This window comes from Paeniglutamicibacter psychrophenolicus (assembly GCF_017876575.1).
Classification (GTDB): Bacteria; Actinomycetota; Actinomycetes; order Actinomycetales; family Micrococcaceae; genus Paeniglutamicibacter; species Paeniglutamicibacter psychrophenolicus.
In genome coordinates, this window is record NZ_JAGIOE010000001.1 from 3879971 (window position 1) to 3937641 (window position 57671).

Here is a 57671-nt window from a genome sequence, read left to right on the forward strand (position 1 = left end):
ATGATGATGTTGACCTGCTCGACCGGGCGGCGGATCACGTCGATGCGCTCGGAGCCGGTGATCTCGACCGGGACCGTGGAGCGGCGTGGAACCGGGGAGGCACCTTCCTCAAGGTTCCAGCCGGCGGTGCGCAGCGCGGCGAGCACCTGTTCGCAGACGGTGTCGTGGTCCAGGGATCCGGCCACGGTGATGACCAGTTCGTCGGGGGTGTAGAAGCGCTGGTAGTGCTCCCAGACGGCCTCGCGGCCGATGCCGGTGATGGCCTCGGGGGTGCCGCCGATGGGGCGGCCCAGGGCGTGTTCGCCCAGCACTGCCTCGACGAAGCGCTCGTGGGCCACGTCCCCGGCGTCGTCGGCGTCCATCGCGATCTCTTCGAGGATCACGTCGCGTTCCTGCTCGAGCTCATTGGGATCGATCACCGCGGAGGTGACCATGTCGGCAATGACGTCGATCGCCATGGGCAGGTCGGTGTCCAGCACGCGGGCGAAGTAGCAGGTGCTTTCCTTCGCCGTGGCGGCGTTTGACTCGCCGCCCACCTCGTCAAAGGCGGAAGCGATCTCCAGCGCCGTGCGGCGCTTGGTGCCCTTGAACAAGAGGTGCTCGAGGAAGTGGGTCGAGCCGTGCTGACCGTCCTGCTCGTCGCGGGAACCCACAGCCACCCAGAAACCAATGGTGGCCGAACGCTGGCCGGGCATGGCCTCGGTAAGCACGCGAACACCACCGGGCAACACGGAGCGGCGCACCAGCGCCCCACCTGCTTCCCCGTGGATGATGGTGGGGTCTCCCGCCTCGATGGGGGCTGCGGTGTCGGAGACACCGCGCTCCCCTGCCTTGGCAGGGGATACTCCAACGCCGTCGAGCGGCAGGGGAATCATGACCACTGAGAATGTCCTTTGCTTTGCACAGAAAATTTGGGGGCGGAGCGCGCCGTCAAGGGCGCGAAACGCATTCATCCATTCTTCCACAGTGCCACCGATAAGCAGTCGGACTATGAGCGGACTCCCAATTGGGCATACACCCCGGCCGCCTCTCCCCCATGGCTTCTGCCATAAACAGGAAAATCCCGGCCCACCAAAAAGGTGGGCCGGGATTTTCTATCCTAGAAGACTAGGAACTGATTACTCAGCAGCCTCGACGAGGTCTTCCTCGGCTACAACCGGGGCAAGCGAGAGCTTTCCGCGATCGTCGACCTTGGTGATCTCGACCTGAAGCTTCTGGCCAACGGAGACAACGTCTTCGACGTCGTCGACGCGCTTGCCACCGGCGAGCTTGCGCAGCTCGGAGATGTGCAGCAGGCCGTCCTTGCCCGGGGTCAGCGAAACGAACGCACCGAAGGTGGTCAGTTTCACGACGGTGCCGAGGTAGCGCTCGCCAATCTCAGGAACCTGAGGGTTGGCGATGGCGTTCACTGCGGAGCGTGCGGCTTCTGCCGACTCCCCGTTGGTGGCGCCGATGAGGACGGTTCCGTCGTCCTCGATGGAGATATCCGCTCCGGTATCTTCCTGGATCTGGTTGATCATCTTGCCCTTCGGGCCGATGACCTCGCCGATCTTGTCAACCGGGATCTTCACCGAGATGATGCGCGGAGCATAGGTGGAGAGCTCGTCCGGGGTGTCAATGGCCTGGTTCAGGACATTGAGGATGTGCAGACGGGCTTCGCGGGCCTGGGTCAGCGCAGCCGCCAGGACCGATGCCGGGATGCCGTCAAGCTTGGTGTCAAGCTGGATGGCGGTGATGAACTCGGCGGTACCTGCAACCTTGAAGTCCATGTCGCCCATGGCGTCTTCGGCGCCGAGGATGTCGGTCAGGGCCGCGTAGCGGGTCTGGCCGTCAACTTCGTCGGAGACCAGGCCCATGGCGATGCCGGCAACGGCAGCGCGCAGCGGGACACCGGCGTTGAGCAGCGACAGGGTCGCGGCACAGACCGAGCCCATCGAGGTCGAGCCGTTGGAGCTCAATGCCTCGGAGACCTGGCGGATGGCGTACGGGAATTCCTCGCGCGACGGCAGCACCGGCTGGATGGCGCGTTCTGCCAGGGCACCGTGGCCGATTTCGCGGCGCTTGGGGGAACCCACGCGGCCGGTTTCACCGGTCGAGTACGGCGGGAAGTTGTAGTTGTGCATGAAGCGCTTGCGCGTCACCGGCGACAACGAGTCGATCTGCTGTTCCATCTTGAGCATGTTCAAGGTGGTGACGCCCATGATCTGGGTTTCGCCACGCTCGAAGATCGCCGAACCGTGGACGCGGGGAAGAACCTCGACCTCGGCGGTGAGCTTGCGGATGTCGGACAGGCCGCGGCCGTCCATGCGGATCTGGTCGGTCAGGATGCGCTGGCGCACGACCTGCTTGGTGACTGCACCGAAGGCCTTGGAGATCTCGCCTGCGCGGGTCTCGAAGGCGGTTCCCTCTGCGGTGAGCTCGGCAACGATCTCGTCCTTGAAGGCGGAGGCTGCGGTGTCGCGCTCCTGCTTGCCGGCGATCTGGTAGATCTTGGCGAGCTTGGCGGTTGCCTTGGCTTCGACGGCTGCGTAGGCATCGTCTTCGAAGTCGCGGAAGATCGGGAACTCGACGGTCGGCTTGGCGGCGCGTGCTGCCAGGTCCGACTGTGCCTCGCACAGTGCCTTGATGAACGGCTTTGCAGCCTCAAGGCCCTGGGCGACAACCTCTTCGGTTGGGGCCGTGTGGCCCTGTTCCTTGATGAGGGTCCAGGCGTTGTCGGTTGCTTCGGCTTCAACCATCATGATGGCAACGTCGTCGCCAGCGATGCGGCCGGCAACGACCATGTTGAAGACGGAGTTTTCCAGCTGGCTGTGCTTCGGGAAGGCAACCCACTGGGCACCGTTTCCGTCGTCAACCAGGGCAACGCGGACGCCGCCGATCGGGCCGGAGAACGGCAGGCCCGAGAGCTGGGTCGACATCGAGGAGGCGTTGATGGCCACCACGTCGTAGAGCTCGTCCGGGTTGATCGCCAAAACGGTGACCACGATCTGGACCTCGTTGCGCAGGCCCTTGACGAAGGTCGGGCGCAGCGGGCGGTCCATCAGGCGGCAAGCCAGGATGGCTTCGGTCGACGGGCGACCTTCGCGGCGGAAGAAGCTGCCCGGGATGCGGCCGGCAGCGTACATGCGCTCCTCGACGTCCACGGTCAGCGGGAAGAAGTCGAAGCCTTCACGCGGGTGCTTGCCGGCGGTGGTTGCCGAGAGCAGTGCGGTCTCTTCGTCGATGTAGACCATGGCTGCACCTGCAGCCTGCTGGGCCAAACGGCCGGTTTCGAAGCGGATAACGCGCTTGCCGTACCGACCATTGTCGATCACGGCCTCTGCGAACTGAATTTCGGGACCCTCCATTGGGGCGTGTCCTTTCGATCAATATCCGCAGCACACTGCGAACAAGCCACACATGCGGTGCAACCTGGTCTTCGATCGAGACTCGCGCTCTTCATGAGGAAGAGCGAAAGCCACTACCGAGGACCGCGACTGTCTTCCGGTGGGTCAAGTGCGCGAGGTGCGCGGATATTTCGTCTTGTTTCTGTGCTGGTCATGCGAAATTGCAAACCATACGTATACCAGCCTACCGGGTTAACGGATTCGGCGCAGTGAGGACGCGAACTCGTGGTTGGACGGGATCCCGCGGAGAGTCGAGCTGCATCACCGGCGGCGATCTCGAGCGCATTGGACCTGCGCGGAATCGACGTGTACGGAGCCACGCCATGTGTCGAGGAGAAGTCCCAACCGAGTATTTTCGTCACCACAATAAAGGAGGCGCCTCTTATCACGGTCGCTCCGTGCTGTTTGTTCATATGCACCCGTCAAAGACAACACTGCCGAAGCCATCCACGAACAATCGATCCGAATCCAGCGTTTGGTGCTGCAGTGAAGAATCCCCCCTCCCCGCCCCCCGACACACAAGCAGCAAAAATCCGGCATCCAAAAACGTTGAAAATTCAAGGAAGTCGAATTCGCGCATGACCAGCCCGCATTAATGCCCGGTGAAGGTACGGCGAATTTTATCGGTCGACGCAACAAATGGACTAAACGGGGGCGTTTTTCCCCGTGTTCTAGAAGGCTACCCCAACGGCGCTGCCGGCGTTTGGCGTTCGGCCCTGAACCGTGCAGCCGGGGTGTCATAGGCGAGGTTCTTGCGGGGCCTGGTGTTGAGCTCCTTCATCACGTGGTTGACGTGTCGGGCGCTGTGGACGGCCAGGTTGGTGCCCTTGGGGAAGTACTGGCGGACGAGGCCGTTGAAGTTCTCGTTGGCGCCGCGTTGCCACGGGCTGGATCGTTCGGCGAAGAACACCGGAACGCCGGTCGCCTTCGTGAGTGCCTCGTGGCTGGCCATTTCCACGCCCTGGTCCCAGGTCAAGGTCCGCTTCAGGGTCGGCGGCAACGTGGAGAATGCGTTGGTGATGGCGGCGTTGACACTTGCCGCGGTATGGTCCCGGGGCAGGTTGACGATGATTCCGTACTGGGTTTTGCGTTCCCTCAGGGTCACCATCGCCGAAACGGACCCGACCCCGACGATGTAGGGTCGGGCCGGAGCGCGACACCGGGATTGCTCCCGGCTCGTTTCTCCGACCCGCCCTCCGCACCGGACGTGCGACTCTCATCGCATCCGGCGCTCCACGGATAGCCACTTACCCCGTGATTGCAGTCCATGGCGTCGGGATATTGTGCGCCCGCCACCGATACCGGGTCACCGGTACCGACGCGGTGTCGAACATCGTGATTCCCTCGGCCTGCGGCTGGTTTCCGGGCTTCCCTGTCAGGAACCGCCGGAACAATTCCCGCCACGTAATACGTGGGTGTCGCTTGCGAATCCATTGGGTCACCCGATGCCAAATAAACGCATCGAGATAGCCGAAGGTCGCCTTGGATACCCCATGGCGGAAATAGTTGCACCAGCCACGCACGACCGCGTTCAGACGGCCGAGCAGGGCTGCAAGCGTGGGATGTTGCGCTCGACGTGTCAGCGCCCGCACCTTCCCGAGAATCGTCAACAAGGACTTCTTCGACGGGTAGGTGTAGACACTCATCTTTTGGGTTCCCTTCTTCAATCGCCGCTGGATGTGAAAACCAAGAAAGTCGAACCCCTCATCAACATGGCAGACCCGGGACTTGGGCACGGAGATCTTCAACCCCAACGGGGCGATCACCTCCGCAACCTCGTCCCAGAGTGCCTCCGCATGGGCTTGGGTCCCCAGGACCATGATCACGAAATCATCCGCGTAGCGGATGATCCGATACGTGGCCCCGCCCCGTTTCCGGTGGGCTTCCCTGCGATACGGGGTGCCATGGGCATCCCATTTATCGCAGAAATGCTTGTCCAAGACCGTCAAGGCGATATTCGCCAGTAACGGCGAAATAACCCCTCCTTGCGGAGTTCCGGTGTCGGATTCCCTGAGTTTCCCCTCGACGGACATGATGCCCGCCTTGAGGAACTTGTTGATCAGCGTCAGCACGCGCTTGTCCGTGACGCGCTTGCGCACCTCGGCCATGACTGCCGAGTGCTTGAGCTCGTCAAAACACGCCTCAATATCCGCCTCGAACACCCAGTGGTAATTGCGGGTGGCCACGGCATGGATTTCGGCTATCGCATCCTGCGCCCGACGCTTCGGACGGAAACCGTAACTGACCGGCTTGAAGTCCGCCTCGAAGATCGGTTCCAACACCAACGCCAAGGACGCCTGAACCACCCGGTCCCTTGCGGTGGGGATGCCCAAGCGGCGAAGCTTCGTGCTGTTCGGCTTGGGAATCAAGCGCTCCCGCACCGGCAACGGAACAAAGGCCCGGGACTTCAAAAGCTCCCTGACCTCCTCCAGAAACTCCACGCTTTCGGCACCAACACCGATCAGGGCCGGAATGCGCCGGTCAACACCGGCGGTTCTGGCACCCTTGTTGCCCTTGACCCGGCCCCACGCAACGGTGAGGAAATCCCGGTCATGGACGAGGTTGAACACATCGTCAAAAAGACGGTCAGGATCGCTGACCGCCCAGTGGTGCAGTTTCGTCTGCATCGCACGTACCCGCACGCTCGCCTCATCGAGGTCGAGCCATCGCGGTTCACCGGTATTCACCAATGCCTCCGTTCCTTGCAGTAGCTACTGCGTCATATCCGCTGGGGCCCTTCGCCATGTACGAGGCTTTCCCCCGCTCGGACTACTACGGCCCCTCCGCCCCATCGCGCGCCGATCGGCGGACAACACGCCCACCCGAAACCATGACCCTGGATGGGCCTACGATCACGGGAGATGCACGATGGTTCCCACGTTCACTGTTTACCGATTGGCAGGTTAGGTGCCCAGCTATGCCCCTGCGATATCGCCACGGCTACGCCGCAGGCCTTCACCGTGGCCTCGAATGCCAACGACCTAAAGCAACATCCGAGTTCCCGCCCCGTAATGAGGGGGCGGTGCGCATCGCAGGCCAGCCCATATCCACCGAATTTGAGCTGGCGGGAGACTTGAGAAGCTTTTAGCACTGGTTCCTCTCGTACACCTTCCTGCCTTGCTTGCCGGACCCGACCCATTCGGTAGTGCTGGTCCGTCCCGGCGTTGTCGGGGCTGCTTTCCGCCCTTCCCGGTGTTTCCCCGGGTCAGGCTGCCCCCAGCTTCGTCATGCTGCTGCGACAGCACAACGGCGAAGGTCTTCCACCTCCGCTCGGTAAAACAGCGCCTCGTGGCGCACGAGATCCCCTTCCCAATGGCCCGCCTCCAGGCGGGTTTCAACCTCGGCCGGACGCTGGTCGATCATGACCATGTTGCGGATCCGCGAGCCCCTTCCCGTGCGGGTTCGCCAACGCGTCTTGCGGATCCTTCGGCCGGTGCGCAGCTTGGCGGCGTAGCGCTTGTGCAGTCCCTGGCCCTCGCGCAGCAGCAACGACCGGTAGATCGTTTCGGGACAGATCCGCAGTTCCTGGTCTTCGGGGTAGGTCTTCTTCATCCAGCCGCTGATCTCGTCCGGGGACCAGCAACGGTTGAGCTTGCGTTGCACCAGTCCGCGCAGCCGAGGGCTGGCAACGAGCTTGTGGACCTTGGGCCGGGCCCGTTGCAGGCGGGCGTCATGGTCGGCGGTGCGGGGCAGGTAGCGGCCATCGGCGTCCCGGTGGCGGTCCAGCTCGCGTTTGATGGTGGAGGGCTGGCGACCCAGCTCACGGGCCACCTGGCGCATGGAATGCCCCAGCTCCAGGAGGTCGGCGATCTGCAGCCGTTCCCGGGCATCGAGATAGCGGCCCGTCGGCGCGGGCCGGGGCTCAAGTGACGGAATCCGGTAGTTGTGGGCATTCCTGAGTGACGTGCCTGTTCGCCTATGCATACCCAGAAGTCTGCATGCCTCGGCGTTGCTTTTGCCTTCGCGCATCAGTTGCCAGTATTTCGTGTCCCGTTCGGCCCGTCGGGCTTGAGACTCGGAAACCGTCGAGGCCAGGACCGCATCCGCGTAGCGGTTCGCGGACAAGACGGCGGCGTGCTGGGCCGCGGCCGAAGCGTTCCTTTCCTTGGCGAGGCGTGCGAGCCGTTCGCGTTCAAGGCCTTGGCAGCGGTGGCTCGTGAGCCGCAGAAGTGTCTGGCACCGCTTCAGGATGACCTTCGAGCCCCGAAGTTCGTCGAACCGGGCGCGGATCCACCGGTACGCCGTGGAGCGGCTCACCCCGGCGGCTTCGGCGGCCTGGTCAACCCTGGTTCCGCGGGCAAAGGCCGCCCAGAACTCGGTTTCGTCCTGGACGTTGGCCTGAAGGTGGTGCCGGCCAGTGGCCACGGCCACCGCGGCTTCCCAGGCCGGGAGCCGCGAGGTCGTGAATCCCAGCGCTTCGGTCGCCTCGGCCGGACCCAGGCCCTCGCTGCGGAAGCGCAGGTAGCTTTCCCGCAACCAGCGGTATCCGATTTCCTTGTGGATTCCGGCCGCGCGGGCGGAGGGTTTGAGACCGTTTCCCTGCTTGATCGAGGCCAGAAACCGGATCCCTGTTGGGGAAGAAGAACTCAAGTACATGATCGAATCACCTTGGAATAGGTGTTGCTTCGATCGACAGAATCTCGCGTGGGGCACAAACGCTCCACTCGAGGCATGTCACCGCATCTGGTCGGGAACGCCCGCGTCTCCACCAACCAACTAGACCTCGCCTCCCAGCAGGCCGGACTCAGGGCACTCGACGTGCCCGACGACTTGGTCTATGTCGATCACGGGCTCACGGGGGAACCGCGAACGCCCCGGACTGAACCAAGCACTGGCAGCATGCAGGGCCGGGGACACCCTGGTGGTCACCAAGCTCGACCGCCTTGCCCGCTCACTGCCCGACGCACGCGACATCGAAGACCTCACCAAGCGCAAGATCAAGATCAGCCTGGGCGACAACGTTCACGACCCCACCGACCTGGTCGGCCGGCTGCTGTTCAACGTCCTAGCGATGGTCGCCGAATTCGAATCCGACCTCTTCATCCGCGCCCGCACCCGCGAAGGCATGCAAATCGCCATGGCCAAGGGCAGGCTCCGCGGCAAGCAACCCATGCTCTCCCCCGCCCAGGAAAAGCACCTCGTCGCCCTCCACCACGGCGGCAAGCACACCAGCACCGAAATCGCCCAACTCTTCGGCGTCGCCAGAAGCACGGTGTACCGAATTATCAAACGGACCAAAACCAGCTAAATCCCAAGTGCATACACCTCGGAATGCGTTAATGAGGCTCAAATATTCGCTTCATTAGATCGACCGAGACATAACCAACCACGGAAGAATGAAGCCAAAGTCATGGACGAACGGCAGACGCTAGTTATATGGAGATATCTCGATGCTGGATGATGGCGCGTATTCGTAGTGTGTCAGAAGTAGTCCGGTAGAGTCAGGCTAGTGCCCCAATAGCACATTTTCTACTTCTCACTAAAGGCTTGATAAGTGAAATCAATCTTTTTCGGTTACGCCGAACGTCCCGCTTCTCAAGCAGAAGCAATGCGATCAACCGCGCAAAAGCTGAATGAACAGAAATATGCCCAAACGGTGACATGGGAATCGCTACGTGTCGGCGGCACGATTGTGATCGACCAAGTTCTTGAGGCAATCGATCTAGCCGACATGTGCGTCTTTGATCTGACGAACCTGAACCCGAATGTCCTGTTTGAAGCGGGCTATGCCGTGAGCCGAGGCAAACCTATCTGGCTGACCATGGATGGAACTGTCAGCGATGCATACTCTCTGTGGAAGGAATTTTCCCTTCTTGGACCGGTTGGTTTCATCAAATATCGAAACAGCGACGAACTGGTGGCCTCCTTCCTCCACGAAAATCCGTTGGAGAGTCTTGATCCCATATACGACTCCCTTATAGAGCCGAACTTGCCCGCGATTCCGGAACGACGCCGTTCGATTCTGTACTGCTCGACGTTCGAACCCTTCGAAGCAGCTAATCGACTTGACAATTTCATCGACGACCGAAAACGCCGCGGAACGAATGTCTTGGTCTCGGATCCGACAGAATCGAGCCTCAACCCGATTAGTTGGTATGCGCCGATACTCCTTAAATCCGCTGGGGTACTAATTAACTTCGCGGGCGCGGAACGAAACAAGGCAGAAATCCACAACAAACGACATGCACTAGTTGCTGGGCTTGCCCGGGGATTCGATATTCCCATCCTGTTAATCGCTGAGAATACCTACCCTGCGCCGTTTGACTATGAATACGACGTGCTGAAATACGATTCAAGTGAAGCTTGCATTAGCTTTGCGCGTGGTTGGATCGACGGTCTGGAATTCGAGAATCTTACGTGGAGCAGCTCCCGGCCGACGATGGGGCCCTCTCTACAAGGATTGCGATTTGGTGAGCACGTTGCAGAGAACGAGTCCGAAAATTTGGGCGACTACTTCGTCGAGACCGCTGCATTTGGTGACGTGGTGGCGGACCGAAATGCCATCTTTGTCGGACACAGAGGCACTGGGAAAACAGCAAATGCCCTACAAGCATTCGAAGAGATAGCTTCGAATAAGACGAATCTCCCCGTTCTCATCAAGCCACCGGGCTTCGAGTTCGCGGCGGTCATGCATGTAGTCGAAAAGCTTCCGAACATCCAGCATGAATACTTCTTCGACGCACTCTGGCGATTCGTCATCCAGACAGAAATTGCTAATACAGCACTTCGTCACATTGAAGATCGGCCTCTAGGCGTGCCCCAATCTGATGCTGAGCAGGTATTCGTGCGTTATGCCAACACTGCACCATTCGAAATCCGACAAGATGTATCGGTCCGGTTAGGCCAAGCGCTTCGTTCCCTTCCCGACGTGCTTGAAGAAAGCGACGGACACTTGGACGTGAACAGGGATCGCATCAACGAGGCGTTTCATTCAACGGCCCTCGCTGAGTTGAGACACAACTTGGGACCAGTACTCAAGGATCGAAAACGCGTCGCTGTGTTCGTGGACAACCTCGACAAGGGATGGGAAAAGGGTGCAAACTTCACAATCATGGCGCGCTTCATCCTTGGCCTTCTTATCGCACAAGGACGATTAGCCCAGGACTTTGCAAGGCACGATTCTTGGCGAGAGAAGATCAAACTAACGGTGGCTATCTTTCTGCGCAGTGACATCTACAACTACCTAAAGAAGGAAGCGCGCGAGCCAGACAAGCTACCCATTTCAACGATCGCCTGGAATGATCCCGGTACATTGCTGACGGTCATCGAAGAACGTTTCTTATCAAGCCATCACAACTTTCAGGATCCGGACGTCCTTTGGAATCGATTCTTCTGCAGCGAAGTCCAAGGGATGCCCATCAAAAAATACTTAGGGACGGTAATACTCCCTCGCCCCAGAGATATCGTTTATTTCTGTAATGCTGCGGTGAGTCGAGCTATTGACAGGCGAAACGATAAGGTTTTGTCGGAAGATTTCCTCTCAGCCGAAGAGACTTACTCAAGGTACGCTTACGAAGCTCTTCTTGTGGAGAATGGAGTAACCATTCCCGAGATGGAAGAGGCCCTCTTCGGGTTTCTGGGATCCGAGCGCATCATTTCTGTCGACCAAGCGCTCACGGCGATGAACGAGGCAGGCGTGGCCGAAAATCGCGTAGATACACTGCTGAACAAACTAGTCTCTATGTCCTTCATCGGCCTTGAAATTCGGCCAGACACTTTCCACTTTCCAGAAGCAGGTACTGACTTCAAGAGATCTGAAAAAATGGCGACGTTATACCAAGCGACTCGAGGTCTTCAACGTCTCAAGATTCATCCGGCCTTCTACAATTTCCTGGATGTCAAAGCGCCCGCCAGTGCGGACAGTTAGAATCATTTGCGCGATCAGCATTTCGGCTACTTGGCTCCTTGCCTCGTACGCGTCAAAAGTCCCTACTCAGGCCGGTGATCCTGAGGTATCACGGAATCATGTGACCCCTTAGCTTGAGATTTAACCTTTGTAGTGGGCCTTGCCCACGTGTTGGAGGGTCGGTTTGAGCCGGTTGGTGCCGCCCTTGGGGCGTCCGGGGCCGGGGGCCGAGGCTATTGGCGGGCCTGCCGGGTGCACGGTGTTCCGGCAGGTCCGGCGGTAGGTCGACCGCACGCGGGCCGGGCTGAGGCGCGCCAGCGGGACCGGCTGTCGCCAGGGCAGCCGGCATTCGACGGCCAGCGGGCGGGCCAGGCGCAGCAACGCCTGGGCGCCGAGCACGATCCAGGTCCATCGGTCGGCGGCTTCCGGTTCCCGCAGCTTGGGCCTGGCCCAGCCCAGGCTTTGCTTCAGGAAGCGGAAGGTGTGCTCGAGGTCGAAGCGTCGCAGGTACATCGACCACCAGTGGTCGGCCTGCGCCTCGTTCTCCGGGACCGGTGTGGAGGCCCAGAGCCACATCGGCTTGGGCGTCGCGTTTCCCGGCAGTCGCTCGACCGTGAGGCCGATGACGGTGCCTTCGATCAGGGGCAGGGGACCTTGGTGGTCCTTGAGCCAGGCACGCGATTCGAGCTTGGGGTGCATCCTCCCGAACGCCGTCGCTTGCACGGCACCGTAGCGCTCCAGGTGATGGTGCGTGGCGCACGCCGGATCGGGGTGCGTGTCGGGGTCCCGCAGCACCAGCTTCGCGCCGTGCCGAGGCTGCCAACCCCTGGAGGGTCCGCTGCGTGCCCCGGCCGGTGCGTAGAACACCCGGTCCGAGCGCAATCGCCCGACCAGGACCATCGGCAGGTCCCGCAGGAGCCAGGCCAGGCGCACCACGTCGTAGCCGGCATCCATGACCACCAGGATCTCCGGGTCACCGGGTCGTTGCTGCCCGGTGTCGAGCAGCCGCCCAACGACCCCGCGCAGCTGGTCGGCGGTCGCGGCAGTTGCGTCGTCGTCTTCGGTGCAGGCGCAGCGCGTCGAGCAGCGCCGTCCACGAGGTTGCCCCCGGCTCCAGGGCTGCGACAAAGGAGTAGGGCCACCCGGGAATCATTTGCGATTGCCCGCTGCCGCGGGCGTAGGTGTGGCAGAACGCGCGTTCCGGGCTGCATGCGGCGTCCGGGCGCAGCCAGTTCGAGACGTCCACCGCCAACACAATGTGTTCGCGACCCGAGGGATCGGGGATCCTGGGCACCGTGACCGAGCCGATGAGTTCCCGGAGCCGGTCGGTATCGAGGTCTCCCTCATTGATCGCGTCAAACAGCGCCCCGTACCCGCGGTGGTGCTCGGGTTCCAGGGACAGGTGCGCGAGGTCGGTGACTTTCCCCTCGGCGCACAGCAACGCGTCGGTCAGCTCGAACAGCTCGTCGGCCCTGCGGGTCAGGCACCCGTAGTAGCCTTCGCGGAAGGCGTCGAAGCATTGGCGGGCGGCATCCGATGATTGCGGCGGGGTGGAACCTTCGTGCATAATCATGACCACGGCCCTCGGTTCTTGGTGGTGCTTCGTTCATTTGGGAACACAAGCATCGGAAACGAGGGCCGGCAACGTTGCGTGACACGCCGGAGGGCCGGCCACTTTCTTAGTGGCTGGCCCTCCAAAGGTTAAATCTCAAGCTGAGGGCGTCGTCCTTCATGGAGAAGTGCGGTATTTCTAGACTTGCCGGGATTGAGAGGACAACGACACAGGAGCCGTCTCCGGCATCTTCCAGCGGAGTGAACTCCAAGCCGTGCACCGGCGGCTGAATCAGAGAATATGCCCAGCCCCTCAGTTTCCGTTCGGTGGCGTCCGTCCATTCCTCAACGGGAACTATCTCCTTCGCCGCGCTGCTGACCCGATCCTCCGCTACACCGTATACAATCATCCCTCCCCCACCGTTGACCATGGCAGCAACATCCTTGGCGAACTCCTCGGAAGCCTTGGGATTGCGCCTGTCAGGAAGTCTTTCCTTCCAATCCAGATCGCCCCTTTCCGTCACCTGCAGCTCGATGGCGCTTTGAAGCATCACATACGTCAGGGCGGAAGGCTGGAGCCCGAGGGCACGGTGCAAGGGTGTGAAAGCCCTGGGTGAATCTCCCACGCTCGATGAGAAACTCCGGGCCGATTCGGCTTCCCAGGCCGGCGTGTATCCAGCCTCTATGTAATGCGGACGGACTGAATGTCCGGCCAAGGTTTGGGCGTGTCTACAAAAATTTCTGCCTTGCGGGCTTACCGTCAGCCCGTCAGCCTCACAAGCACAATCTGCCATTCTCCAAGTTCGCTGGGCTTTTGGATATGGTTGCGGCAGGCAAGCGAAGACGCTGCTAGGTGCCGACAAGCAGATCTGGAATCACTTTGTCGCTCCGGCGGGCCAAGTTGTCTGGAGCCGGCAGGGCGGTGGCGGCCGGCGCCGCGGCGAAGAACTAGGTCAACTGCGCCCGTCCGTCAGGCAGCGCTGAAACCAACGCATCGCAATGCGACGACGCCAGCTATCAAACAAGGAGGACCGGCGCGGAACTGTGAGGGCCGAAAGTTGCGTCTATACCGTGCCCTGACTTTGCGTATCCAGCAGATGAGCGATGACCTGACAGCAGGCCCAGATTTGAATTGAATAACCGGTAGGACGGTTGTCGGGTACCCGATCGAGTCCCGGATAGCTTTCTATCTTTTCGCCCAACGGAGAGAAAGCGTGGATGAGCAAGTCCATCAAGAATAAGTTGCGTTGGAGAATCCGCGGATGAGTATCGGGAGAGAGGATGTCGTCTACCTCGACTTTCTCCTTGACCAGCCACATCGTGAGTGTTGTTAGAAAGGCCCCGGCACAAGTCAGCCGTCCATCCCTTGTGCTTTCGACTGCGGATACATCGTTCTTCAGCGTGGTGCCGAGAAAAACTGCCATGGCGTCAGCCTGGTGTTCTCTCGCGTGAGCTCGCCTCCGGCCCGAGGGTACCTGAATTCCGAGGCTCTCGAGCCAAACGTTCAGCTCATGGGTTCCTGGAGCATGGTTGTCATTGGGATTGTTCCATCCATGGTTCAAGAGGTGATGACCTAGTTCGTGACCCAAAGTGAAATGAATCCCGGCCTGCTCAAGGTATGCAGCCTGTCCACCCGGGTATTCAGATCGAAGAACTTCTAGTCGGGAAAACGAAGTTGCGGGTTCCATGCGCAGGTCTGCAAGTGCTTTGATCAGTACATCAAGTCGAGGCCCACAGACGACGTCTGAAGCTAGGGCATCAACCAGAGGCCTGAGCGTTCCGAGTGCCTCCCGCGGCGGTACGAGAGGGTCGATCATTTTCAGGCGCTGGGCCAGAAGGACTCGGACTTGAGGTGTCACCTCGTCAACAGCTCTGGCTGTCAGATGCATGGCGAGAGCATATTCGGGAGTCACAGTGATGACCCTTGCGTTAGGTGAGAGCGCATCCGCCATCGCTTGGATGGGGTCCCCCAGATGTCCGCGAATCACCAAAACCTCATCGACGTAGGCCCGAAATCTTCTCGGCGCGAATTTAGCGTAGCGACTAAGATACCGATCCATGTCGGCGTCGAGCAAAGGTGCGATCAAATCGGCGCTGAATTGAGGGTCCCGCCGAATCTTGCGCGAAGCGCCAAGCCTGCGGACTATTTCTCTCTTTGCGACTTCTTTACTCCACACCCATTACATCTTGGTCTAGGGGCAAGAGTTTCCAAAATATCGCCCTACGAGGGATGATCCCCTACTGACGATTTCCAGCTGAAAGCGGAGGATATGGCTCGGTTTACCGATACCTACAGAGACTTGTTGACGCTTTCCGCCTTACACATCGACGTATCGTTGCCTGTTGTTGTTTTACCTGTCCGTGCCGTGCAGCGAGATCCTTTGCGAAACCCGAACAGCGCGACCGCACAGGCTGCCTCTCGTGTAAACGGAAAACGCGGTGCATTTTCGAGGCTGTCGGCCACAGATCGAAATCCGCAGGAACGTCAGGCCATGCAATGCCTAGATACCCGGATTACAGACAAATTCTCGGTTCCCTCTCCAGCGCTGGGCCTTCGGCGAACTCCGGCCCTACACCCTTGGCTTTGAGCTGCTCGAAGATCGCGAGGAGATCGACGGCCAATTTGGCCTGCGTGCAACCCCAACGTCGTCCACACCATAACGGACATAGTGCGTATCCGGTTAGCTCAGGTATAGCCTGTTTCCATGGGAAAGCCGGACTTCCCGCATTCGATTTTGGAGTTCCAGGCCCGCTTTGTCGATGTGCGGGCCTGCCTGGACTATCTCTTCGCCTGCCGCTGGCCAGATGGCTTTGCCTGTCCCCGGTGTCATGGCACGGCAGTTTGGCCCTTGGCAACGCGCAGAACGGGGGAATGCACCACCTGCCACCATCAAACCTCATTGACGGCGGGCACTGTTCTGCACAAGACCCATACCCCGCTCCTGCAGTGGTTCTGGGCCGCGTATCTGATGTCCACGGCAACCCCTGGGATCTCAGCTCTGCAATTGCAGCGCCAGCTTGGCCTGGGTCGCTATGAGACCGCGTGGACGATGCTCCACAAATTGCGCAGAGCCATGGTCGCGCCCGGGCGAAGTCTGCTGACCGGGGAAGTTGAAGTCGATGAGTGCGAGGTTGGCGGTCCCGAGGCCGGCCGCAAGGGAGGACGAAGCAACATCGCGGCCGCGGCAAAAGTGGCAGTGGCCGTTGAAGTCAGGGGCAAGGGATCCGGGCGGGTCCGCATGCAGATCATCCACGATGCCTCGGCCGAAACCTTGGAGGCCTTCGTGATGGCAAATGTCGCCACAGGCTCCGTCGTCCACACTGACGGTTGGATGGGCTACGCACGGCCTCCGAAAAAGGGCTATGACCACCGGCCACGGTCCCAACGAGCTGCCAAACGCGAGGGGAATCCGGAGCCGATCATGCCTCGGGTCCACCGAGCGATCAGCAACTTCAAGTCCTGGCTTCGGGGCACCCACCGATCCGTCAGTGCCGAGCATTTGCAGGTCTATCTGGACGAATTCACCTTCCGCTACAACCGACGAGCGTCACCCATGGTTTCGTTTCAGCGGCTGCTTGGCCTGGAATCGCATCACGAACCAACCACTCTGCGCCAGATTATCAGCGAGGGACCGAGTGCTGCCAAACGCAACCTGAACTAACCGGATACGCACTACGGACATTATGGTGTGGATTTTGAGCGAGTTGAAGAATGTCCAATTTGGCGAAGAAGACCGCAGAACCGAAAGTAGTGACCGAGACTCAGTCCCATTCACTCGGGGATTTTCGATTCGGGGCGCCTATCTGCCGCATGGCCCTAATCTTTGGGTGTTGGCCCGGCAGGAAAATCACTCAGATCCCCTCCTTGAATCAGAGGAGCTCTTTTCAAAGACGTCACACTATGCCTTCGGGAAGCTTCCCATGCTCATCAGTCTCTTCGAAGCCCCATTCTTTACCGGTCCCTCTTGAGATCTGCAGACCATGTCATGTCGTTCGATCTACTTTTGAGCACGAAGTAGTCCCGATCTGGGATTTCAAGATTTGATTGACCATCCGATATGTTGACAAGGACATGGGTCTACACCGTGCCGTTATCACAATATGAGGGAACCACAAATTGCAAGAGACCATCACCGCTGGAGCATTCATTGTCGCAAATTGGGCACTATCAATAACGGCTTTGAGGATGGTGAGTAAGTCTGAGTACGCAACAAAACTCACCAAAGAAGCCGCAGCATTTACTATCCTCACATTCACAATTTTCACGGTTCTCGCCTCAGCTGCAGTGACGGGATACTCGACCTTCGGGACGCCGAGTGGCGTACTTCTTACTATTTGGATCTTCTTAGCGCCGTTTATGGTTGCCCTATCCTACGCGCTTAATCGGAGGAAGAAGCTCACTGTGGAAGAGCTAAAGGACGAGTCCCCAAAGCGCTGGACTATCATCGTATTGGTCCTCTGGGTGGTCTTAGGTTTAGTCGTGATCCTCGGTGCCGACTGGGTCAATAACCTCCACTGGTTCAAAGCGCTGACGGTGGCCTAGGTGCTTTCGCCGGAGTTCGTCCTTCAGGATTTGCAGGAAAAGTACGGGTCACTACCTGTGGATGCCCGATATTTGCGGCTCTACTCCACCGTCGATCCGAGACTCCGCGACTGCTTCGCCCATTTCCACGAACAGTTAAATGGCCTCTTCGGTTTCTTGAATATGAAAAAGACGAGGGGCGGTCACTTCAATGCCGACCAAAGCCGCGAGCTCATGGACTTGGCAACGGATATCGGACAGTCCGAGACGACGTTGAATCGTGTCGGTATCACTGTTGCTCTTTCCCCTGGCTACGACGTCGCGTTGGAAGGTGCGCGCAAATTTCTTGTGAGCAGTGGGGGAAGCCCTATCCCGGAGGAATTCGGACCAATCGACCTAGAAGAATACCTCCCAATTTTCAGCACGCCCAAGCAAAACGTGCGTCTGAAGAAAACGGGAAAAGACTACCCGCTGAAAATGATCGGAGAGGGGTCGTACGCCCAAGTATTTAAGTACAGGGATGACGAATACCGGATGCATGTCGCTGTCAAGAAGGCGCGGAATACTTTGGACACGCAAGAGCTCATGCGGTTTAAAGCAGAGTACGACGTGCTCCGGGACCTGAACTTCCCATACATCCTGAAAGTCTATGGTTATGACCATTCGGGACCGAGCTATTCAATGGAGTACTGTGACTTCACACTTTTGAAATACATTTCCGAGAACAACACGAAGCTCAATTTCGGGGTTCGGAAACGCATCGCCCAACAGTTTCTCTATGGGATCAACCACCTGTCGGTGAAAGAGATCCTTCATCGGGATCTGAGCTTCACGAATGTCCTGGTTCAGCAATTCGACGCTGGCACCGTGCAAGTCAAACTGTCGGACTTCGGCCTCCATAAACGCCCAAATTCGATATTGACCAGAACAGGGACGCTGATGAAAGGCACAATTATCGATCCAACACTCTCGCATTTTCGGGAGTATTCTTTGACCAATGAGATTCACGCCGTAGGCCACATATTGTCCTTTATTTTCACCGGCCGTGAGAGCTTGGAATTGGGCGCAAACGCTTTGGGTCACATCATTACCAAGTGCGTAGACCACGACGTGCAAAAGCGCTACACGGCAATTCCCGAGATAATAGGAGATGTTAGCGTTCTGACCACAAGCTGATCGCGACGGGATAGCGCCATGCGCAGCGTTGCACCTTGGAATCAGAACGAATCACTATCAGACTGAGTCTGCGCCGATCGTTCGGCTTCGATCTCTTCGCGAGTGAATGAAACCCAGTAGGCAGCCCCGGTGCTGTCTCTGCGCAAGTTGACGCCCCATATATCTTCACTCCCGATTTTTATGCAAATATCGATCATGCTCTTTACTGGTATGAAGAACACTTGTTCCCGGCAGTCTTTCTCGGACGCCACGAACACGCCGTCAAAGAGACCGTCCTCCTCGTCGGCACTGATTTGTAAGACGTAGCTGTGTATGAGCTGATTACAGTACTTCCGGAGAGATAGTTGCGTTTTTGTTGACGACTCGAGGTCGTATAGATGCTCGAGTTCGTGACGGTTCCACATGTCTGGAACTATGTCTGTCGCTGTGTGGCGGATCACGGGCACTGTAGTTGAATACGTTTTGCTGGAGACTTTCTGGGCTTCCAGCAGCCGCCTGATTGCATAGGCACTTGTCATGAGGTCCCGTTCGACTATGAAGCTGCTTCGTTCAGTCCAGCGCTTCTGCCGTGATTTTTGTTTGAGTCGGTCTGCAACGCGTAGTAGCTCATCCCGCCAAGGGATCGAATCGGATATCACCTGTCCACAGTATGTTGTCAGGATCAAATAATTCGGTTCCCGTGCACCCGCCCCTATTGCGCCGTTCTCCCTGTACCGAAACACGTCCTAAGGGTGAACCAAACCATCTCCGATTCAGGTTGAATAGAGGGTAAGACTTACCGGTCACCGTTGTGGGTGATCCGGAGGGGAACATTCAAGAGGGACTGGGTACGACTTGAGCAATCACGCATCATTCATTTGGGGAATCGCCGACTTGCTACGGGGTAATTTCAAAGCCCACCAGTATGGCGACTTCATTCTTCCTTTCACTGTCTTGCGCCGTCTGGATTCGGTCCTTGCCGACACCAAACCACAAGTCCTCGAAGTGGTGGCCGACGCGACGGCCAAGAACCTCCCCATCCGTCCTGCCCTCCTCAAGGCCAAGGCCGGACACCAGCACTCGTTCTACAACACCAGCCGCTACGACCTGGCCACACTGGTGGGGGATGCGGAGAATCTGCGCGAAAACCTCCTGGCCTACATCAATGCTTTCTCCGAGAACGTGCGTGACATCTTCGTGAAGTACAAGATCGAAGACCGCATCGAAGAACTCGAAGACAACAACCTGCTATTTCTGGTAGTGCAGCGCTTCGCGGAGGTCGACTTGCACCCCGGGCATGTCTCGAATGCCCAGATGGGCCACATCTTCGAAGAGCTCATCCGCAAGTTCGCCGAAGCCTCCAACGAAACCGCCGGTGAGCACTTCACCCCGCGCGAAGTCATCGAACTCATGGTCGACCTGCTCTTCGAGAACGACGATGCTGCCCTGCGAGACGGAGACATCGTCCGCTCAGTCTACGACCCGACCGCCGGCACGGGAGGCATGCTTTCGGTCGCCGAGGACCACCTGACCGATATGAACCCCAAGGCCCGGCTCACCCTGGCCGGCCAGGAACTCAATGCCCAGTCCTACGCGATCTGCAAGGCCGACATGGTCATCAAGGGACAATCCGTGGACGCCATCGTCAACGACGACACCTTGCTCTACGACGGGCACGCCGGCACCACGTTCAACTATTGCCTATCCAACCCGCCCTTCGGCGTGGACTGGAAGAAGCAGGAGAAATCCGTCCGCGAAGAGCACGCGGAGAAGGGCTTCGCTGGCCGCTTCGGCCCCGGCCTGCCCCGAGTCTCGGATGGCTCCATGCTCTTCCTGCTGCACCTGATCTCCAAGATGCGCGAACCGGGCAAGGATTCCGCCGGCGGCCGGGCGGCCATCGTCCTGAACGGTTCTCCGCTCTTCACCGGTGGCGCCGGGTCCGGCGAGTCAAACATCCGCCAGTGGGTGATGGAACGCGACTACCTCGAGGCGATCATCTCCCTGCCCACCGACATGTTCTACAACACCGGCATCAGCACCTACGTCTGGGTGCTCTCCAAGGAGAAGTCTCCGGAGCGCCGCAGCAAGGTGCAGCTGGTGGATGGTTCCAAGTTGTTCCGCAAGATGCGTAAGGGCCTAGGATCCAAGCGCAACGAACTCGGCCCCGAAGACATCCAGACGATAGTGAAGCTGTACGGCGATTTCGCGGCCACCGACCAGTCGAAGATTTTCGACACGACCGATTTCTTCTACCGCACCATCACCATCGAACGCCCGCTGAAGCTGAACTTCGCCACCACACCCGACCGCATCGAGGCTGCCCTGGCTGCCAAAGCCTTCAACAAGCTCACCGCCGAGGCCTTGTCTAATCTGCGCGCCGCTCTGGGATCCAAGGATGCAAGCATGGTGTGGAAGAACCGCGACGAATTTAACAAGGCCCTCAAGAGACAGCTCAAGGCCAACTGTGCCGAACTGAGCACGCCACAGTTCACGGCCCTCATCACAGGCTTGTCCGAACGCGACGCCACAGCCGATGCTTGCACTGGAGCCAAGGGCAAGATTGAAGCCGATGCCGACCTGCGGGATACCGAGAATGTCCCCTGGATCGAAGACATTCATGCCTACTTCGAACGCGAAGTGAAACCCTTCGTCCCCGATGCCTGGATCGACGAAGATAAAACCAAGGAGGGCTGCGAGATCCCGTTCACCCGCCACTTTTATCAGTACACCCCACCGCGGCCGCTGGAAGAGATCGATGCCGACCTCGATGCAGTCCTCGGGCGCATCCGCGCCCGCCTCGAGCAGGTCAAGGCATGAGCCTGAAACCGTACTCAGAATACAAGGACAGCGGCGTTGAATGGTTTGGTCTCGTGCCAGCCGAATGGATACCTACCAAGCTCGGTCGGCACATAGCTATCAACTCAGGGTTGGTTGATCCCAAATCAGAGCCCTTTTCCGACATGATTATGGTTGCTCCAAATCATATCGAGTCGTGGACGGGCAAGATCAAGTACACCGAAACCGCTGCACAGCAAGGCGCTGAGAGCGGTAAATACCAAGTGTACAAAGGGCAGATTATCTATTCGAAGATTCGTCCAAATCTTATGAAAGCGGCTATCGCTCCTTTCGACTGCCTGTGTAGCGCTGACATGTATGGTGTGGACGCTGACGGCGATATGCTGTCAAACTCATTCTTGACCTACTATTTCTTGTCACATGAATTTCACGACTACGCGGTTGACCAGTCGGCGAGGGTTGCCATGCCAAAGCTCAATCACGAAACTCTGAAAGCAACACCCATTTTTCTTCCCCCAATTCAAGATCAATGGGCTATCGCCAGCTATCTCGATCGTGAGACGGCGGAGATTGATGTGTTCATCGCGGACCAGGAAGAGCTCATCGCGCTTCTGGGAGAACGTCGTACAGCAACTATCACGCGAGCAGTCACCAAGGGACTCGATCCCGAGACGCCGATGAAGAACTGCGGGCTTGAGTGGCTCGGCGATGTGCCAGCAGGATGGACTGTCCAGCGGCTTAGTCATGTTACGAGTGCTGTTATCGATTGCCTTCACTCCACCCCCGAAGAGAGTGATGAAGGAAAGTTCATTAGTATTCGGACCGGCTGCATTCGAAACGGTCGGCTCCTCCCGGAAAAAGGGCTAACAATCGATGAGCTCACTTTCAGGGAGAGGACGGCAAAAGGCACTCCAGAAGTAGGGGACGTATTCTTTACGCGTGAGGCGCCGGCGGGTGAAGCCGCATTGGTAGACAACCTCGGTCAGTACGCACTTGGGCAACGTATGGTGCTGTTGAAACCGTCGTCCGAACTCCTTGATTCACGTTTCCTTGTGTGGAACATCTACATGCCTCATGTCCGCAGATACATCGAAGTTGAAGCAAACGGATCAACCGTCAAGAATTTGCCGATTCCAGATATTAAGTCCATCCCGATCATCGTTCCACGTAGAGATCAACAGCAACGAATAATCGAGTATTTGAACCAAGAAATTACTGAGATTGATACTGTAATCGCGGATGCGAGAGAGGCCATCAAGCTGTCGAAGGAACGACGGGCCGCGGTGATCAGTGCCGCGGTGACGGGGAAGATTGATGTCCGCGGCTTCGCGGCCCCGGCGGCAATCGAAATGGAGGCCGAGTCTGTTGGCGTTGCATAACGAGATCGAGTTCGAGAACGAAATCTGTGAACACTTGGCCGCACATGGGTGGCTCTATTCCCCAACCGATGAGAGCTACGACCGGGAACGGGCTCTCTTCCCGGAGGACGTGTTCGGATGGCTAGGAGACACCGCACCGGATGAGCTGGCCAAGGTCCTGAAGCCCGGGTTGAACCCGACGATGCTGGCCAAAGCGAAGCTTCGGGTTCTGGACCGCCTAGTCTCGGTGATGGGCGCTGACCCCTTCAATGGTGGCGGCACGCTGAACGCCCTCAAGAAGTCCATTGGGGTAACCCCGGCAACGCTGCGGATGTTCCAGCCCAAACCCGCCGATGGGCTCAACCCGGCCACGGTGAGGCGCTACGGTCTTAACCGGTTGCGGGTGATGCGCCAGGTCCACTACTCCACAGCCAATAACAAGTCCCTGGATTTAGTGTTCTTCCTCAACGGGATCCCGGTGGCAACGGTCGAGCTGAAGACGGACCTGACCCAGGACGCCGAGGCTGCGCTGAAGCAATACAAGCAGGACCGGAACCCCAAGGGCGAACCGCTGTTGAGCCACGGCCGCGGGGCCCTGGTGCACTTTGTGGTGTCCAACCAGGAAGTGCACATGACCACGAAACTGGAAGGCCCTTCTACCCGCTTCCTGCCGTTCAACGCCGGCAACAACAATGGTGCCGGCAACGCACCCCGGGAAGGCGCCTCCCCGACCGCCTACTTCTGGGAAGACCTGCTGGACCCCGAAGCCTGGCTGACCGTCCTGGGCAAGTTCATCCACTACCGCTTCGAGGAAGACGCCCACCCGATCACCGGCAAGAAGTCCTTCAAGGCCTCGACCCGGTTCCCGCGCTACCACCAGTGGCACGCAGTCAACGCGCTGGCCACAACCGCACTGACCGAGGGGCCGGGGCACAACTACCTGATCCAGCACTCTGCCGGATCCGGGAAGACCGATTCGATCGCCTGGACCGCCTACCGCTTGGCTTCCCTGCACCGCGAGGAAGGTTCCAAGGTCTTTGACGGGGTCATTGTCATCAGCGACCGCAACATCCTGGACGGGCAACTGCAACGTGCCATCGAACAGCTAGAGACCGTCGCCGGGGTGTTCGCCCCCATCACCCGCGGATCCGAAGGTTCCAAAGCCAAGCAGCTGGCTGATGCCTTGCTCAAGGGCCGCCAGATCATCGGGGTAACCCTGCAGACCTTCCCGCATGCCATGGAGGAGATCCGCAACAACAAGGGGCTGGCAGGACGCAACTATGCAGTCATCGCTGACGAGGCCCACTCCTCGCAGTCCGGAGACGCTGCCATCTCCCTCAAGAAGGTTTTGCTCTCCATCGGTTTGGCCGAGGGAGAAGACATCACCACCGAGGACGTGCTGGCCGCCGAAATGGCAGCCCGTGCCGGCGGCACCATGAACCTGTCCTTCTTCGCATTCACAGCCACCCCGAAGGCCAAGACCATCGAGCTATTCGGCCGTCCCGATGAGAACGGGAACATGGAGGTCTTCGATCTCTACTCGATGAAGCAGGCCATCGAGGAGGGCTTCATCCTCGACGTGCTCCAGAACTACACCACATACACCTTGGCGGCCAAGATTGCCCAGGCCGACCAAGACGCAGCCGAACTCGAAGTCGATCGCGACCAAGGCACCAAGCAACTGATGCAGTGGGTGAAGCTGCACCCTCACAACATCGCCCAGAAGGTTGCGATCATCGTGGAGCACTTCCGCGAGAACGTTGCCCACCACTTGGCCGGCCGGGCCAAGGCCATGGTTGTCACGTCCTCCCGCAAGGAGGCCGTGCGCTACAAGCTGGCCATCGACAAATACCTACAGCTCAAGGGATACCAAACAGAGCTGGCGGCACTCGTGGCGTTCTCCGGCGAAGTGACCGATCCTGATTCCGGTCCGGATGCCTTCACCGAGCACACGATGAACCCCGGGCTCAAGGGGCGTTCGCTGACCAAGGCGTTCGGCACAGACGAATTCCAGATCATGCTGGTGGCCAACAAATTCCAGACCGGATTCGACCAGCCACTGCTCGTGGGCATGTACGTGGACAAGAAGCTCTCCGGCATTGCCGCAGTGCAAACACTCTCCCGGCTCAACCGCGTGATTCCCGGCAAGGATCGTACCTACGTCCTCGACTTCGTCAATGACACGAACACCATACTCGAGGCATTCCAGACCTATTACGAAGACGCGTCGGTCCAAGAGGCCTCCAACCCCGACATCATCCACGACATGATCATGAAGCTTGATTCCATGGGAATCTACAACGACCGGGACGTGGACCTGGCCGCCCAGAAGTGGGTCGCCCAGCGCAACCACAACGGACTGGTATCGCGCCTGAAGCCTGCCATCGATGTGTTCAACGACCGCCAGAAACAGGCCGTCCTGAATCAGGACACCCTCGAACTCGAGCAACTCGATGAATTCAGGAAGACTGCCGGGGCATTCAATAAGTCCTACGATTTCTTCTCACAGATCATCGACTACGGGAACACCCGCATCGAAAAGCTCGCGATCTACCTGAAGCTGCTGGCCAGGGCGCTTCATACTGGAACAATTGGCAACAATCTCGACCTTTCCGACGTGGTGCTCACCCACTACGCCCTGAAGAAGCAGGAAGCCCGGGACCTCAAGCTCGTCAATGGGGAAGGCAAAGGGCTCAAGGGATTGACCGGTGCCGGCTCCGGTGTGGTGCGCGAGAAGGGCATGGGTACGCTGGAGGGACTCATTGAGCAAATAAATAAGCTCTTCGAAGGGGCCGGCATCAACGACAACGACCAGATCAACGTCGTTGCTTCCGTGCGACGTTACGCAATTAGTAACTTCCAACTGCAACGCGAAGCCATCGCAAATGGTCCCCTCGATTTTGCTAGTTCACCGACGCTGCCCGAGACCATTGACGAAATCATCTACACCGCCGGTGAGGGTCATCAAAAAGCAATCAATGTCATTTTGGAAATGTCTGGAACTGATAAACTCGTGGAAATTCTGCTCCTGAGCGGTTTACAAGATGACTTGAGGGCTCAAGCTGAACAAGACGTTCTTGAACTTGAATAGTTTTTTTGTTTTAAAATACGTCACACAGAAAAGAGATTCCTCAGTTGTCAGATCCAATAAGCGCCGTGTCTGCAGTGACAGCACTCGCCAAAATCGCTGAACCCGAAGCCAAAGCCGCAACCACACTCAGTTCCACTCTGCTCGGTGACGTTTTGGGTCCGTCAGCACGTGCGCTCGGACAGCACTTTGCCCGAAAAATAGAACAATGGTCAGAGAATCACCAAGCAAAAAACGTCCTTCAGCTCGCGTCGAAGAAGATTGATAGCTCGATTCCAGGTAGCGTCCCTCCACGTGTGGCCGCTTCAGTTCTAGATTCATCCCTGTTCACTTCAGATGTATTCGTCGCTGAATATTTGAGCGGTGTTTTAGCTTCCGCACGGACAATCGACGGCACCGATGATAGTGGCGTCTCGTGGTCGGCGTTGGTGGATAGGCTTTCCTCCGATGCGCTGAGACTGCACTTCGTCATCTACTCAATTTTGCGGCGACAGATGCGCGGAGTTGAAGTGGGAGTTATGGCTGAATGGTGCAGAAAATACATAATCATCACGTACATTGATCTTCTGCCTGTTTTTGGATCTGATGAGGCTTGGGGAAATTCACAACAGGTACTAAATGCCGCCTATGTTCTCCAACGAGAAGGCATGCTTGATTTCTTGACACACGGGAGCGCAAATCATCTAACGGGGCCACCTTTTGGACAATACGCCCTACCTAACCTCGGAGACATGTTGATCGTGTCTACGACAATTCAAGGAGCTCAGCTTTATCTCCAAGGTCATGGATTTGGTGGATCCTGGGCAGACCGGATTGCGAACGTGGATACGAACTTCGATGTCGCTGGCGACATCGAACCACGGTTGTCAGAAGTACCCGGGTCGTTTCTCGATCAACTGCCAAAGAAGTGATCAGCCAGAGACTATTCAAAGTCCTTGATCACTCCATAGCCACGGACATTTACTGGCCATCTTGCCAAACAGGCGCTGGTGGTACTGCCAGTCCGACGACTTGGTAAGCATCGAATAGCGCCTCCGTGTGATCCGACTGACCGATGGGTTGCATCAACGCCCAAGGACGGTTCCCCTGCATCGGCATCTCGCTGACGGCAACGCGAACCAACACCACCTGACCGGTCGTTCCAGGTGCGCTTCCCGAACAATGCCTCGGGAATACGCTGACTGACCCCCGGTGGTTAGTTCAAGTGAAACTGGTGGTCTGAGTATTCGACGGTTTGGGTGCTGAATAGCGCCAGAGGGTAGTGCTGTTCTGGCGACTTGGTGTGTAATCTAGCAACATCGTGGACACTGAATCTCGTCACTTCGTTGACATCCGATCTCATGACTTTGTGCACAACTACCACAAGCCATCCGCCGTCCGTCGGATGGCTTGTGGGATGCTCTGCTGCTTGCCTCATTCTCAGGTGAAGACTTCAGGCATCTGTGTTTCCCGAAGCTCATATTCCTTTCGGTAACGTTCGGCCTTCCGTTCCCAGTGCACTGTCGGATTCTGTATCCGTATTCCCCGAATCGAGTACGAGGCAATGTACTTGCCGCTCCGATACATCGCCGTCAGCGGCAGCGGGAAGGACATGACAACTTCGCCGGTGTCAGGGTCCGAAAGCAGGAATTCATCATCGGTCACCGTACGGCAATATTGGCGCCCTGCCAGCGAGGCGGGGACAGAAATGTGCTCTCCCTTGTAGAAGACTTTCCGTTGCTCTCTCATGACCTCAACCAAGATCTGATTAGCTGCCAAGCCCGTAGCAGGCTCTGGGAACAGGCCATCATCCATCAACTCGCCAGTCTTGGATACCGTCAGGCTCGCCGTGCCCAGTGCGACGTGTTTCAGCTTGCGTTTCTGCAAGTATTCAGCGGCTTTCGCTTCCAGCACGGACAAATGTATCGGCTCGGTGGCCGGAGTATGTTCCAACGTCTGCCACGCAATTTCAGGGGTGGACTGGTTCAACGACTGGTGTGGTCGGCGCCGGTTGTAATGCTCGCGATAACGGGTGATGAGACTACGCAGACCGCTGAGATCCTGCGGTTTGTGGGCTTCCAAGAATCGTCGCAGAGTTTGGTGCGACCGCTCATTCTTTCCCTGGGTGGTCGGACGGCCTGGCATACCACTGATTGGCATCGTCCCTTTGGAAGCCAGGAAGACCTCCACGGCCCCGATTCCGCCACCTCGCAGTTGGTTGAAGGCCTTGGAATTATCGCTGAGGAGTTCCTTAGGCGCCCCATGACACTCGATCGCCCGAGCGAGCACATCATGGGCGTCGTGACTGTTCTCGTGTTGCTGATAAGCCCAAGACCCGACGTCATAGCGGGTCGCGTCGTCGAGCAGTTGGTACACGGTGAGGACCTTGCCGTCACCGATGCGGTATTCGAAGGCGTCCAACTGCCACAAGGCCATGGCCGTTGAGCGGACAAAGGGTAGATACGAGGATTTCGGTCGTTTGCGTGGATTCCGGTCAACATGGCCAACCCCAGATAAGAGTCGGGCAATCGTCGCGATGGCGGGGATCGTTCCGCCGGGGAAGTTCTCTTGGATGGTTGCTTCGTAGTGGATTGTTTTTGGTCCGTAGTCCCACCCATCTTTCTTGAGTTGTTTGCGGATGCGGACCAGTTCGTTGATGACCTCCGGTCCGTAGCGTCGTGCAGGATGGTGGGGTGCTCTGGAGCGTGGGTGGAGCGCGGCTGCGGATTCGGTGGCGGCACGGGACCTGATCCGGTAGAAGATGCTGCGGGATATTTTCTGGGTCTTGCAGAATTCACTGATCGTTAGCGCGTCTGGTTGGGTGGGGTCGTAGCTGATGATCATGGCGCGTATGCGCGGTGACAAGGGCTTGTTCATGTCTTGAATCTGCCAGAAAGCGAGCTTCGAAACTGTCCACGAAGTATTGAGACATGGTGTCCACGATGTGATGAGATCGTGTGTCCACAAAGTGCTGAACCTTCTATGGTTTCTGTCAACCCATCAGTATCTGTAACTGACGGAAAATGTTCCGTGCTATATAGCGTTTGAGGACTCGTTTGATCTCCTTGAAGCTCATTCCTTCGGCGGTGCGTTTCGCTACATAGACCTTGGTGTCCTTATCAAACCTCATACGTGTCCTGGCGATCACGTCAAATGCCCCATTCAGTAGCCGGTCGCCATGGCGATTCAACCGGTGGCGAGTCGTATTGCCTGAGGACGCCTGGAGTGGGGCTACGCCAGCCAAAGCAGCGAAGGCAGCCTCGGAGTGAATCCGTCCATGGTGTGAATAAGCTACGAGAATCCAAGCGACGGTCACCGGTCCTAGCCCGAATTGCTGCTGGAGTTTTGGGGCGAGCTGCTCATCTAGTTCGGCCATGGACTTCTTGTTTTCTTTCAGCTCTTTGCCAGCGGCGAGGATTGCAGCGGCCAAGCGAATAGCTTCGGCACGAGCGTAGTGTTGCTGAACGCTGTCGGTCGAGTGCTCACGCCAACTGCGGATCTGTCGAACCTGCTGGTCGCCTAATGCCTGGCGGGCATCAATTCCCACCTCGATTTGCCGCACCAACGCGTTGAGGGCGTTCAGGTCTTGCGTGCGGTGTGTATCGATCCGTTTCCGGGCGGCTACCATCACACTCAGAGCGGCGCGCACCCCCTCAGCGCGAGGTGTCATCAGCCTGGTTACGTCGTGAAAGAGAACGCTGATAGCTGCTGCTGTGGCATCAATTTCATCCGTCTTCCCAACGCCGGCGCGTTCCTTCTTTTTTGGTGGTTTCACTTCAACGACAACGATGCATGCTGCGGTCAGGATCTGAGTGAGCGTCGCTCCATAGGAGCGGGTACCTTCGACCGCGGCGAGAATCTCGCCTTGAGTATTGCGCCTGATCCAAGCTATCGCGCGATTCATTCCCGAAGTTGTCACCGGGAACGCTTGGCATCCTATTCGGGCACCGGTACGGGTGCTGATGATGGCATAGGTGTGCGTTCGTGCATGGGTGTCGATTCCGATGACGTAGTCATAGATTTCTGCGACGATAGTCATGACGGTTTCGCCTCCTTTTCCGGATGTTGACCGTTATTGTCGGCACCGGTCCGGGAAGGGTTCTTGTCAGGCAACTCTCTAATGAGTCACGCACCCAATCGGGTGTGGACAGCCTTCTATTAGGCCATGCCAAGAGGCCGGATCGGTGCCACCCACCATGACGGACAGTTCAGATCCAAGTCACTCGGAGTACCCCGGGGACAGAGACAGGATGGGTCACATCACGGTAGGTGGCACCTATCTTGCCAGCGGGTCCCAGACCTGCCAATAACCATTAGAGAGACAGGACACACGAAGTCATGAGATCGGTTGTCAACGAAGTGGTGAGATTCAGTGTCCACGATGTTGCGAGATTACACACCGCCTGCCCAGAGGGGACACTACCAAGTCGCCAGAACATCACTACCAAGAGACGCTATTTAGCAGTTTGGGGACCACCCATTATTGCCGTTGGGGGCCAGTGATATTGCCGTTGGGGGCCAGTACCTCCCCGGGTGGGAGCCACCGGTCCCCAACGGGCCTGGCTATGCCTGGACGGCGCCGGTCTTCTCTCTCATGTTGTAGCTACCGGTCTCGATCCAAATGGTGTTGTGGATGATCCGGTCCATGATCGCGTCGGCGTGGACGCCGGAGCCGAGACGCTGGTGCCAGTCCTTCTGCTGGTACTGGGTGCAGAACACCGTCGACGTCGACCCGTAGCGCCGTTCCACGAGTTCCAGGAGTATGCGCAGGAAGTCGCCGCTGGGGCGGTCCAGCAACCACTCATCTACGACCAGCAGCGTGAAGGCCCCGTACTTTTTCAGGAACTTCGCGGCGCCCAGCGGCTTGTCCTGGGCCTGGACCCATTCCTCCTCGAGGTCCGGCATGCGCACGTAGTGGGTCCGGATCCGGTTGCGGCAGGCTTGCTTGGCCAGGGCGCAGCCCAGGTACGACTTTCCGGAACCGGTGAATCCCTGGAAGACCACGTTCTGGTTCTGCTCGATGAAGGCGCAACTGCCTAGCCCGGGGGTTCCATGAGGGCTGGTGTCATTAACCGTCGTTAACGAGGAAAAGGTGACCTGAACTGGGAAAATAGAAGTGTCTAAGCCTCAGTTCCACCAGTTCAAAGGGTCACCTTTTCAGTGCACAACTCTACCCCAGTCTTTCCCGCCGTCCCGGCATCCCTCACCGGCCAGGGCCTGGTCTCCCACGCCGGGCTCGGGGTGATCACCGGTTTCCTCAACGCTCTGGGCTTCCGCAAGCTCTGCGAGGACCGGTTCTCCCAGTTCGTCCCGGCCACGGCGGTGCACCGCCCCGGCAAGATCCTGGGGTCCCTGGCGTTGATGCTCGCCGCCGGAGGCGAGCAGCTCAGCGACGTCGACCAGCTGCGCGAGGCCCCGGCATTGTTCGGCCCGGTTGCCTCGGAAGCGACGATCAGCCGCTTCATGGCCCGCATCAAGGACCAGCCCGAGGCCTTCGCCTACGGGTTCGCCACCATGCAACGAACCCTGCGCTCCAAGATCTGGGAGGCGGCCGGCAAACGGAACCCCGCACGCCGGGCCACCGCGGCCGATCCGTTGATCATCGACATCGATTTATCTTGAGTTCCGCATAGATCGACGAGCTGGGCTACCTTCCGATCGACACCGAGGGGGCCAGGTTGCTCTTCCAGGTGATCGCGGACGGATACGAGAAGCGCAGCCTGATCATCACGACGAACCTGGAGTTTTCAGATAGGTGGGGCAGCGTGTTCGGGGACGACAACATGGCCGCTGCCGTCATCGACCGGCTGGTGCACCACGGGCGGCTGTTGCAGTTCCGCGGCGAGTCCTACCGGGTCAAGAATGCGCTCATGAAATAGGCCAAATGCCTACATGGCAGGATTCCGGGCCCGGGTGGCCTGATTCTTAGCGCTTTAATGGCCGACTTAAAGTTGACGAAACACACCTGCGCCGACCGTGGGAAAAAGCCGTGGAGCCGCACAAGCTCAGCCCCGCGCGGACCAGGCGGGGGTTTCGGTACCTCCACCGGAAGCTGCCGCTGCTTGCCAGCGCACCGAAACCCACGCATCCGGGGCCCGGGCGGCCGCCGGGCCACAAGAATCGACGATCGGCCATCGTGCATCCGGTGGGAAAGCAGCCTTCAAAGGTCAAATAGCAAGCTTAGGACAAAGCCGCCATAAAATGCGACGGTACGATTTCAGGATGCTTCAATCTGCATTTTGGGGAAAACCGCAAGAACCACGTGCTATCTAGAACAGCGATGCCTTCCAGCCCTCGTCCGACCCAGCGTGAGTAGTGAATCTGGTACTTAAGAAAAACTATCTAACTGGACCTATGCAAAGCCTAAATTTTGGTGAATAGTGATTGTCATCACACCCGAGGGTTCTAATTCTCGGTCTAGACAATTCAATATCACCATAGGACTGTAGGAATAAGACTCCTGTCCGATATAGATAGGAGTCTACAAATGTCTTTACACCATTTCGACCCGATCGGTCCCACTTCAGGGCAGGAACTCCCCCGGTACGCGGGATTTGCAACTTTCGCTCGCCTGCCTCGTTTTGAAGACGTCGCCAAAGTGGACGTCGGCATTCTAGGTGTGCCATTCGATGCGGGTGTCACCTACCGCCCCGGGGCCCGATTCGGGCCAAGCCACATCCGACAAGCTTCACGGTTGCTCCGATCCTACAACCCCGTCATTGAGCTTGATCCTTTTCGAGAAATACAAGTTGCAGACTGCGGCGATGTGGCATGCAATCCCTTCGCAATCGACGAGGCCCTGGTCCAAATCCAGGCCGCTGTAGACTCTTATCTAGACGCCGGAACGAGATTAGTAGTACTGGGCGGTGACCACACAGTGGCGCTCCCAGTACTACGAGCCATCGCCAAAAAACACGGCCCTGTTGCGGTCGTACATTTCGACGCTCACCTCGATACCTGGGATACATACTTTGGCGAAAGCTACACCCACGGTTCACCCTTCCGCAGAGCCTCAGAGGAAGGTCTTATCGATCGTCAGGCAAGCGTGCATGTCGGAACTAGAGGACCAATCTACAGTGCAGATGACCTCACCGCCGACCGCAATCTCGGGTTTACTCCGATTCACGTACGCGAGTTCCTACGTCGACCGCTCGACAGCATCATTGAAGAAATCTTGGCACTCGTCGGAACACGCCCTCTCTATGTTTCGATCGATATTGATGTTCTCGATCCGGCACATGCCCCAGGGACCGGCACTCCCGAACCAGGTGGATTAACCAGCCGGGAACTCCTTGAGATGATTCGAGCATTCGCCGGAGCTAATCTCGTTTCGGCAGACATCGTCGAGGTCGCCCCCGCATATGATCACGCGGAAATCACGGGCTTTGCGGCAGCATCAATCGCTTACGAACTCATTTCAGTTATGGCGAGCCATTCATTCGGTAATCAAACTAACAAGACTCCCGGGAATGACTCATGATCATCAACTACGCAACGATAGTCCTTTACTTCTTGGTGATTCTCGGTGTCGGTTTTCTAGCTATGCGACGGACTCGTAACACGGAGGACTTCGCAGTCGCGGGACGCCGGCTGGGACCTGTTCTCTACTCTGGAACTCTCGCCGCTGTCGTACTTGGCGGGGGCGCTACCATGGGAAGCGCCCGCCTCGGTTATGAATACGGCATATCAGGATTCTGGCTTGTGTTCATGTTCGGTTTCGGAGTCCTTGTTCTCAGTCTGGTGTTCGGGAGGAAACTTGCGAACCTACGAGTCTTCACGGTCAGCGAAATGCTTGCGAACAGGTATGGTGTCGCGTCTCGTTATATCAGTGCTTGCATCATGATTGTGTACGACTTGATGATCGCCGTTACAGCCACGATCGGAATCGGCTCTGTTTTCGATGTGGTCTTGGGAGTTCCGAAATTCTGGGGAATCCTTATTGGCGGTGGAATCATGGTTATCTATGCAACTGTCGGTGGAATGTGGGCCCTTACTCTCACCGACATTTTACAATTCGGTGTCATGATTGTCGGCTTCTTGCTTGTCATGCTGCCGCTCACCCTGGCTAAAGTCGATGGTGTGGCCGGACTCGTCGAACGTCTACCGGCATCATATTTCGACCCAATGGCCATCGGCGGTGGCACCATCGTTACGTTCTTGTTTATATATTTCTTCGGGATCCTGATTGGACAAGACGTTTGGCAACGAGCGTTCACTGCAAGAAGTCCTCGTGTAACAGTGTGGGCTGGCGCCGCCGCAGGAATAATCTGCATAGTCTTCGGATGCGCCATAGCACTGATGGGCGCAGCGGCAAAGGTGATTCTGCCCAATCTAACTAACACTGACAACACCCTTCCCGCTCTCATCAGTGAAATCATGCCAGTAGGCTTGGCCGGCCTTGCCATCGCCGCCATCCTATCGGCGCTCATGTCGACGGCAAGTGCGTGCATCCTGGCGGTCTCGACAATCTCCACACGCGACATCCTCAGCACCCGTTATGGCCACACGGCCAAAGACGGAATGGCCCACGGACGGCTCGTTACATTCGTAACCGGCATCGTAGTCATCGGACTAGCAGTCGTCGTTGGCGACGTGCTCGCTGCGCTAACCATTGCATATAACCTTCTAGTCGGCGGGCTCTTCGTCCCGATTGTTGGAGCTATGCTCTGGAAACAAGCGACAAAATGGGGAGCTCTTGCGGGGATGGTCTTGGGCAGCTTAACCGTCATAGCGTTCATGATTCGAGACGGTCTGCTCGCCAACGAGCCCATTTACTACAGCCTCACCGTCAGCGTTGTGGTCTTCGTGATAGTCAGTCTGCTCACGAGAAACCCGGATCCTACGGAGGTCAGCGAATCCCTCTCTGCGGATTCGCTGGGGTACCGAGACGAGTATGCCGAAAAGGGGTAGGAGCCGGCCATAAGAACGATCCTCAAGACAGCAAGGAGTACCGCCTAATTAGAATTCCTCGATGGCTATGTTTCCGATAAGCACGACGTACAGGACTGCGGCGGATTCGAAGCTCAGGACAAACTTGTATGGACACGTGAATACTTAGATGAGGACCCCGTGAAGAACATTACCAATCATGCTCTTCACGGGGTCCCCCTGCTGCAGGGTGCTCCCCTGGCGGGTGAAACAACGCATGACACTGTCCTGAGTGGACCATTTGGGGATGCAGGCACCGGTCTGCCGATGTCAGCGCAGAACGGCCCATAGGAGTCCTGTGTTTCGTCATCCAAAAGTAGGCTATTTCGGCGCGAAGAAGTAGGCCATTTAGGCATGGTTTCTGGCCATTGCGGCAATCGCAGGTGCCCGCGCTGCATTCCTCGGCATGCTCACTGAAATTGCCTCTTGGCGTTGGCCGCCCGGGCGTGCTCCAAGCTGTCGACAAGGGCGGCTTGAGTTGCTCCAAATATGATCATTAATATCAGTCTGACTTGTATTTTTAAGACCAGCTCGGCGATGGCGGACATCTTTTGTTTTCGTGGTCGTTCGCGAGCTCCGGGACGTGACGGCGCTTCCGGTTTAGGTCGCCGACGCCAGGGAAGCCGGCTTCGTTGCTGACGCCACCTGGCCATCGTAGTCACTGGCCATGATGGCTGCCTGCCGCAGCATGCCCGCGACTGCCTGAACGGGGGTGAATCCGGCCAGCCGGGGCGGGCTCGGCCCAAAGGGGGGGAAATGGCGAAGAAGCCGCCAACCCCGGGCTTCCAGGGGCCACCGGGGGTGCCGGCGGCCATCGGTGCGGCACGGACGAGCCGGGTGGAACTACGCACGCTCTTGTTGCCGGCCAGGACCGCAGATGGGCAAATCCGGGCTGCAGTTCGTGGCCCTGTGACTGCCTCACTCAAGTGGCCTGAAATTCGCTGCCAATTTGGCTCACATTCATGGCTGAAACGACCCAATGCTGATCGCTCACATATAAAACGTCGAAACGCACCGCATGGTGCCGCGGGTGCGGCGCCCAGGCCAGGCCCCACGCCCGGCGCAGCGTGCCGATCCACGACATTCCAGCCCACGGTTCACCGGTGGTCCTGCACTGGAGGAAACGGAGGTTCGGCTGCCACTAAGAACGGTGCCGCACGGTGACATTCGCCGAGGAACACCACCCCATCGGGCCGCGGGAAAAACTCATTGTGCGGGCCTGCCACTGGGCGCACGACCAGCTGAAGGAGCAAGATATCGCGGTCCCGGCGATCGCCCGGCAACTCGGCATGGACCGTCACACGATCTGGGAGAGCATCAAGGCCCTGGCCCAGTTGGACCTGGCCGACCCCAAATGCCTAGAGGGCGTCAGGACGCGGGGCGTCGATGAGCGCACCTGGAAGGGCACCGGCTTCCCCAGTGGCCGTGTCCTGACCGAGTTCATCGACCACACCTTCTGACGCACCGGGCAGGCTCCGCGCGCGATCCCGGGCCTAGATCCCAGACGCAGCGGCAAGGCCTACGCGCAACTGGCTCAAGGCTCAACCCGAAGGTTTCAGACCCGGGATCAAGGTCGCGACCCTCGCCCCGTTCCGCGGCTATGCCAACGCCATCGACGAACAGCTGCCCGACGCCGTCACTTTCCTGGACGCGTTCCACGTCGTCAAGCTCGGTCCTCCATAGTCGACGACATCCGGCGCCGGAACCAGAAGGAGGCAACCGGCAAACGGGATAGATAGACGTCCCCCTCTACCGCTCCCGACGGCTCCTGCTGCAAGGGGCCGAACACCTCAAGAAGAAACAACACGCCCTGCTCAAAGAACTGCTCGAGGCCTGAATTGCAGGACACATCAACGCAGGAGTCCCTCACTAGCGCCAACGACAAATCGCAGTCCATCATGCGGCGAAAGCCCATCGATGAAATCGAGGAAGAGAACAAGCACAGCGGCCTGCACAAGTCCCTCGGACTGTGGCAATTGACCGCGATCGGTATCGGTGGCATCATCAACATCCCCGCCATCGCCGTCTGCGTCCTGGTGAGCTGGATCCTCTCCCGCGGCACCAAGGCCTTCGGCCGCTTCGAGCTGGTGGCCGTCGCGTTCAAGGTCGTGTTGATCCTGTTCATCATCGGCCTGGGCATCTTCTACATCGACACCGGGAACTACAACCCGTTCATGCCTTCCGGGTTCGGCCCCGTGATGGCCGGAGCCGCAACGGTGTTCTTCGCGGTCTTCGGCTACGACGCCATGAGCACCGCGGCCGAGGAGTCCACCGACGGCAAGAAGCACATGCCCAAAGCCATCATCTTTTCCTTGGTCATTGCCATGCTGCTCTACGTGGCGGCCACACTGGTGCTCACCGGCATGCAGAACTACCGGGACATCGACCCGACCGCCGGGTTCGCCTCCGCGTTCAACGGCGTGGGACTCCCGGTCATCGCCACGATCATCTCCGTGTTCGCGGTCCTGTCCATCCTCACCGTGATGCTGACCTTCCTGCTGGGAGTGACCCGCGTCTGGTTCTCCATGAGCCGCGACGGGCTGCTCCCCGGCTGGTTCTCCAAGACCGACCGCCACGGGACACCCCAGCGCGTCACCTGGATCGCCGGCATCGCCTCCGCGCTGCTGGCGGGAGTCTTCCCGATCAAGGCCGTCGCGGACCTGACCAACATCGGCATCCTGGCCGCCTTCGTGGTGGTCTGCCTGTCAGTGATCATCTTCCGCTACAAGAGGCCCGACACACCACGGACCTTCCGGCTGCCCTTCATGCCGGTGGTCCCCGCATTCGGCATGCTGGCCTCCGGGTTCCTGATGCTCCAGCTGCACTGGGAGACCTGGCTGAGATTCGTCATCTGGCTGGTGGTCGGCCTGGCCATCTACTTCACCTACGGTCGCAAGCACTCGCTGATGAACCCCAATAGCCCCCGCCACGGCGAACGCGTCGTGCTGCCGCACGCGGACACGTAGGCCGCGTTGCTGCCCAGGTGTCCAATCCCCCGCCGCGGCATCTGGCGACCAAGAATCCGACAATTGAATACCGTCATTTTCCGCTCTCGCCTGCTCTACCCTTCATTGTTCGGGGCAGTGAATGCTGGAGCCGGGCATCGCCTTTTCGGTACTCCCCCCGTACAAATACCGCGGACACCCAAAATACTTTGCCGCCCTTGGCTCGGAGATGCCGTGCAGGCATCCGTGGCACTGGGCCTCGCCATGGACTTGCACGACCGCCATTTTCGTTTGGCGGTTACGCCACGGCTTCGGTCAGCAGCTTCCTTGTTCTGAGTGGGGAATAGCTTTCCACGGGGTCGTAGCCGTCGGGGAGCCCGTGGGTCCTACTGGCAAACCAACATTTTTTGGGAGCGAGCGTTTGGCACCTAAGCGATGATTTTTGCGCCTTTTGAACGGTTGCACCGCCAGCAGAGCGTCTGGAGATTCTCGAAAGTGCTGAGACCGCCTTTGGATACCGGCATGATGTGATCAACTTCGAGTAATAGATGGGGCTCAGAAGCAACCGAAACACCGCACTGCAAGCACGCATACCCGTCACGCTCCTTGATTTGGCCACGCAGCTTCGCTGTCATCAGCGCCCGTTGTCCGGCTGCGGACTTCGTCCAGCGGATTTTCTCGACGAGTATCGAAGACAGTGTGTCAAGCGTCGACGTGTTGAGTTCGATGCCCACCGTCTGTCCACTGTTGCCGCCGGCGGATGTGTATTGGAACTTGTACTGCGGGTACGGGACCGTGATGGGCGACAAGTCAACGCCAATCTGATTCCAGAACTCATCGCTGTAGTGCTTGAGGATAAACGCAGGCGGGTCGATTTTCGCGGTGATATCCGCCTCGCGCCCCTTAACGTTGTCAACTGCATCTTCCAGCCGCGAGATGTCATCGGAAACTCGCTGGACGTCTGCGAGGGTCCCCTGATCGGCCTTTATGGAGAAGTACTTCATCAGGTACTTGATCGGATCAGTGCTCGCATTGCGCACGACCTGCAAGGAAGCATTGTGTACGTGTGGGGCGTACTCCGCGACATTGCGATTTCTGTTGTTGTTCCAAGTAGAAGTGTTTTCAAACGTGGCGAGGTGCGCGTGCTGGCCTGTGGATGATGCTCCGAGCTCGAACGAGCCTTGGCTGCGGATCTCTTGGACGTAATTAACGACCTCGTTATGCTCGGCAACGACTGCACCGGTCTCAGCCCTCAGTACTTGGAAGTGCTCGGACCCAAAGTACCGGTTCTTGCGAATCATGCGGACGATGGGGTTAGCGATGAGGATCAAGATAAACACGAGTATTCCGAGGCCGACGCTATTCGTACTTGATCCGATGACGAATGGGAGTGCAATGAGTAGCGTGATCAGGAGCGGCGAGGGCATGTTTATTTCTTCCTTTGTTGTTTAAGTAGAGAACAAACTTATTTTGACATGGGGATACGACAAATAGGCAATTATGGCGCTAAACAGCGGGCGCTCCAGCGCATCCGTGTGATGAAAAAGATTGTCAAAACGATCTTTTTCTGTACAAACTCAACATAACCTCGCCACCCCCTTTGGCTGTTGATTCGTGACTTTCTCACGCGTCGCCGCATAAATGAAATTATGATTTCCCGTTGGGTCTTTCCTTGCGGAGCCGCTTGGGCCTTGGACTCGTTAACGAAGTTTTCGGTACGTTGAAGTTCAACCGCTTTTGGGGCCGGTTTGGTCAAACGTTGTGGTGGCGGCGCATTTATGCGTGGCAAGATCCGGTGTCCACGACGAGATTACACACTACGTGGCATAGGCGTACTCCATAGGCTTATTTGCCAATTTCCGTGTTTGCCGTATTGTCCATCCTCATCGTGATGCTGACCTTCCTGCTCGGCATCACCCGCGCCTGGTTCTCCATGAGCAGAGACGGGCTCCTTCCAGGCTGGTTCTCCAAGACCGACCGCCACGGAATACCACAGCGCGTCACCTGGATCGCCGGCGTTGCCTCCGCGTTCCTGGCCGGAGTCTTCCCCATCAAGGCGATCGCGGACCTGACCAACATCGGCATCCCGGCCGCCATCGTGGTGGTCTGCCTCGCCGTCATCATCTTCCGCTACAAGAAGCCCGACGCCCACCGGACCTTCCGGCTCCCCTTCATGCCCTGGTCCCGGCATTCGGCGTGCTGGCCTCCGGGTTCCTGATGTTGCAGCCGAACTGGGAGGCGTGGCTGAGGTTCGTCATCTGGCTGTTGGTCGGCCTGACCATCTACTTCTTCTACGGCCGCAAGCACTCGCCCGTGAATTCGGACGGCCCGCGGCACGACGAACGCGTGATGCTGCCGCATGGTGAAACCTAGTCCATATCCATGGGCAACCACAGGATTTCAGCAGCGTTCTGTGATCGCTTGGCATCGCTCGGTAGAGGGTATGCGTGGCGACTGACACCACCTCCAGCACCCACCTGAATCACTCTCCGCGCGTCAGTCTGGGCAGCACGTCGGTGGCGTCGTCCACTGCTTGGTATGCAGGAACAGCGAAATTGCCGGCGGCGATCTGAAACTTGACCTGTTCGAGTTCAACTTTGAGCTGATCAACGGTGGCACGGAACTTTTCAAAGCTCGCCTTACGATGCCTAGCTACGATGAAACTGACAATGGCGGCGATAATTGCCAACGGAAACGACACCAGTAGGGCGATGCCGGACGTGGCCAGGAATTCAAGTGCTATGGGAAGCGCCTGCTTGAACGCCATGAACTCGTTCACCCCGCCAACCACTGCATGCAGGGCGGAATCCAGCGGGACCAGATACTCCCCCACAACCGGAGTCTCAGCAAACGACGGAGCGCTCAGCGATGATTCTTCCCCGGCAGACCAACGCGAATCACCAACAGTGCTCAGGACGTAGATCCCGGCACCAGCATTGAGTGCCGCAAAAAGCATGACGGAACCAACAACGGTCCAGTGAAGGCTACGCCAGCGAAAAACGCCTAGCACAAGCAAAACTCCGGCGGCGATGCCCCACGAATAGCTGTGTAATTGTTCGAGGCTCAGGCTGCCCAGTAGTTCCATCAAGTTCCCCCATCCCTTGCCGTTGGAGTCAATGTTTGCTCCAGACCGAAGCGATCTTATCCCGGCCATCCACGGAATGCCGCGGAGGTTACTGGCGCAGAGCTCTGACGTCGGCAGGTGTCAGCGATGAGTATTTCTCGCCGGTATGGCAAGCCCTAATGCGTTCCCGGAACGGCGGACGTTCACCTCGCAGCTGATCCGGGATCGGCAGGAGGTCGCCAATCCGTGGCACCGGGCCTCGCCATCGTCTTGCACGACCGCCATCTTCGTTTGGCGGCTAGGCCACGGCCTCGGCCAACGGCCTCCATGTCCAACTCGGTGAGCCGTTCGCCGATGTGTGCCGATCGTCGGGTTCCTGGTGCGTAATGCCGATGGCGTCGGTGACGACGTCTGCCAGTCGCCCGTTTCGATCGTAGGACTGCCGCTGTTTGGTGGCGCCTGTTCCGTTGCTGAGGATCCGGTGCCGGGCTTTCTCGACGTAGGCCGCGTCACCTGAGTCGTTCAGCGCATCCCGGACATGGTCAAGGAGTGCCGAAATTACATGCCTCGCGGTGTCAGGCCTGTGGGTTGCGGGGTGGAGCAGTTCGGCGCGGATACCCCACCGGCTGGCCATCCAGACCCCTTGGCGCAGGACCATGGCTGGAACCCTGTCGGGTTCCACTCCGGCCGCCCATTCCCGGGCGGCGGTCTCCACCAGGGCCCGTACCAGGGCTGCGATCAGGACGGTATCCCGGGGATCAAGGCAAACATCTGACACCCGGATCTCGACGGTGGGGTGCCGGGCGGAGAGCCGGGCGTCAAAATCCGGGTTGATGACCACTGTGGTGGCTGCTATGTCCGCCACCAGCGCGTGGTAGGCCCGCGCCGACCCTAAGACCTCCATCGGACCGGCGGAGGACCACCGGTTCCAGGCCTGGGTGCGGAAACTGGCGTAGCCGCTGTCCTGGCCGTTCCAGAACGGGGAATTCGAGCTCAACGCCATGAGCGAGGGCAGCCAGGACCTGATGCGATCCAGAACGGCTACGCCCTCCTCATCCGAGCCGACCGACACGTGGACATGGAGTCCACAGGTCAGCTGCTCGCGCGCCGTCAGGGCATACTTTTCCACCAGGGCGTCATAGCGTTCGTTTCGGGTGGGATGGGGTGAGACCGCCAGCGGAGAGGTGGCCAGGGCGACGATCCGCGCACCGGCTTTTCGGGCGAGCGAGTCGGCGTAGGCGCGACCCTCCAATATCTCCGTGGCGAGAGAGTCCAGGCTGCTGTGCGGGTGCGTGATGACCTCGAGTTGCTCCTGATGCAGCTCTGCGGACAGCATCTGCCGGGCAGAAGGGCCCGCCACCCGCACGCTTGCGCCGTGGAGGTCCATCACCTCCGCGGACAGGGGCAGGGGGACCCCGTTGACGGGGTCCACGATCAGGAATTCTTCTTCAACACCAAAGGTACGCACCTGCTAAGTGTGGACCACGAATGCGACGGCGGATTCCACACCCAGGCGACAGGCCGTCGCTGGTCCGGTACCTGGGGGATGTAAAAACTCCATGTCCGGCATTTGTAGTCCCTCCACCCAAACCGAGTACGCCCGGAACGGGGGAAAACGGGTGGCAGAAACCAGGAATCGGGTGGGACCGACCCGCCCGATGGCCTTCTTCCGGGCCTAAGGGTCGACACCACGGATTCTGCCACCTAGAGTGTGCACTATCGATTCGGCCATCGTGGCCGCATTTTCATTGTCCTTGGGGGGACCAATGCTTAATCCGTCGAATCACTCTGCCTTCACGCGCCGTCTGGCCGCCGCAATCGTCGTGCCCGGCATCCTTACCAGCATGCTGCTGTTCGCTCCGCAGGCAACAGCGGCCCCAGGTTCCAGCGGCGCGGCCGCAGGCATCTGTTCAGGGGTGGTGAACCAGTTGGCTCACCGCGGTACCGTGCAAGAGAACTTGCTCAAGGCTTCCGCCAAGAAGAACGCCGACATTATCGCCCGGCTCCAGGGCGAGCGGACGGCGCTGCAGGCCAACGCCGACAGCCTGACGGCCCAGATCGCCGACGCTGATTCAGCCATTTCGGCGCTGGACGCCGCGGGGCTGGAACTCGATGCCCAGCTGAAGACTGCCGGTGAGAACCTCACCGCACTTCAGTCCGAGCAGGCCACAACCAACGACGCCGTTCTCGCCGCGCAAGGCGCACTCGAGGAGTTGCAGGCGCAAAAACTGGCCACCGAAAGCCAGCTGGCACCGCTGCAGGAAGCGGAAGTGCAAGCCAAGGCGGCCGCCGCGGAGTTGGAGCGGAGCGCCGAGGATATCAAGGCCCAAATCGTTGCGAAGAAAGCCGAGATCAGCGCCGCGGAGGTCGAACGAGCAGCACTCGAGGCCGCCGCAACCGCGGCTGCAGAAGCACTTGCGGGGAAGAAGACCGAGATCGCCCAGGCGGAGCGCGAGCTGACGGAACTGTCCGACACGGCCGAAGCTGCCGCAGCCGTCGTTGGCGACGCACAGAAGGCCGTCAGCGACGCCGAGAACGAGCTACAGGATCTGGATGCGGCGGGCACCGCCGCCCAGGCGGAAGTCGATGCCCAGCTGGCCAAGATCGGCGACGCCAAATCGACGCTGGCCGACGTTCAGCGACGTGCAGGCGACGCCGCGGCCGCTGTCGATGCCAGAAACGCCGCGATCTCCGCAGCCAAGGACGGACTGACGTCGCTGCAGACGTCAGCGCTGGACGCTGCCGAAACACTCGCGGCCAAGAACGCGGCGATCGCCACTGCGCAGGGGCAACTCGATACCTTGCGGTCCGCTGCCGACGACGCTGCCGCGGCGGTCACGGCCAACAACAACAAGCTCGCAACCGTGACGGCGGAAATCGCAGCACTGCAGCAGCAGGTCACCGCGAAGAACGCCGAAATCACGGCCAAGCAGGCCCAGATTTCGACGGCGCAGGAGGAGCTCGCAGCGCTGGCCGCCAGCAAGACAACGCTGGAAGCCGACATCACGGATATCACCAAGCAGATCTCGGACATCAAGGGCAACAGCCCCGAGAAGACTCGCCTGCAGGCATTGCGGAAGGCCAAGCAGGAGGAGTTGGCCGCAGTAAACGCCCAGATCAGCAGCAAGAACGCCACGATTGCCGGGTACCAGGGAGACCTGACGACGCTCCAAAACGCGGTCAACACCCTCAATTCCCAACTCCAATCCAAGCAGCAGGAGAGCAGCGCCCTGCAGCAGCAGGCGGCGCCGCTCCAGGCCTCCCTGACCGCCGCCAATGACGCGGTCTCGACCAAGCAAGCCGAGATCGCCGCCCTCAAGGACCAGATCCCCGACCTCCAGGCGGCCATCACCGCAGCCAACGGTGCCGTCGCTACCAAGCAGGGCGAGCTCGAGTCGCTGCAGGGCGAGCTGCGCACGCTTGAGGATGCCGCGGCCGACGCCGCGGCTGCCTTCACGGCGCAGGATCAGGTCCTGGCGGACCTCGAAGCGGCACTGCCGACGCTGACCGAGGGCCTGGCTGCCAGCCAGGAGGCCATCGCCGCCCAAAAGCTTGTCGTCGACAGGCTTAACGGCGATCTGGCCGACGCGACTGCTGCCCACACTGCGGCGCAGTCCGCCGTCGACACGAAGGCCGCCGAGCTCCAGGACCTGCAGGGACAGTTGCCGGACCTTGAGAAGGCAGTACCCGACGCCAATGCCGCGGTGGCTGCGAAGCAAGGCGAGATCGCGGCCCTCAATGGCGACATGGACAAGCTGGTGGCGACCCTCACCGGGCTCAACAGCCAGATCGCAACGAAGGAGGCCGAAATTCTCGACCTCCAGAAGAGGGTGGCTCCGCTGTTGGCACAGCTGAACGGGCTCAACGGCGAAATCAGCGCCACCGAGAACCAGTTGAAGGACCTGCAGGCACAGCTGACCAGGCTCGACATCCAGGTGACGAACGCCCAGGCGGAGCTGAGCACACTTCAGGCGAAGAAGGGCGCAAACAAGGACGCCATTGCAGCACAGAAGAAAACCGTGATCGGCCTGCAGGATCAGCTCGGCACGGTCCAGAACCAGATCCGGGCTGTCGACGGGCAGATAGCGCTTGGGGGCTGCGTCGCCTGATCGGGCGCCCGGCAGGTCCGTCCTGCTGGGCGTCGCCGCCGCGTGAACGGTTCGGATGGGAAGGAAGGGATCGGCCGCAATGGCCGGTCCCTTCCTGCGTGCCCGGCAGGACTGACCATGACAGGTGTGGATGGCCCCGGCAGGACTGCTCTCCCGGGGCCACACGTACCGGGCCGCGGAAAATAGGCGCATGCAAAGACCGCGTTCCAAACACGGAACGATGGCAGTTGTAGTTAGAGGCGGCTCTCCGGGTTGATCCACTTGCCGTTGACAATGACCTCGAGGTGCAGGTGGGGACCGGTCGAATTGCCCGTGCTGCCGGAAAGCGCGACAACTTCGCCGACCGTGACCTTTTGTCCCACGGAGACCTTCAGGACCGAGTTGTGGTTGTAGCTGGTTTCCAGCCCGTTGCCGTGGTCGATCTGCACCCGGTATCCGGAGTGGCCGGCCCATTCGGCCTGCACGACGGTGCCGGAGGCGCTGGCCTTGACGGGCGTTCCCATGGGAACGGCGTAGTCCAGGCCGTTGTGGTTCATGTACCCGGCTCCGGTCGGGTTCTTGCGGAAACCGAAGCGCGAAGTCAACCGGATGCTGTCAACCGGCTGAGCCAGGGCTCCAACGGCGGGGATCTTGGTGACGTTTCCGCCGGCAGCGGTCGTGGTCGATCCGGGCTTGTCTGTCTTGGTGGCATCTTTCACGGCGGCGGTGGTGACGGGTGCCGGCTTGACGTACTTGCTGGTCACCGAGGCGCGATCTACCGTGAGCTTGTCGTTGGCCGGGGCACTGACATCTGCGACAGTGGTCTGGGCGACGCGCTGGGGATCAGCGACAACTTCGTCCGTTTCCGGCGCGGGGGCGGCAGCGAATGCCAGGCCGGCCACGGCGGCGACTGCGGCGAGCTTGTGCGCAAACCCGAGTCGAGGGCGCCGGGTCCGGGGTGCGGACTTCAGAACGTGGTCCAGCTTGTCCGCTTCGGCGGGCATCGCCAGCGAGACCGGCCGGGCACCAGGCGCGGGAGGGATTTCGGTGGCGGCGATGGATGCCGCATCCGGGGAGGCGGCATAGCGCGGGCCAGCCACAAAGCGGCGGCCACCGTACTGCTGGGTTTCAGGAGTCTCGGCGGAATCCGGGACCGCGCTTGATGCGCGTCGGCCGGGGCGCCGGGAAGTGCTTTCGCCGTTCGGCGCGGTGTCCACGATCTGTTCCATGGAACCGCTGGCAGGCGAAGCATCAATGGGGTTGGGCGCGCGGCGGCGCCCGGAATTTTGCTGCAGGGTCAAATGATTACCTCTCATGTGTCGCCTGCGAAGTTAGCTGTCGGATTCGAGTCATGAGATCAACTCGGCCGAGCCCGCCAAGGCGGACTCAACTTCACCCCGAGATCCATGGTCCAAGACCAGGAACGGTTGAATGGGTCCTCCGCCCCTACCGGGAATTCTTGAGCCGCGATCCGCCGGTAGGGTTGTGCGAACCGGATCGGGACTGGGTTGCGCAAATGCAACCAGAGGTAAAACCCTACGAGGTACAAGTAAAAGTTACAATTTCGTTATCAATCCATGGATCTGACAAACACATGGGCACTGGCTGCGAGCGGAAGCTCCAGCGCGCCTTCGATCCCTGCGCCCGCATCATGAGGTCCTACCGGTCCTCTTCGCGGTGACTAGTGCCCGGGGCAGAAGCCGACATCGTCGAGCTACACCAGCGGCTCCAGCTCCAACTGGATGATTTTGGCCGGGCACTCCCCCGGGACGCCATCTTAAACGTGAGCAAGAAGACAGTCGGCCCGGGATCGGCAACGGTTGTGCCGCGATGGGCTGCTCCCGGGTTGGTTCTTCAAGACCGACCGCCACGGAACACCCCAGCGCGTCACCTGGATCGCCGGCATCGCCTCCGCGCTGCTGGCGCGAGTCTTCCCGATCAGGGCCGTCGCGGACCTGACCAACATCGGCACCCTCGCCGCCTTCGTGGTTGTCTGCCTGTCCGTGATCATCTTCCGGCTGCCCTTCATGCCGGTGGTCCCCGCATTCGGCATGCCGGCCTGGAGAGTTCCCGATGCTGCAGCTGCACCGGGAGACGTGGCTGAAGTTCGTCATCTGGCTGGTGGTCGGCCTGGCCAGCTAGCTCACCTAGGACGCAAGCACTCGCTCATGAACCCGGACAGCCCCCGGCTCGGTGAACGCGTGGTGCTGCCGCACGGGGAAACCTAGGGCGTGAAAAGCGGCTCAATTTGAACACTCAGTCGTTTTTGAAGCCGTTCCCAAAAGTCGTCTGCTGAAAACTGGCGTACAGGCGATCTTAAGACTTCATGGATATAGGTTCCATTGCAGTTTTGGGCCACCACGCGTGATTCCACATCTGGACTGAAGAACCCCGAATCAGCAGCGGAATCCAAGATGGACGAAACCAGATTGATAATTCGATCGCCTTGCGCGACGCTTTGCGCTCCGAGTTGGCTGCCTGCCCGAAACCCGTAGTGAAGGTAACTAGTCACGTTTTCGGGGTCGGCACCAAAGAACTTTGCGCGCTCCTCGAATACGGCATACACACGCGCTATGTAATCCGCTGCGGTTCGGGAACTCGGCGCAGTGTGCAGATCGGCTGCTTCAATCGAGTCGATCGCCTGATTCATGTTTTCACCGATGGTCAATAGCAACAGTTCATGTTTGGTGGTCACGTATCGGAATAGAGTTGCTTCCCCCACCCCGGCACGTTCGGCTACTTCCTTCGTCGTGGTTTGTTCATAGCCCCGCTCGTTGAAGAGCTCCTCGGCCGCTGCACGGATTCTCCGAAGGCGCTCCAGACGAGACCGTTCGCGAAGCCCCAAGCCCGCTTCTTCTGGGGACTCATTGGCCAGAGCCATAGTTTCCATCACCGGTAGTACTTCCTTTGCTCTTGGAGCTTGTACCAATCGTTGGGCGTCGAATTCCTATTAGACATTACGGCTGTTCAAACGAGATGATCTGGCGCACGGCTTTTCCTTGGGCCAATGCATCCATAGCTTCGTTAATCTTATCCAGTGTGATCACTGAAGACGTAAGCTTCTCGACAGGCAATTTGCCCTCCCGCCACATTTGCTCGTAGCGCGGTATATCCCGGCTTGGAACCGCAGATCCGAGATACGAACCAACGATAGTTCGTGCTTCGGCTGTGAGCCCAAGGGGTTCGATCGATGATAGTGCGCCGGGTGCGGGCAAACCCACCGTGACGGTGGTGCCTCCGGCGGCGGTGAGCCTCACTGCTGTTTCGAATGCGCGAGGATGTCCGGCGGCCTCAATCACCACGTGCGCCTTGATTCCCAGGTCTTCGATTTCGTTGGGGGCATACGCGTCCGTTGCTCCCAGCTCGCGGGCGAGCAAGAGTTTGTCCGGATTGGCGTCAACTCCGATGATCCGCCCCGGGGTGTTCCATGTCGAAACGATTGCGCGCGCCGTGAGCAGTGCCGCCATTCCGACTCCACCTAGTCCAACAATGATGATGTCTTGGCCATCTTGGGGCTTTCCGGCGTTCATTACTGCACCACCACCGGTCAGAACCGCACATCCGAGAACGGCGGCTACGGCTGGCGGAACGTCGAGGCCTACAGAGACTACGGAATTTCGATCCAGCACGGCGTGGGTGGCGAAGCCAGATACACCCAGATGATGCAGGATTTCCTCTCCATCGCGGCTGATTGCGCGGGTTCCGCTCAACAGTGAGCCTGCGCCATTCGCCATGGTGCCTTTGCTGCATGGCAGTTTGCCATCGGTCTTGCAGTTTGCGCATTCCTCGCAGCGCGGCAGGAATACCGTGACGACTCGATCGCCGACCTTGAGGTCGGAGATATCTGAACCAATCTCTTCGACGATTCCTGCAGCTTCGTGACCCAACAACATAGGCAGCGGCCGGGGCCGATCACCATTGACCACCGAGAGGTCAGAGTGGCAGATACCCGCAGCCTCGATTCGAATAAGGACTTCGCTGGGTCCCGGACCGGCCAGATCGAGCTCGCAGATCTGCAGTGGACGCGACTCTGCGAAGGGGCGACTGGCGCCGGACGATTCAAGAACTGCACCCGTTATTTTCATTAGTGGCCTTTCAGGGGTTTGTGCTTCATCTCACGAATGTGCTTTCATGGGAGTCTAATCCGTACGGAGTGCACTATCAAGATTCTATCCGCTAATCCGGAAATCTCTGGTCATTGCCCCGCATAACGGTATGTCACTGGCACTCGACGACACCGACTAAGGACGAATGACTTGAAGATTCACCCAGACGCACAAAAAGACACCCTCCAGGTCGAGGGGCTCGAAGTCCCTTTTTACGACACTCTTGCACCGCACGACACTCGGGAAACCGTCGTCTTGATCCACGGCACAGGCGGCAGCGCAGCGACACATTTTCGGACCCTATACCCGATGCTTGCAGCTCGCTACCGAGTGCTGGCCCTAGACCTTCAAACGCCAGCGGAGGGACTAACCCTTGAGCACTACGCCGGGCAGGTCGCCGCTGTCATACAAAAACAGTCTCCCGGAGCCCCCGTGCATCTCCTCGGCTATTCCCTCGGGGCGCTCGTGGCCTCGGTTGTTGCCGCAAACCACGAGAAGCTGGTTCGAAGCCTGACTCTGGTAGCTGGCTGGATCACTTCGGATAACCAGCAGCTATTGCGCAACAGCATTTGGGGCAAACTATTTGAAACAAACCACGACTTGCTTCGCGAGTTCGTCACCTTCACGGCCTTCAGTCCAGCCTTTTTGGCCGGACGCAGCATGAGCGAAGTGGAGCAGCTGGTTTCCAGCAGAGTATTCCCTGCGGGGATCGCACAGCAGATGGAACTGAACCGAAACGCGGATACCGGCGACGTGCTTGGCTCGATTGGCGCGCCGACGTTGGTCATTGCCGGACGTCACGACTACATGGTCCACGCCCGACAAACACAGCTGCTCTACGGAGCCATCCCCGATGCCCGCTACGCGACAATCGACAGCGGACACGCCATTGTCCATGAAAGGCCCGCCCAGCTCTTCCAGATTGTGAATGAATTCATCATGGAGCCCCACGGAACACCGGCAGGTCTGGTGCACGACCCTATCTTCGTCTAACCATCCCAAAGAACGCAATGAACGAATTGGAGAATCACGTGGAAACAACCACAAGCACGAAATCTCGCGCTACAAGTGTTGATGTCATCATTATCGGTGCCGGTTTTGGCGGTCTCGGCATGGGAACGAAGCTAGCACGCGAAGGCAAGCACTCATTTCTCATTCTGGAACGAGGGAAAGATGTCGGGGGTACATGGCGTGATAACCATTATCCGGGAGCAGCTTGCGACGTGCCATCCCACCTCTATTCATTTTCCTTCCACCCCAATCCGGAATGGTCGCATATCTTTGCACCACAGGATGAAATCCTGGACTACATGCGCGACGTGGCCAAGGTTGAGGGGCTGCTGGATCACATTGTTTTCGACGCAGAAGTAACTGATGCGCGCTGGGATGCAACGGCGGGTGGTTGGAAAGTAAGCGCCGGCGGTGCAGAGTACTTTGCGCAAAATCTCGTGACCGCGGTCGGTCACCTTTCGGAACCGAAATTCCCTAATATTGCCGGAATCGGTGACTTCACTGGGGAGCTCTTCCACTCGGCACAGTGGAATGATGAAGCCAACTTGGCTGGAAAACGGGTTGGCATCATCGGCTCCGGAGCAACAGCTATCCAGGTCCTCCCGGAAATCGCCAAGGTGGCATCAGCCGTTGTGTCATTCCAACGCTCGGCACCGTATGTCACACCACGCCCGGACCGCGCCTACACGAACGCTGAAAAGGGGCTGTTCCGCAAGAAGCCCGAAGCGATGCAAGAACTGCGTGAAGAAATGTTCTGGGCTAATGAAGAACGATACGCTCAACGACGCAACACCCCATCGCTCGTTTCGGCCGCGGCGCAGGTGGCAATTGACCACTTGCATCGTGAGATCCAAGATCCCGACCTGCGCGAGAAATTGACCCCAGACTACACCTTCGGGTGCAAGCGAGTTCTTAAGTCCAGCGACTACTATCCCACCTTCCTGCTGGACCATGTCGAGTTGGAAACAAGTGGCATTGCAGAAGTCACGGCCGCTGGCATCCGCACCGCATCGGGTCAGGAACATGCACTGGATGTCATCATCGCCTGTACCGGCTTTGAAGCTACCGATTTGCCTATCGCTTATCTCCTCCACGGTCGAGAAGGAAAGCGGTTGAGCGAGCAGTGGTCGACGGGCATGCAGGCCTACGCCACCAGTGCCGTGCATGGCTTCCCAAATCTATGGATTATCAACGGGCCGAATACCGGCCTGGGCCATAATTCAGCGGTGTACATCGCCGAATGCCAGATCGATTACATCATGCAGGCACTGAACTACCGCGAAGAACAAGACTTGGCAACATTGGAGGTGAGCGCGGAAGCAGAAGAGGCCTTCATGGCTGAAGTCGATAGGTTGGCCGAAGGAACGGTGTGGCTCGAAGGTGGGTGCAAGAGTTGGTATGTTGACCCCCGTAACGGCCGGCTGACGACGCTCTGGCCAGAGCCTGCCTACACATTCCGCCAAGTAAATTCCACATTCACTCCGGAGCCATACCTGAAACAGGCTAGCATCTCGCTGCCTGAACCCGTTCTTGCAGAAGCCCACTAGGAAGACGTCATGAAAGAGTATGTGGTGAATCACGACTTCCAACTTCCAAGGAGCACATTTTGAACATGACCATTACACCCACGCGCTGCGCCGTCGTCACGGGAGCAGCAGGTGGAATCGGCCAGGGAATTGTCGAGTCATTCTTAGCGACTGGGGATACGGTCATTGCCGTCGACTCGGCAGCCGAAGCCCTTTCCACACTTCGTTCCAAATTGGGAGTCGACACCAATCAGCTGCGTACCTTCCAAGGTGACGTCACTGATCCTGCTTCGTGGGCAGCAATTGCCGCAGAAACAATCGCGAGTGAAGCTAAGGAAATCATCTTGGTGAATAACGCGGGAATTTCCCCAAAGCGCGACGGCGAGCGGATCCCCGGCGTTGAGGTTCCTTACGAGGAATGGAGCCGCGTCATGGACGTGAACCTCACCGGACCGTTCCTTGGCATTCAAGCTCTCGCACCATTGATGAAGCAGGCCAAGTTCGGTCGCATCATCAATATGTCATCCCTCGCCGGCAGGGACGGCGGACGTCTAGGTGGAGTGCACTATGCCGCGACCAAGACCGGCCTGCTGGGAGTCACTCGTTACTTCGCCAGGGAGCTGGCGCCCGACGGCATCACGGTCAACGCGATCGCCCCAGGACGCATTGGTGTGGGGATGGTGGGAACTGTCTCGGATGAAGTGAACACTGCATACCTGAGCCGTATTCCGGTGGGCCGCTTGGGCAGTTCCAGTGATGTTGCCCAAGCCGTGCAATACCTGGCGGCCTCGAATAACGGCTTTGTCACCGGTGTGACCGTCGATGTCAACGGCGGGTCGTACATGGGATGATCGGAAAATCTAGACGGCCTCGGAGCGCCACGGACTCGCTCGCGGGAAAGGTCGTATTTGTCACAGGTGCAGCCGGAGGGATTGCCCTGGCAACAGTCGAGGAACTCTCCTTGCTCGGCGCCAATATTGCACTGATTGACCGTGACAAGTCCACGCTAGAGGCCATCGTGAAGGATCTTCCCGGTAACCATCTGGGACTTGTGGCCGATGTCGGAGACTACCTATCGCTCCAAGATGCCGTCGCGCGAACCGTCGAGCACTTCGGCACCATCGATGTGGTCTTTGCCTGCGCCGGCATCGGCAGTGCCTCCACGGTGGCTGCATCAGATATCGAAGCCTTGACGCACATCGTCGACATCAACCTCTGCGGTGTCATACGAACTGTCAAGGCCTGCCTCACAGAAGTAATCAAATCGCAGGGGTATGTGCTCTTGATGAGCTCGGCGGCGGCCCTGAAGAACGTGCCGCGCGCCAATGCATATGCGGCCTCCAAGGCTGGCGTGGAGGCATTTGGAGGAGCCTTGCGCCTGGAGCTAGCTCATAAGGGCGTAGCGGTGGGCGTGGCGCATCCGGCGTGGGTCAAAACCGGGATGATCAGTGGGACCGGGGCGAGGGGCGCAGAAAGTCAGTCATTGCCATGGCCCTTTAGCGTGGTCTCATCGACCAAGGAATGTGCCAAATTCTTGGTGAGGGCCATGTCGCAGCGCAAGCGAAAGGTCTTCATTCCGGGAGCACTGGCAATCGTTGATCCATTGCGCTGGTTGTCGACCGGTCCCCTCTGGGATGTATTCATGGCTCGCCGCGCCCGGCGCAACGTTATTGCGTGGGAAGCCGAAATGTATTCGCAGCGCTCCTAAATATTCCCCTCGGAGCTTGTGCGTCGCATCACAATCGCCTATAACTGATAGAGCACTCCGCACGGATTGAACTATCACAATCCAAATATTGAACTGAGGACAGCATGATCAAGAACCGCTTTCAAACCGCCGTTGCAAGTCTGGGGATCGCCGGCATGGCGCTTTCCGTGGCTGCATGCTCCAGCCCGTCGGCAGCATCCACGGAAGAATACCCGTCGCAGCCTGTCACCTTCATGATGCCGTATGCGGCGGGTGGACCTTCCGACACCACGGCGCGCTCCTACGGGGCATGCCTGGGGAAGCAACTCGGTGGCACCTTCGTGGTGGAAAACCAGGAAAGTGGCGCCGGAGCCGTGGCCATGCAAAAAGTCGCAAGCGCCAAGCCCGATGGATACACCGTTGGCCTGAGCACCAACGGTCCCCTAGTGCTCAACCCGATGAGCAACGACTTGTCATACTCCCGCAAGGATTTCCGGGCCCTTGGGACTATGGCAGAAATCCCGACGCTCTTCGCCGTTTCCAAGAACTCGGAATACCACGACATCAAATCGCTCTTTGACGCTGCCAAGGCGAACCCCGGCACCATTTCCATTGGCGTTCCAGGTGCCACTAGCTCATTGGCCATCGAGCTCAAGCGCCTGCAGCAAGACACCGGCATTGAGTTCGCATTGGTACCCACCTCGGGCAGCACCGAGCTCATCACCAATCTGCTGGGCGGCCACATTGATGCCGGCTTCATCAACGACCACGTAGATGTGGAGTCCCAAGTCAAGGCCGGGGCGATCGTGCCGCTTGCTGCCGCCGGATTGGTGAGGTCCGAGGCCTACCCGGAGGTTCCCACCACAATCGAGGCCGGCTATGACGTCAAGACAACTTCGGTATATGGGCTCTTTGCCCCCAAGGACCTCCCCGACGAAATTGCATCGAAGATCGAAACCGGAGTGAAGACCTGCCTGACTGACGAAGATGTCATCAAGCAGATCGGCGACCGTTTCGTGCCTAATGAATTCACTGATGGAGCCGGAACGGCCAAGGTTTTCGAAGACATGGAATCCCGTTACGCACCGATTCTCTCCAAGTAGTAGACGCAAACCCTAGCAAATTCGTTCTCGTCGGCCGGCTCGGTCGACCACAGATAAGGAGAAACAATGGTCTCTTCTCCAGTGACAGCAATACAAGACGTACAGCTGAAACGCACGGATCGAGCCGGACGCAGGATTGCCGGGCGCAGAATCGCACCGTTGGTGTTGTTCGCCCTTGGTGCCGTGGCCACAGTCGGATCAATCAGGCTCGAACTGGGTACATTGCAACACCCCGAACCTGGCCTCTGGCCCTTGATAACCGCGCTGACGATCGTCTTCAGTTCGATCGTCATCCTAGTCCGGCCGGGCGCGGAAACCTTGGAGCCTTGGACCAGCAAGAGCATCAGCGTAGCCACCGGGGTGTCCAGCCTTTGCGCTTTCATCGTTCTTTTCAGCCTGGTCGGCTTCTTCATTCCGGCCGTATTGATGATGCTCCTCTGGTTGCGCGTCTACGGTGGTGAGTCCTTGAGGACGACAATCATTTTGTCGCTTGCGGGCCCGCTGGTGCTCTATGTAATTTTCGACAGCCTCTTGGGCGTCCCCTTCCCTAGAGACCTTCTTCTCGGCCTCTTCCTCTAGAACGGACCCTGTTCATGGATACCCTGAGTAACCTCGGCAATGGTTTTTCCATTGCCTTCGATCCGACGAATCTGCTATTCGTTTTTATCGGCGTGGTCATCGGAACCGCCATCGGCGTACTGCCGGGCTTGGGTCCCACAGCGACCATTGCCTTACTGCTTCCGATCACCTACACCATGGATCCCACAGCCTCTATCATCATGTTGGCAGGCATCTACTACGGATCGATGTACGGCGGAACGATCACCTCGGTCCTCTTGCGGTTGCCCGGTGAGGCAGCCTCGGTAGTCACGACCTTTGACGGCTACCAGATGACCAAACAGGGACGCGCCGGCACAGCACTAGGAATCGCCGCCATTGGGTCGTTTATTGGTGGAACCGTCGCCATCATCGGGTTAACGTTTATGGCGCCATTCCTGGCAAACATCGCACTTTCAATGGGACCATCGGCGTTTGTGGCCCTGATGATCATGGGGCTGTTCCTGGTCACCTCCTTGGGTACCGGATCGGCCATCAAAAGCATCTGCATGGCCGCCGTGGGCCTCTTGCTTGCCACCGTGGGACAGGATCCCATCAATGGCTCGGCACGCTTCACTTTTGGCCAAGTTCCGCTGCTCGGCGGGCTGGACTTCGTCGCCGTAGCCATGGGTCTGTTCGGTGTCGCCGAATTGATAAAGACCCTTGAGCAGACCGAAAAAGCACAGGTCATCAAGACCAAGATCAAGAATATCTGGCCTTCGCGCAAGGACATGAAGGAAGCAGCCCCGGCCATCGGCCGGGGTTCCATCCTGGGGTTCTTCATCGGAATCCTGCCCGGTGGAGGTGGCGTAATTTCCTCGTTAGCTTCGTATGCCACGGAAAAGAAACTTGCCAAGGACCCCTCACGCTTTGGCAAGGGAGCGATAGAAGGCGTAGCCGGACCGGAAACCGCGAACAACGCATCTTCCTCCTCAGCATTCATCCCCTTGCTCGTGCTGGGGATTCCCTCCAACGTCGTCCTGGCCATGATTTTCGGTGCTCTTTTGATGCACGGCATCACACCGGGTCCCCAGCTGATGACCGAACATTCCGGGCTGTTCTGGGGCGTGATCGCTTCGATGTACGTCGGAAACTTGATGCTCCTGATTCTCAATGTTCCGTTGGTGGGCGTCTTTATCCAGATGCTCCGCGTACGCCAGGGAATTCTCGTGGCTTTCTCTCTGCTGATCGTGTTGATTGGTGTGTACTCCCTGAACAACACCTCATTCGATATGTGGGTGGTATTGGCCTTCGGTGTTCTGGGCTGGATCATGTCCAAGACCGGTTTTGATCCCGGACCGCTTGTTCTGGCGTTTGTGCTTGGACCCATCCTCGAAAAGTCTTTCCGTCAATCGATGCTGATCTCGGGAGGAAGTCTGGACATTTTCGTCACCGATCCAGCTTCGGCAATTATCTTTGCCGCCATCCTGGCGATGATTGGCTTCAAGATCTTTGGTGGCCGGTTCAAGAAACGCCCGGCTCCCGTCCTGTTCTCTAGTGGTTCTGGCTCCACGGATACGGTGGCAGCGACGGATCAGACAGTGGTAAGTGGCGGTGTTGAACTAGAGAAGTCCTCCAATACGCCGATGTGACTTACGATGCCGTTTCACCCCTACGAACCACAACCTGGCCCGCTCAAGGTCCAGGTTGTGGCATTTAAAGCCGTCCCCTGAACAAGATAGGAACCTGGAACGCACGATGAGAACCATCGAACATCATGGCGTTGGTGGGTCGAGAAGATTGAACATATCGCCTGGCTTTCCGGAGCAAAGCGCGGGGCCATCAGACCCGGTCGAACAGGTTTCGCGAAGATGGAGATTTCCAGGGATCACCATCGATAGACCCTGGGCGTGACGGGCACATGAGACCTTGGCGCACAGCAGCCGGCGTAGCTATTCTTCAACTGAGTCCGGGAACTGGGCACGCCATTCAACGAATGCTAATTGGGCCGTGTCTCAATTCCTGTGAACACCGGAGTCATTGCGGGCAAGGAATCTCAAAGTAGGCATTTGTTGGTCCGATTAGCGGTTCCAAGATGCATCCCTACAGCGGCGGGGAGAGCAGGGTTCCGGACCGGCCAGTCTTGAAGGGGATGTGTTGAATCTGCTGATTCCCGACGTGACGTAGCGGAGGACACCCAGGGGGTAGCCAGGTGTCAGGCACCTGCCTAGGGTGGGAAGTGGACGAAAGGAGCACATCATGAAGAAAATCCTCATGATCCTGACCAGCGTTTCCGAGATTACCGGTACGGGAGAAAAGACCGGCTACAACGTGGCCGAGGCTGCACATCCCTGGAAGGTCTTCAAGGATTCCGGGCATTTCGTCGACTTCGCCTCCATCCAGGGCGGCCAGCCACCGCAAGACAATGTGAACACCGAAGATCCTATCCAGGTCGCCTTCACCCAGGACGAAACCACCCGTGCCGGCCTTTACAACACCGCCCGCGTCGCCGTCGTTGACCCCGGCCAATACGACGCCGTGTACCTCGTGGGAGGCCACGGCACCATGTGGGACTTCCCGGACAGCGAGGGCCTACAGAAGCTGGTGGCCAGCGTCTACGACAAGGGCGGCGTGGTGGGCGCGGTCTGCCACGGACCGGCAGGCTTGGTGAACGTGGAACTGGCGAACGGGTTCCGCCTCGTCGAGGGCCGGCGGGTGGCGGCCTTCACCAACGATGAGGAGGTCGCCGTGGGGAAGGACAAGGTCGTCCCGTTCCTGTTGGCCGACCGGCTCCAGGAGCAGGGCGCCACCCACGTGCCGGCTGATAACTTCACGGAAAACGTTGTGGTGGACGAACGCCTGGTGACCGGTCAGAATCCGGCCTCCGCGGCCGGCGTGGCCAAGGAAATGGAGAAACTCCTGGCCGAGGTCATCCACCAGGAGAAGGCCCACGAACATGACGAGGCCGCGGCGCTGCGTGCCGAAAAGGATGCCG

The 57671-nt window shown here is 58.8% G+C and carries 37 protein-coding genes, 9 pseudogenes and 1 riboswitch (2 of these 47 running past the window's edge); of the genes and pseudogenes, 28 read left to right on the forward strand and 18 right to left on the reverse strand.

Annotated elements, in window-relative coordinates; all coding sequences use genetic code 11:
• From JOF46_RS17620 to JOF46_RS17640, 5 genes and pseudogenes are all read right to left on the reverse strand, one after another.
• A protein-coding gene (locus tag JOF46_RS17620) for a M16 family metallopeptidase (protein WP_342592495.1) crosses the window boundary here: on the reverse strand, positions 1-881 show its 5' portion. 523 nt of this gene lie to the left of the window's left edge; only the first 881 of its 1404 coding nucleotides appear in the window; it begins with the start codon at positions 879-881; its stop codon lies beyond the left edge, outside the window.
• 237 nt (positions 882-1118) lie between these two features.
• A complete protein-coding gene (locus tag JOF46_RS17625; protein ID WP_209909503.1) occupies positions 1119-3347 on the reverse strand; it encodes a polyribonucleotide nucleotidyltransferase in 2229 nt (742 codons plus the stop codon).
• A gap of 718 nt (positions 3348-4065) precedes the next feature.
• A pseudogene (locus tag JOF46_RS17630) lies at positions 4066-4521 on the reverse strand (IS30 family transposase); the annotation flags it as partial.
• 112 nt (positions 4522-4633) lie between these two features.
• Complete coding sequence (gene ltrA / locus JOF46_RS17635; RefSeq protein WP_209909505.1) at positions 4634-6073, reverse strand: group II intron reverse transcriptase/maturase; 1440 nt, start codon at positions 6071-6073, stop codon at positions 4634-4636.
• Between the two features lie 538 nt (positions 6074-6611).
• Positions 6612-7982 (reverse strand): IS30 family transposase, encoded by a 1371-nt coding sequence (locus JOF46_RS17640; protein ID WP_209909509.1) that lies wholly within the window; start codon positions 7980-7982, stop codon positions 6612-6614.
• Between the two features lie 75 nt (positions 7983-8057).
• Here JOF46_RS17640 and JOF46_RS17645 point away from each other — a divergent pair.
• Both JOF46_RS17645 and JOF46_RS17650 read left to right on the forward strand, forming a co-directional pair.
• Positions 8058-8634 (forward strand): annotated as a pseudogene (locus JOF46_RS17645) (recombinase family protein).
• A gap of 246 nt (positions 8635-8880) precedes the next feature.
• Complete coding sequence (locus JOF46_RS17650; protein WP_209909512.1) at positions 8881-11253, forward strand: P-loop ATPase, Sll1717 family; 2373 nt, start codon at positions 8881-8883, stop codon at positions 11251-11253.
• 120 nt (positions 11254-11373) lie between these two features.
• On the opposite strand, the pseudogene JOF46_RS22910 reads toward JOF46_RS17650, so the two are convergent.
• The 3 genes and pseudogenes from JOF46_RS22910 to JOF46_RS17670 all read right to left on the reverse strand — a co-directional run bounded on the left by JOF46_RS22910 (position 11374) and on the right by JOF46_RS17670 (position 14960).
• A pseudogene (locus tag JOF46_RS22910) lies at positions 11374-12805 on the reverse strand (NF041680 family putative transposase).
• A 106-nt stretch (positions 12806-12911) separates the two neighbouring features.
• Positions 12912-13334, reverse strand: coding sequence for an AlbA family DNA-binding domain-containing protein (locus JOF46_RS17665; protein WP_209909518.1), 423 nt, complete (start codon positions 13332-13334; stop codon positions 12912-12914).
• Between the two features lie 513 nt (positions 13335-13847).
• Positions 13848-14960, reverse strand: coding sequence for a hypothetical protein (locus tag JOF46_RS17670; RefSeq protein WP_209909521.1), 1113 nt, complete (start codon positions 14958-14960; stop codon positions 13848-13850).
• A gap of 528 nt (positions 14961-15488) precedes the next feature.
• On the opposite strand from JOF46_RS17670, the gene JOF46_RS17675 reads away from it, so the two are divergent.
• The 3 genes from JOF46_RS17675 to JOF46_RS22780 all read left to right on the forward strand — a co-directional run bounded on the left by JOF46_RS17675 (position 15489) and on the right by JOF46_RS22780 (position 18481).
• The gene (locus JOF46_RS17675) at positions 15489-16445 is read left to right on the forward strand and encodes an IS1595 family transposase (RefSeq protein ID WP_209909523.1); all 957 of its coding nucleotides are present in this window, start codon (positions 15489-15491) and stop codon (positions 16443-16445) included.
• Between the two features lie 455 nt (positions 16446-16900).
• The gene (locus JOF46_RS17680) at positions 16901-17326 is read left to right on the forward strand and encodes a hypothetical protein (protein ID WP_209909526.1); all 426 of its coding nucleotides are present in this window, start codon (positions 16901-16903) and stop codon (positions 17324-17326) included.
• Positions 17327-18481 carry a protein kinase family protein gene (locus tag JOF46_RS22780; protein ID WP_209909529.1) on the forward strand — a complete coding sequence of 385 codons (1155 nt, stop codon included), beginning with the start codon at positions 17327-17329 and terminating at the stop codon, positions 18479-18481.
• A 41-nt stretch (positions 18482-18522) separates the two neighbouring features.
• Here JOF46_RS22780 and JOF46_RS17690 read toward each other — a convergent pair whose 3' ends face one another.
• A complete protein-coding gene (locus tag JOF46_RS17690; protein WP_209909532.1) occupies positions 18523-19203 on the reverse strand; it encodes a hypothetical protein in 681 nt (226 codons plus the stop codon).
• A gap of 112 nt (positions 19204-19315) precedes the next feature.
• On the opposite strand from JOF46_RS17690, the gene JOF46_RS17695 reads away from it, so the two are divergent.
• From JOF46_RS17695 to JOF46_RS17710, 4 genes are all read left to right on the forward strand, one after another.
• Positions 19316-21277, forward strand: a complete 1962-nt coding sequence (locus JOF46_RS17695) for a type I restriction-modification system subunit M (RefSeq protein WP_209909535.1) — start codon at positions 19316-19318, stop codon at positions 21275-21277.
• The gene (locus JOF46_RS17700) at positions 21274-22635 is read left to right on the forward strand and encodes a restriction endonuclease subunit S (protein WP_209909538.1); all 1362 of its coding nucleotides are present in this window, start codon (positions 21274-21276) and stop codon (positions 22633-22635) included. The genes JOF46_RS17695 and JOF46_RS17700 overlap by 4 nt, the downstream gene beginning before the upstream one ends.
• Positions 22622-25705 carry a type I restriction endonuclease subunit R gene (locus tag JOF46_RS17705; protein WP_209909541.1) on the forward strand — a complete coding sequence of 1028 codons (3084 nt, stop codon included), beginning with the start codon at positions 22622-22624 and terminating at the stop codon, positions 25703-25705. The genes JOF46_RS17700 and JOF46_RS17705 overlap by 14 nt, the downstream gene beginning before the upstream one ends.
• Positions 25706-25779: 74 nt before the next feature.
• A complete protein-coding gene (locus JOF46_RS17710) occupies positions 25780-26613 on the forward strand; it encodes a hypothetical protein (RefSeq protein WP_209909544.1) in 834 nt (277 codons plus the stop codon).
• Positions 26614-27121: 508 nt separating this feature from the next.
• Here the strand turns inward: JOF46_RS17710 and JOF46_RS17715 are convergent.
• The 3 genes and pseudogenes from JOF46_RS17715 to JOF46_RS17725 all read right to left on the reverse strand — a co-directional run.
• On the reverse strand, positions 27122-28558 hold the full coding sequence (locus JOF46_RS17715) for an integrase core domain-containing protein (protein ID WP_209909547.1): 1437 nt from the start codon (positions 28556-28558) through the stop codon (positions 27122-27124).
• 115 nt (positions 28559-28673) lie between these two features.
• Positions 28674-29720 carry an IS110 family RNA-guided transposase gene (locus tag JOF46_RS17720; RefSeq protein WP_209909550.1) on the reverse strand — a complete coding sequence of 349 codons (1047 nt, stop codon included), beginning with the start codon at positions 29718-29720 and terminating at the stop codon, positions 28674-28676.
• 524 nt (positions 29721-30244) lie between these two features.
• Positions 30245-30721, reverse strand: a pseudogene (locus JOF46_RS17725) (ATP-binding protein); the annotation flags it as partial.
• A 120-nt stretch (positions 30722-30841) separates the two neighbouring features.
• Between JOF46_RS17725 and JOF46_RS17730 the strand changes: the two are divergent.
• The 8 genes and pseudogenes from JOF46_RS17730 to JOF46_RS17765 form a co-directional block, all read left to right on the forward strand.
• Positions 30842-31300: pseudogene (locus tag JOF46_RS17730) on the forward strand (transposase); the annotation flags it as partial.
• 14 nt (positions 31301-31314) lie between these two features.
• A pseudogene (locus tag JOF46_RS17735) lies at positions 31315-31560 on the forward strand (ATP-binding protein); the annotation flags it as partial.
• Positions 31561-32168: 608 nt separating this feature from the next.
• Positions 32169-33161 carry an agmatinase gene (gene speB / locus JOF46_RS17740; protein ID WP_209909552.1) on the forward strand — a complete coding sequence of 331 codons (993 nt, stop codon included), beginning with the start codon at positions 32169-32171 and terminating at the stop codon, positions 33159-33161.
• On the forward strand, positions 33158-34591 hold the full coding sequence (locus JOF46_RS17745) for a sodium:solute symporter family protein (RefSeq protein WP_209909556.1): 1434 nt from the start codon (positions 33158-33160) through the stop codon (positions 34589-34591). Before speB ends, JOF46_RS17745 begins: the two co-directional genes overlap by 4 nt.
• A gap of 1043 nt (positions 34592-35634) precedes the next feature.
• Positions 35635-35754 (forward strand): annotated as a pseudogene (locus JOF46_RS22915) (transposase family protein); the annotation flags it as partial.
• 15 nt (positions 35755-35769) lie between these two features.
• A complete protein-coding gene (locus tag JOF46_RS17755) occupies positions 35770-36069 on the forward strand; it encodes a hypothetical protein (protein ID WP_209909559.1) in 300 nt (99 codons plus the stop codon).
• A gap of 37 nt (positions 36070-36106) precedes the next feature.
• Positions 36107-36292 (forward strand): transposase, encoded by a 186-nt coding sequence (locus JOF46_RS22920; protein ID WP_209912010.1) that lies wholly within the window; start codon positions 36107-36109, stop codon positions 36290-36292.
• Positions 36293-36507: 215 nt separating this feature from the next.
• Positions 36508-37575 (forward strand): APC family permease, encoded by a 1068-nt coding sequence (locus JOF46_RS17765; protein ID WP_209909562.1) that lies wholly within the window; start codon positions 36508-36510, stop codon positions 37573-37575.
• A gap of 407 nt (positions 37576-37982) precedes the next feature.
• On the opposite strand, the gene JOF46_RS17770 is transcribed toward JOF46_RS17765, so the two are convergent.
• The gene (locus JOF46_RS17770) at positions 37983-38981 is read right to left on the reverse strand and encodes an HNH endonuclease (protein ID WP_209909565.1); all 999 of its coding nucleotides are present in this window, start codon (positions 38979-38981) and stop codon (positions 37983-37985) included.
• 428 nt (positions 38982-39409) lie between these two features.
• Between JOF46_RS17770 and JOF46_RS17775 the strand changes: the two are divergent.
• Positions 39410-39927: pseudogene (locus tag JOF46_RS17775) on the forward strand (APC family permease); the annotation flags it as partial.
• A gap of 109 nt (positions 39928-40036) precedes the next feature.
• Here the strand turns inward: JOF46_RS17775 and JOF46_RS17780 are convergent.
• Both JOF46_RS17780 and JOF46_RS17785 read right to left on the reverse strand, forming a co-directional pair.
• Positions 40037-40642, reverse strand: coding sequence for a hypothetical protein (locus JOF46_RS17780; protein WP_209909568.1), 606 nt, complete (start codon positions 40640-40642; stop codon positions 40037-40039).
• Positions 40643-40916: 274 nt separating this feature from the next.
• On the reverse strand, positions 40917-42086 hold the full coding sequence (locus JOF46_RS17785; RefSeq protein WP_209909571.1) for a carboxylate-amine ligase: 1170 nt from the start codon (positions 42084-42086) through the stop codon (positions 40917-40919).
• A gap of 298 nt (positions 42087-42384) precedes the next feature.
• On the opposite strand from JOF46_RS17785, the gene JOF46_RS17790 reads away from it, so the two are divergent.
• Positions 42385-44727: a coiled-coil domain-containing protein gene (locus JOF46_RS17790; RefSeq protein WP_209909574.1), complete on the forward strand. Its 2343-nt coding sequence runs from the start codon at positions 42385-42387 to the stop codon at positions 44725-44727.
• Between the two features lie 233 nt (positions 44728-44960).
• Here the strand turns inward: JOF46_RS17790 and JOF46_RS17795 are convergent, their stop codons facing one another.
• The gene (locus tag JOF46_RS17795; RefSeq protein WP_342592496.1) at positions 44961-45923 is read right to left on the reverse strand and encodes a M23 family metallopeptidase; all 963 of its coding nucleotides are present in this window, start codon (positions 45921-45923) and stop codon (positions 44961-44963) included.
• A gap of 87 nt (positions 45924-46010) precedes the next feature.
• Positions 46011-46182, reverse strand: a riboswitch (cyclic di-AMP (ydaO/yuaA leader).
• Positions 46183-46520: 338 nt separating this feature from the next.
• Between JOF46_RS17795 and JOF46_RS17800 the strand changes: the two are divergent.
• Positions 46521-46934, forward strand: a pseudogene (locus tag JOF46_RS17800) (amino acid permease); the annotation flags it as partial.
• On the opposite strand, the gene JOF46_RS17805 reads toward JOF46_RS17800, so the two are convergent.
• Positions 46931-47596 carry a TetR/AcrR family transcriptional regulator gene (locus tag JOF46_RS17805; RefSeq protein ID WP_245348658.1) on the reverse strand — a complete coding sequence of 222 codons (666 nt, stop codon included), beginning with the start codon at positions 47594-47596 and terminating at the stop codon, positions 46931-46933. The pseudogene JOF46_RS17800 and the gene JOF46_RS17805 overlap by 4 nt on opposite strands.
• A gap of 67 nt (positions 47597-47663) precedes the next feature.
• A complete protein-coding gene (locus JOF46_RS17810; protein WP_209909584.1) occupies positions 47664-48791 on the reverse strand; it encodes an alcohol dehydrogenase catalytic domain-containing protein in 1128 nt (375 codons plus the stop codon).
• 171 nt (positions 48792-48962) lie between these two features.
• Between JOF46_RS17810 and JOF46_RS17815 the strand changes: the two genes are divergently transcribed.
• The 8 genes from JOF46_RS17815 to JOF46_RS17850 form a co-directional block, all read left to right on the forward strand.
• Positions 48963-49805, forward strand: coding sequence for an alpha/beta fold hydrolase (locus tag JOF46_RS17815; RefSeq protein WP_209909587.1), 843 nt, complete (start codon positions 48963-48965; stop codon positions 49803-49805).
• A gap of 17 nt (positions 49806-49822) precedes the next feature.
• Complete coding sequence (locus tag JOF46_RS17820; protein ID WP_209909589.1) at positions 49823-51370, forward strand: flavin-containing monooxygenase; 1548 nt, start codon at positions 49823-49825, stop codon at positions 51368-51370.
• A gap of 65 nt (positions 51371-51435) precedes the next feature.
• Positions 51436-52200, forward strand: coding sequence for an SDR family NAD(P)-dependent oxidoreductase (locus JOF46_RS17825; RefSeq protein WP_209909592.1), 765 nt, complete (start codon positions 51436-51438; stop codon positions 52198-52200).
• Positions 52197-53057 (forward strand): SDR family NAD(P)-dependent oxidoreductase, encoded by an 861-nt coding sequence (locus JOF46_RS17830; RefSeq protein WP_209909595.1) that lies wholly within the window; start codon positions 52197-52199, stop codon positions 53055-53057. The genes JOF46_RS17825 and JOF46_RS17830 overlap by 4 nt, the downstream gene beginning before the upstream one ends.
• Before the next feature lie 104 nt (positions 53058-53161).
• Positions 53162-54139 (forward strand): tripartite tricarboxylate transporter substrate binding protein, encoded by a 978-nt coding sequence (locus tag JOF46_RS17835; protein WP_209909598.1) that lies wholly within the window; start codon positions 53162-53164, stop codon positions 54137-54139.
• A gap of 66 nt (positions 54140-54205) precedes the next feature.
• Positions 54206-54718 (forward strand): tripartite tricarboxylate transporter TctB family protein, encoded by a 513-nt coding sequence (locus JOF46_RS17840; RefSeq protein ID WP_209909601.1) that lies wholly within the window; start codon positions 54206-54208, stop codon positions 54716-54718.
• Between the two features lie 14 nt (positions 54719-54732).
• The gene (locus JOF46_RS17845; protein ID WP_209909604.1) at positions 54733-56328 is read left to right on the forward strand and encodes a tripartite tricarboxylate transporter permease; all 1596 of its coding nucleotides are present in this window, start codon (positions 54733-54735) and stop codon (positions 56326-56328) included.
• 607 nt (positions 56329-56935) lie between these two features.
• Positions 56936-57671, forward strand: the 5' portion of a protein-coding gene (locus tag JOF46_RS17850) for a type 1 glutamine amidotransferase domain-containing protein (RefSeq protein WP_209909607.1). 44 nt of this gene lie beyond the right edge of the window; only the first 736 of its 780 coding nucleotides appear in the window; it begins with the start codon at positions 56936-56938; its stop codon lies off the right edge, out of view.

Bases quoted from the DNA above. Each gene is read 5' to 3' on its own strand.
- JOF46_RS17625 (WP_209909503.1), bottom strand. From the start codon at position 3,347: ATGGAGGGTCCCGAAATTCAGTTCGCAGAGGCCGTGATCGACAATGGT.
- JOF46_RS17640 (WP_209909509.1), bottom strand. From the start codon at position 7,982: ATGTACTTGAGTTCTTCTTCCCCAACAGGGATCCGGTTTCTGGCCTCG.
- JOF46_RS17665 (WP_209909518.1), bottom strand. From the start codon at position 13,334: ATGCTTCAAAGCGCCATCGAGCTGCAGGTGACGGAAAGGGGCGATCTG.
- JOF46_RS17675 (WP_209909523.1), top strand. From the start codon at position 15,489: ATGGGAAAGCCGGACTTCCCGCATTCGATTTTGGAGTTCCAGGCCCGC.
- JOF46_RS17700 (WP_209909538.1), top strand. From the start codon at position 21,274: ATGAGCCTGAAACCGTACTCAGAATACAAGGACAGCGGCGTTGAATGG.
- JOF46_RS17715 (WP_209909547.1), bottom strand. From the start codon at position 28,558: ATGAACAAGCCCTTGTCACCGCGCATACGCGCCATGATCATCAGCTAC.
- JOF46_RS17720 (WP_209909550.1), bottom strand. From the start codon at position 29,720: ATGACTATCGTCGCAGAAATCTATGACTACGTCATCGGAATCGACACC.
- speB (WP_209909552.1), top strand. From the start codon at position 32,169: ATGTCTTTACACCATTTCGACCCGATCGGTCCCACTTCAGGGCAGGAA.
- JOF46_RS17745 (WP_209909556.1), top strand. From the start codon at position 33,158: ATGATCATCAACTACGCAACGATAGTCCTTTACTTCTTGGTGATTCTC.
- JOF46_RS17765 (WP_209909562.1), top strand. From the start codon at position 36,508: ATGCGGCGAAAGCCCATCGATGAAATCGAGGAAGAGAACAAGCACAGC.
- JOF46_RS17770 (WP_209909565.1), bottom strand. From the start codon at position 38,981: ATGCCCTCGCCGCTCCTGATCACGCTACTCATTGCACTCCCATTCGTC.
- JOF46_RS17790 (WP_209909574.1), top strand. From the start codon at position 42,385: ATGCTTAATCCGTCGAATCACTCTGCCTTCACGCGCCGTCTGGCCGCC.
- JOF46_RS17805 (WP_245348658.1), bottom strand. From the start codon at position 47,596: ATGGAAACTATGGCTCTGGCCAATGAGTCCCCAGAAGAAGCGGGCTTG.
- JOF46_RS17810 (WP_209909584.1), bottom strand. From the start codon at position 48,791: ATGAAAATAACGGGTGCAGTTCTTGAATCGTCCGGCGCCAGTCGCCCC.
- JOF46_RS17820 (WP_209909589.1), top strand. From the start codon at position 49,823: ATGAACGAATTGGAGAATCACGTGGAAACAACCACAAGCACGAAATCT.
- JOF46_RS17825 (WP_209909592.1), top strand. From the start codon at position 51,436: ATGACCATTACACCCACGCGCTGCGCCGTCGTCACGGGAGCAGCAGGT.
- JOF46_RS17830 (WP_209909595.1), top strand. From the start codon at position 52,197: ATGATCGGAAAATCTAGACGGCCTCGGAGCGCCACGGACTCGCTCGCG.
- JOF46_RS17835 (WP_209909598.1), top strand. From the start codon at position 53,162: ATGATCAAGAACCGCTTTCAAACCGCCGTTGCAAGTCTGGGGATCGCC.
- JOF46_RS17840 (WP_209909601.1), top strand. From the start codon at position 54,206: ATGGTCTCTTCTCCAGTGACAGCAATACAAGACGTACAGCTGAAACGC.
- JOF46_RS17845 (WP_209909604.1), top strand. From the start codon at position 54,733: ATGGATACCCTGAGTAACCTCGGCAATGGTTTTTCCATTGCCTTCGAT.